Annotated in this window: 50 protein-coding genes and 1 riboswitch (2 of these 51 running past the window's edge); of the genes, 21 read left to right on the top strand and 29 right to left on the bottom strand. The window is 53.9% G+C overall.

Going from position 1 to position 57,671, the window contains the following annotated elements:
* The 18 genes from ftsA to leuO form a co-directional block, all read right to left on the bottom strand.
* Window positions 1-401, bottom strand: partial view of a cell division protein FtsA gene (gene ftsA, locus M2374_RS10540; protein WP_003018755.1) — the 5' portion only. The gene continues 862 nt to the left of window position 1, outside the view; the window shows 401 of its 1,263 coding nt (coding positions 1-401); its start codon is at window positions 399-401; its stop codon lies off the left edge, out of view.
* Window positions 398-1,234 (bottom strand): cell division protein FtsQ, encoded by an 837-nt coding sequence (ftsQ, locus tag M2374_RS10545; protein WP_096758299.1) that lies wholly within the window; start codon window positions 1,232-1,234, stop codon window positions 398-400. Before ftsQ ends, ftsA begins: the two co-directional genes overlap by 4 nt.
* A 1-nt stretch (window position 1,235) precedes the next feature.
* Window positions 1,236-2,156 (bottom strand): D-alanine--D-alanine ligase, encoded by a 921-nt coding sequence (locus M2374_RS10550; protein WP_181688472.1) that lies wholly within the window; start codon window positions 2,154-2,156, stop codon window positions 1,236-1,238.
* Entirely contained in the window at window positions 2,149-3,624 is a 1,476-nt protein-coding gene (murC, locus tag M2374_RS10555; RefSeq protein ID WP_115259457.1) for a UDP-N-acetylmuramate--L-alanine ligase, read from the bottom strand. Before murC ends, M2374_RS10550 begins: the two co-directional genes overlap by 8 nt.
* Before the next feature lie 51 nt (window positions 3,625-3,675).
* Window positions 3,676-4,743: an undecaprenyldiphospho-muramoylpentapeptide beta-N-acetylglucosaminyltransferase gene (gene murG / locus M2374_RS10560; RefSeq protein ID WP_181688473.1), complete on the bottom strand. Its 1,068-nt coding sequence runs from the start codon at window positions 4,741-4,743 to the stop codon at window positions 3,676-3,678.
* Window positions 4,740-5,984 (bottom strand): cell division protein FtsW, encoded by a 1,245-nt coding sequence (gene ftsW, locus M2374_RS10565; RefSeq protein WP_135912587.1) that lies wholly within the window; start codon window positions 5,982-5,984, stop codon window positions 4,740-4,742. Before ftsW ends, murG begins: the two co-directional genes overlap by 4 nt.
* Window positions 5,984-7,300: a UDP-N-acetylmuramoyl-L-alanine--D-glutamate ligase gene (gene murD, locus M2374_RS10570; protein WP_115259459.1), complete on the bottom strand. Its 1,317-nt coding sequence runs from the start codon at window positions 7,298-7,300 to the stop codon at window positions 5,984-5,986. The genes ftsW and murD overlap by 1 nt, the downstream gene beginning before the upstream one ends.
* A 2-nt stretch (window positions 7,301-7,302) precedes the next feature.
* Window positions 7,303-8,385 (bottom strand): phospho-N-acetylmuramoyl-pentapeptide-transferase, encoded by a 1,083-nt coding sequence (gene mraY, locus M2374_RS10575; RefSeq protein ID WP_096758305.1) that lies wholly within the window; start codon window positions 8,383-8,385, stop codon window positions 7,303-7,305.
* Window positions 8,379-9,737 carry a UDP-N-acetylmuramoyl-tripeptide--D-alanyl-D-alanine ligase gene (murF, locus tag M2374_RS10580; protein ID WP_137399713.1) on the bottom strand — a complete coding sequence of 453 codons (1,359 nt, stop codon included), beginning with the start codon at window positions 9,735-9,737 and terminating at the stop codon, window positions 8,379-8,381. Before murF ends, mraY begins: the two co-directional genes overlap by 7 nt.
* Entirely contained in the window at window positions 9,734-11,221 is a 1,488-nt protein-coding gene (gene murE, locus M2374_RS10585) for a UDP-N-acetylmuramoyl-L-alanyl-D-glutamate--2,6-diaminopimelate ligase (protein WP_117342316.1), read from the bottom strand. Before murE ends, murF begins: the two co-directional genes overlap by 4 nt.
* Complete coding sequence (ftsI, locus tag M2374_RS10590) at window positions 11,208-12,974, bottom strand: peptidoglycan glycosyltransferase FtsI (protein WP_096758308.1); 1,767 nt, start codon at window positions 12,972-12,974, stop codon at window positions 11,208-11,210. The genes murE and ftsI overlap by 14 nt, the downstream gene beginning before the upstream one ends.
* A gap of 15 nt (window positions 12,975-12,989) precedes the next feature.
* Complete coding sequence (gene ftsL, locus M2374_RS10595) at window positions 12,990-13,355, bottom strand: cell division protein FtsL (protein ID WP_115259462.1); 366 nt, start codon at window positions 13,353-13,355, stop codon at window positions 12,990-12,992.
* Window positions 13,352-14,293: a 16S rRNA (cytosine(1402)-N(4))-methyltransferase RsmH gene (rsmH, locus tag M2374_RS10600; RefSeq protein WP_115259463.1), complete on the bottom strand. Its 942-nt coding sequence runs from the start codon at window positions 14,291-14,293 to the stop codon at window positions 13,352-13,354. The genes ftsL and rsmH overlap by 4 nt, the downstream gene beginning before the upstream one ends.
* Window position 14,294: 1 nt before the next feature.
* On the bottom strand, window positions 14,295-14,753 hold the full coding sequence (mraZ, locus tag M2374_RS10605; RefSeq protein WP_005124560.1) for a division/cell wall cluster transcriptional repressor MraZ: 459 nt from the start codon (window positions 14,751-14,753) through the stop codon (window positions 14,295-14,297).
* A 614-nt stretch (window positions 14,754-15,367) separates the two neighbouring features.
* The gene (gene cra / locus M2374_RS10610; RefSeq protein WP_096758311.1) at window positions 15,368-16,372 is read right to left on the bottom strand and encodes a catabolite repressor/activator; all 1,005 of its coding nucleotides are present in this window, start codon (window positions 16,370-16,372) and stop codon (window positions 15,368-15,370) included.
* Window positions 16,373-16,551: 179 nt separating this feature from the next.
* The gene (ilvN, locus tag M2374_RS10615) at window positions 16,552-17,043 is read right to left on the bottom strand and encodes an acetolactate synthase small subunit (RefSeq protein WP_096758312.1); all 492 of its coding nucleotides are present in this window, start codon (window positions 17,041-17,043) and stop codon (window positions 16,552-16,554) included.
* A gap of 2 nt (window positions 17,044-17,045) precedes the next feature.
* Window positions 17,046-18,770: an acetolactate synthase 3 large subunit gene (gene ilvI / locus M2374_RS10620; protein ID WP_181688474.1), complete on the bottom strand. Its 1,725-nt coding sequence runs from the start codon at window positions 18,768-18,770 to the stop codon at window positions 17,046-17,048.
* A gap of 319 nt (window positions 18,771-19,089) precedes the next feature.
* Window positions 19,090-20,037: a transcriptional regulator LeuO gene (gene leuO, locus M2374_RS10625; RefSeq protein WP_181625002.1), complete on the bottom strand. Its 948-nt coding sequence runs from the start codon at window positions 20,035-20,037 to the stop codon at window positions 19,090-19,092.
* Between the two features lie 654 nt (window positions 20,038-20,691).
* On the opposite strand from leuO, the gene leuL reads away from it, so the two are divergent.
* The 5 genes from leuL (at window position 20,692) to leuD (ending at window position 25,550) form a co-directional block, all read left to right on the top strand.
* Window positions 20,692-20,772, top strand: coding sequence for a leu operon leader peptide (gene leuL / locus M2374_RS10630; protein ID WP_115259466.1), 81 nt, complete (start codon window positions 20,692-20,694; stop codon window positions 20,770-20,772).
* A 96-nt stretch (window positions 20,773-20,868) separates the two neighbouring features.
* Window positions 20,869-22,440, top strand: coding sequence for a 2-isopropylmalate synthase (gene leuA, locus M2374_RS10635; protein ID WP_117342317.1), 1,572 nt, complete (start codon window positions 20,869-20,871; stop codon window positions 22,438-22,440).
* Complete coding sequence (leuB, locus tag M2374_RS10640; RefSeq protein ID WP_181688475.1) at window positions 22,440-23,531, top strand: 3-isopropylmalate dehydrogenase; 1,092 nt, start codon at window positions 22,440-22,442, stop codon at window positions 23,529-23,531. Before leuA ends, leuB begins: the two co-directional genes overlap by 1 nt.
* Window positions 23,532-23,533: 2 nt before the next feature.
* Window positions 23,534-24,934 carry a 3-isopropylmalate dehydratase large subunit gene (gene leuC / locus M2374_RS10645; protein ID WP_181688476.1) on the top strand — a complete coding sequence of 467 codons (1,401 nt, stop codon included), beginning with the start codon at window positions 23,534-23,536 and terminating at the stop codon, window positions 24,932-24,934.
* 10 nt (window positions 24,935-24,944) lie between these two features.
* Window positions 24,945-25,550: a 3-isopropylmalate dehydratase small subunit gene (gene leuD / locus M2374_RS10650; protein ID WP_181688477.1), complete on the top strand. Its 606-nt coding sequence runs from the start codon at window positions 24,945-24,947 to the stop codon at window positions 25,548-25,550.
* Between the two features lie 43 nt (window positions 25,551-25,593).
* On the opposite strand, the gene M2374_RS10655 is transcribed toward leuD, so the two are convergent.
* A complete protein-coding gene (locus M2374_RS10655) occupies window positions 25,594-26,772 on the bottom strand; it encodes a sugar efflux transporter (RefSeq protein ID WP_181218866.1) in 1,179 nt (392 codons plus the stop codon).
* 115 nt (window positions 26,773-26,887) lie between these two features.
* Complete coding sequence (gene sgrT, locus M2374_RS10660) at window positions 26,888-27,010, bottom strand: glucose uptake inhibitor SgrT (protein WP_096758320.1); 123 nt, start codon at window positions 27,008-27,010, stop codon at window positions 26,888-26,890.
* A 99-nt stretch (window positions 27,011-27,109) separates the two neighbouring features.
* On the opposite strand from sgrT, the gene sgrR reads away from it, so the two are divergent.
* The 4 genes from sgrR to thiQ all read left to right on the top strand — a co-directional run bounded on the left by sgrR (window position 27,110) and on the right by thiQ (window position 32,398).
* Complete coding sequence (sgrR, locus tag M2374_RS10665; protein WP_181688478.1) at window positions 27,110-28,765, top strand: HTH-type transcriptional regulator SgrR; 1,656 nt, start codon at window positions 27,110-27,112, stop codon at window positions 28,763-28,765.
* Window positions 28,766-28,811: 46 nt separating this feature from the next.
* Window positions 28,812-28,989: riboswitch (TPP riboswitch) on the top strand.
* Between the two features lie 157 nt (window positions 28,990-29,146).
* Window positions 29,147-30,130, top strand: a complete 984-nt coding sequence (thiB, locus tag M2374_RS10670; RefSeq protein ID WP_115259471.1) for a thiamine ABC transporter substrate binding subunit — start codon at window positions 29,147-29,149, stop codon at window positions 30,128-30,130.
* Complete coding sequence (gene thiP / locus M2374_RS10675; protein WP_181688479.1) at window positions 30,106-31,716, top strand: thiamine/thiamine pyrophosphate ABC transporter permease ThiP; 1,611 nt, start codon at window positions 30,106-30,108, stop codon at window positions 31,714-31,716. Before thiB ends, thiP begins: the two co-directional genes overlap by 25 nt.
* On the top strand, window positions 31,700-32,398 hold the full coding sequence (thiQ, locus tag M2374_RS10680; RefSeq protein ID WP_115259473.1) for a thiamine ABC transporter ATP-binding protein ThiQ: 699 nt from the start codon (window positions 31,700-31,702) through the stop codon (window positions 32,396-32,398). The genes thiP and thiQ overlap by 17 nt, the downstream gene beginning before the upstream one ends.
* 59 nt (window positions 32,399-32,457) lie before the next feature.
* Here thiQ and M2374_RS10685 read toward each other — a convergent pair whose 3' ends face one another.
* A complete protein-coding gene (locus tag M2374_RS10685) occupies window positions 32,458-33,225 on the bottom strand; it encodes a DedA family protein (protein ID WP_096758325.1) in 768 nt (255 codons plus the stop codon).
* 119 nt (window positions 33,226-33,344) lie between these two features.
* The gene (araC, locus tag M2374_RS10690; RefSeq protein WP_117342325.1) at window positions 33,345-34,190 is read right to left on the bottom strand and encodes an arabinose operon transcriptional regulator AraC; all 846 of its coding nucleotides are present in this window, start codon (window positions 34,188-34,190) and stop codon (window positions 33,345-33,347) included.
* Window positions 34,191-34,529: 339 nt separating this feature from the next.
* Between araC and araB the strand changes: the two genes are divergently transcribed.
* From araB to araD, 3 genes are all read left to right on the top strand, one after another.
* A complete protein-coding gene (gene araB, locus M2374_RS10695; protein WP_115259475.1) occupies window positions 34,530-36,239 on the top strand; it encodes a ribulokinase in 1,710 nt (569 codons plus the stop codon).
* Between the two features lie 10 nt (window positions 36,240-36,249).
* The gene (gene araA, locus M2374_RS10700; RefSeq protein ID WP_115259476.1) at window positions 36,250-37,752 is read left to right on the top strand and encodes an L-arabinose isomerase; all 1,503 of its coding nucleotides are present in this window, start codon (window positions 36,250-36,252) and stop codon (window positions 37,750-37,752) included.
* A 96-nt stretch (window positions 37,753-37,848) separates the two neighbouring features.
* Entirely contained in the window at window positions 37,849-38,544 is a 696-nt protein-coding gene (araD, locus tag M2374_RS10705) for an L-ribulose-5-phosphate 4-epimerase (RefSeq protein WP_181688480.1), read from the top strand.
* A 44-nt stretch (window positions 38,545-38,588) separates the two neighbouring features.
* Here araD and M2374_RS10710 read toward each other — a convergent pair whose 3' ends face one another.
* Window positions 38,589-38,975 carry a DUF4751 family protein gene (locus M2374_RS10710; protein WP_115259478.1) on the bottom strand — a complete coding sequence of 129 codons (387 nt, stop codon included), beginning with the start codon at window positions 38,973-38,975 and terminating at the stop codon, window positions 38,589-38,591.
* Between the two features lie 527 nt (window positions 38,976-39,502).
* Between M2374_RS10710 and polB the strand changes: the two genes are divergently transcribed.
* The 3 genes from polB to rluA all read left to right on the top strand — a co-directional run bounded on the left by polB (window position 39,503) and on the right by rluA (window position 45,607).
* A complete protein-coding gene (gene polB / locus M2374_RS10715; protein WP_181688481.1) occupies window positions 39,503-41,854 on the top strand; it encodes a DNA polymerase II in 2,352 nt (783 codons plus the stop codon).
* A gap of 175 nt (window positions 41,855-42,029) precedes the next feature.
* A complete protein-coding gene (rapA, locus tag M2374_RS10720; protein ID WP_115259479.1) occupies window positions 42,030-44,936 on the top strand; it encodes an RNA polymerase-associated protein RapA in 2,907 nt (968 codons plus the stop codon).
* 11 nt (window positions 44,937-44,947) lie between these two features.
* Window positions 44,948-45,607: a bifunctional tRNA pseudouridine(32) synthase/23S rRNA pseudouridine(746) synthase RluA gene (gene rluA / locus M2374_RS10725; protein ID WP_135912603.1), complete on the top strand. Its 660-nt coding sequence runs from the start codon at window positions 44,948-44,950 to the stop codon at window positions 45,605-45,607.
* A 104-nt stretch (window positions 45,608-45,711) separates the two neighbouring features.
* Here rluA and djlA read toward each other — a convergent pair whose 3' ends face one another.
* On the bottom strand, window positions 45,712-46,524 hold the full coding sequence (gene djlA / locus M2374_RS10730) for a co-chaperone DjlA (RefSeq protein ID WP_096758333.1): 813 nt from the start codon (window positions 46,522-46,524) through the stop codon (window positions 45,712-45,714).
* Window positions 46,525-46,779: 255 nt separating this feature from the next.
* On the opposite strand from djlA, the gene lptD reads away from it, so the two are divergent.
* From lptD to apaH, 6 genes are read left to right on the top strand one after another with little or no spacing between them, the layout of a single operon-like run.
* The gene (gene lptD, locus M2374_RS10735; protein ID WP_181688482.1) at window positions 46,780-49,140 is read left to right on the top strand and encodes an LPS assembly protein LptD; all 2,361 of its coding nucleotides are present in this window, start codon (window positions 46,780-46,782) and stop codon (window positions 49,138-49,140) included.
* Window positions 49,141-49,194: 54 nt separating this feature from the next.
* Entirely contained in the window at window positions 49,195-50,481 is a 1,287-nt protein-coding gene (gene surA / locus M2374_RS10740; RefSeq protein WP_096758335.1) for a peptidylprolyl isomerase SurA, read from the top strand.
* Entirely contained in the window at window positions 50,481-51,473 is a 993-nt protein-coding gene (gene pdxA, locus M2374_RS10745) for a 4-hydroxythreonine-4-phosphate dehydrogenase PdxA (protein ID WP_115259483.1), read from the top strand. Before surA ends, pdxA begins: the two co-directional genes overlap by 1 nt.
* Window positions 51,466-52,287 carry a 16S rRNA (adenine(1518)-N(6)/adenine(1519)-N(6))-dimethyltransferase RsmA gene (rsmA, locus tag M2374_RS10750; RefSeq protein ID WP_096758337.1) on the top strand — a complete coding sequence of 274 codons (822 nt, stop codon included), beginning with the start codon at window positions 51,466-51,468 and terminating at the stop codon, window positions 52,285-52,287. The genes pdxA and rsmA overlap by 8 nt, the downstream gene beginning before the upstream one ends.
* A 2-nt stretch (window positions 52,288-52,289) precedes the next feature.
* Window positions 52,290-52,667 (top strand): Co2+/Mg2+ efflux protein ApaG, encoded by a 378-nt coding sequence (apaG, locus tag M2374_RS10755; RefSeq protein WP_096758338.1) that lies wholly within the window; start codon window positions 52,290-52,292, stop codon window positions 52,665-52,667.
* Between the two features lie 10 nt (window positions 52,668-52,677).
* A complete protein-coding gene (gene apaH, locus M2374_RS10760) occupies window positions 52,678-53,526 on the top strand; it encodes a bis(5'-nucleosyl)-tetraphosphatase (symmetrical) ApaH (protein ID WP_115259484.1) in 849 nt (282 codons plus the stop codon).
* Between the two features lie 96 nt (window positions 53,527-53,622).
* On the opposite strand, the gene folA is transcribed toward apaH, so the two are convergent.
* The 5 genes from folA to M2374_RS10785 form a co-directional block, all read right to left on the bottom strand.
* Window positions 53,623-54,102 (bottom strand): type 3 dihydrofolate reductase, encoded by a 480-nt coding sequence (gene folA, locus M2374_RS10765; protein ID WP_096758340.1) that lies wholly within the window; start codon window positions 54,100-54,102, stop codon window positions 53,623-53,625.
* Window positions 54,103-54,300: 198 nt separating this feature from the next.
* Window positions 54,301-56,163 (bottom strand): glutathione-regulated potassium-efflux system protein KefC, encoded by a 1,863-nt coding sequence (gene kefC, locus M2374_RS10770; RefSeq protein WP_259154782.1) that lies wholly within the window; start codon window positions 56,161-56,163, stop codon window positions 54,301-54,303.
* Entirely contained in the window at window positions 56,156-56,686 is a 531-nt protein-coding gene (gene kefF, locus M2374_RS10775; RefSeq protein WP_115259486.1) for a glutathione-regulated potassium-efflux system oxidoreductase KefF, read from the bottom strand. Before kefF ends, kefC begins: the two co-directional genes overlap by 8 nt.
* A 104-nt stretch (window positions 56,687-56,790) precedes the next feature.
* Window positions 56,791-57,024 carry a YgdI/YgdR family lipoprotein gene (locus M2374_RS10780; RefSeq protein ID WP_096758343.1) on the bottom strand — a complete coding sequence of 78 codons (234 nt, stop codon included), beginning with the start codon at window positions 57,022-57,024 and terminating at the stop codon, window positions 56,791-56,793.
* 90 nt (window positions 57,025-57,114) lie between these two features.
* On the bottom strand, window positions 57,115-57,671 hold the final stretch of the coding sequence (locus M2374_RS10785) for an MFS transporter (protein WP_117342332.1). The gene runs 787 nt beyond the window's last position; the window shows 557 of its 1,344 coding nt (coding positions 788-1,344); its start codon lies beyond the right edge, outside the window — the gene reads right to left on this strand; it ends in the stop codon at window positions 57,115-57,117.

Genomic DNA, 57,671 nt, shown 5'->3' on the forward strand with positions numbered 1-57,671 from the left:
TCCTGCGGAATGACATGCAGAACACGATGCTCATCGCGTACGCGTACGGATTTCGCCGTATGCACCACGTTCTCTACGTCTTCCTGTGTCACTTCCTCTTCGGAAATGGGCACCATACCAATTTCATTCTGACAGCTAATATGTTTACCAGAAAGCGCCAGATACACCGAGGAAATCTGGCAATCCGCCATCAGTTCAGCCTGGTCAATGGCGCGCTGTACGCATTTCACCACTGACTCAAGGTCATTCACCCCGCCTTTATCCATACCTCGCGATGGGCAACTGCCCACGCCAATGATATTGACCATACCGTCGGGCAGAACTTCCCCTACTAAAGCGGCTACCTTCGCGGTGCCTATCTCCAGTCCAACTACCAGTTTTCTGTCCGTCGCCTTGATCATTGTTGTTCTGCCTGTGCCTGATTCTGTTGCTGATTAGATTCCTCAGGAGGCAAGGGAACCCAGCCTACTGCCGCTCCTGAGTCATAACGCAAATCAACGTAGCTAATCCTTTTGCCATCGGTTTGCGCCTGCTGCTGTAAAACCGGGTAGAGTTCCACAAAGCGAGCCAAACGTTTTATCGTGTCGCCCCTGCCCAGATTCAGCTTAATATCGTTATTCAGCGTCAACTGCCAGGAACGACGCGCGGTCATTGCCGCTTCCTTCAGGGTGAATCTGTCCTTAGCCAGCACCTGCCCCATATCGCGGAACCCTTGCAGCACTTCACTTGCGCTACCTTCCGGGCCATACAACATCGGTAATACCTGCTTGTTGGAGCGCCCCGTCGGTATGCTGAACGTATTTCCGTCTGCATCGACCATATGCTGATCATTCCAACGCGCTATTGGCACATATTCAACCAGATGAATCTTCAATTCATCAGGCCATTGCTTCCTGACGCTCGCCTGTTTAATCCATGGCAGGCGTTCAATCTGGCTCTGGATGATGTTGACATCCTGAGTCATAAAGGTTCCTGGTGCGCCCAGCGCCAGGATGGACTGACGAATATCATCGTTGCGCGTGTAGTGACGCTCGCCGGTCAAAACCAGTTTTGACAACGGCAAACGCTGCGCATCTTCCATCCATCCCAACACTACCCAGCCGCTGACAAACACGGTGCACAGCACTGTCAGCAGGAAAATAATTCCTGCAAGACGCGTTCCATTGTTGCGGCGTGAGGAGAGAGCTTCTTCTTCATCATCACCGTTTCGCGTGTTCAGCGCAGCCTGCGACATATCAGTCCGCCAACTCCAAAATTCGTACCACCAACTGCGAGAAGCTCAGGCCCGCCTGACGTGCCGCCATCGGCACCAGGCTGTGGCTGGTCATACCCGGAGAGGTATTCGCTTCCAGCAGATAAAACTGGTCATCATTGTCCAGCATGACGTCAATGCGACCCCACCCCTTACAGCCCAGCGCGGTCCATGCTTTCAGGACTAACGCCTGTAAAGCAGCCTCTTGTTCAACTTCCAGACCAGCAGGGCAGAAATATTGTGTCTCATCAGACAGATACTTCGCCTCATAATCATAGAAGGTTCCGGCCGGTTGGATACGTATTGACGGTAAAATTTCTTCACCAAGTATTGCAACGGTAAATTCCGGGCCACTCAACCATTTTTCAATCAGTACTTCTTCATCATGCTGAAAAGCCAATGCTAATGCAGCCTGCAAAGCATTTTCTTCTTCAACTTTTGACATCCCAACGCTGGAGCCTTCGCGGCTTGGCTTCACAATTAGCGGCAAGCCTAACGCAGAAATCTGCGTAACCACTTCATCGCTAAGCCCTTTTTCAAACTCAGCGCGGGTCAACGCCACCCATGGTGCAACGGGTAACCCTGCCCCCTGCCACAGCAGCTTGCTGCGCAGTTTATCCATTGAGATAGCAGAAGCCATCACACCACTACCGGTATAGGGCAAGCCTATCAACTCCAGCATGCCCTGCAAGGTACCATCTTCCCCACCACGGCCGTGCAGCGCAATAAACACCTTCTGAAAACCCATTGATTTCAGAAGCGTGACATCGACCTCTTTCGGGTCAACCGGGTGCGCATCCACGCCGCCTTCGCGTAAACCGGCCAGCACCGCTGCGCCTGAATTCAACGACACTTCTCGTTCTGCAGAGGTTCCGCCCAACAGGACCGCGATTTTATCAGCCATGTTGCTCTTCCTCCGGGTTTTGCGGCTTCAGTTTGATTTCAGCTAAGGAACGCGCGATTTTGCCGATATTTCCAGCGCCCTGCACCAAAATCAGATCGTTACCCGTTAACACCGATGCCAGCATTTCAGCCACCTGTGCCGGATCGGACACTAGGATCGGGTCAACCTTGCCACGGCCACGAATGGTACGGCACAGCGAACGGCTGTCAGCCCCCGGGATCGGCGTTTCACCTGCGGCATACACGTCCAGCATCAACAGCGCGTCAACCTGTGTCAGGACGTTAGCAAAGTCATCGTACAGATCGCGGGTACGCGTATAGCGGTGCGGCTGGAACAGCATCACCAGATTTTTGTCCGGCCAGCCCGCACGTGCGGCTTTGATCGTGGCATCCACTTCCGTCGGGTGATGCCCGTAGTCATCCACCAACATTGCGCTACCGGCTTTACCGTTGACGGGCTCCAGCGGGAATTCACCAAGGAAGTCAAAACGACGCCCAGTACCCTGGAAACTTTCCAGCGCGCGCAGAATAGCGTCGTCCTCAATACCCTCTTCGGTCGCTACCGCAACCGCGGCTGCCGCGTTCAGCGCATTGTGACGGCCTGGCGCATTTAACGTAACGCGCAGATCGGCCATCCCCTGACGCAACAGCGTAAAGTGACCCTGCGGGCCAATCTGCTGGTAATCTTCTATGCGTACGTCAGCATCATCGCTGAAACCATAGGTTGTAGTCTGACGACCGACGCGCGGTAACAATTCACGGATCACCGGATCGTCAACGCACATCACTGCACGACCATAAAACGGCAGGTTATGCAGGAAATTAATAAACGTCTGCTTTAAATTTTCGAAGTCGCCCTGGTAGGTATCCATGTGGTCAGCTTCGATATTGGTGACAATCGCCACCATCGGCTGCAAATGCAGGAACGACGCATCGCTCTCATCCGCTTCCGCTATTAAATAACGGCTATGGCCTAAGCGCGCATGTACGCCCGCCGCCTTCACCAGCCCACCGTTGACAAACGTCGGATCCAGCCCTGCTTCTGCGTAAATGCTGGAGACCATCGCGGTGGTTGTGGTTTTACCGTGCGTCCCGGCAATGGCGATACCATGACGAAAACGCATTAACTCAGCCAGCATCTCTGCGCGACGAATCACCGGAATACGCGCTTCATGCGCCGCCACAATTTCCGGGTTATCCGCAGAAATGGCGCTGGACACCACCACCACGCTCGCATCACGCACGTTTTCCGGGCGATGGTTGAAGAAAATCGTCGCGCCCAGATTACTCAGCTGTTGCGTGACCGGATTCGGCGCTAAGTCAGAACCGCTGATCTGATACCCTTCATTGGCCAAAACTTCGGCAATACCACCCATACCAGCACCACCGATGCCGACAAAGTGAATGTGCCGAACACGACGCATTTCGGGCACGATGGAACGCAGTTTTGCCAATTGTTGTGTATTCATTCTTTAGCCATTAACTTCTCAGTTCATGCGATGCAAAAGGCATCGCCACAATTACGCCCGGACAGCCCGGCTCACTGCATTTGCAACCCATTCGGTGGAATTCGGTATGGATGCATTGCGAGCACGTTCTGCCATGGTTAATAAGGTTTCTCGCGACCACCCTTCAAGGGTGCTGGCGACGGCATCCACAGTAAACTGCGGCTGCTCTAAAATTTTGGCGGCGCCCGCTTTTTCCAGCGGCAACGCATTCCAGTACTGCTGTCGGTCTTTATGCTGGAACGGCACAAAAATCGCTGGCAGGCCCGCTGCTGCGATCTCGCTCACCGTTAGCGCGCCGGAGCGACAAACCACCACATCTGCCCACGCATAGGCTGCGGCCATATCATCAATAAATTCGGTGACCTTATGCTGCGGCTGTCCGGCATCAACATAGGCCTGTTCCACGGTCTGCTGTGCGCCTTTACCGCTCTGATGCCAGATAGTCAACGCGTCGCCAAGCTTTGCAGCAACCTGCGGCAGCGTTTGGTTCAGCACGCGCGCGCCCTGAGACCCCCCGACCACCAGCACGCGAACCGGACCTTCACGTCCAGCCAGGCGTTCTTCAGGTAATGGCAGCGCCAGCACATCGGTACGTACCGGGTTGCCCACCACTTCCGCATCCGGGAAGGCGCCGGGAAACGCCTGCATCACCGTCGTGGCAATCTTTGACAGCCATTTATTGGTTAAGCCTGCGATGCCGTTCTGCTCGTGCAGCACGACCGGAATGCCTAACGACCAGGCCGCCAGACCACCGGGGCCCGAGACATAACCGCCCATCCCCAGCACCACGTCAGGTTTAAACTGCTTCATGATGGCGCGAGCCTGGCGCCAGGCGTTAAAAATACGCACGGGTGCGGCCAGCAGTGCGTTGAGGCCCTTGCCACGCAAACCGGAGATACGAATAAAATCAATGTCAATGCCATGCTTCGGCACTAAGTCCGCTTCCATACGATCGGCGGTGCCCAGCCAACGAACCTGCCAGCCCTGGGCCATTAAATGGTGCGCAACCGCCAGTCCCGGGAACACATGCCCACCGGTACCGCCTGCCATCACCATTAACCGCTTCGGTTGACCACTCATCGTGCACCTCGTGTAAACGCCTGTGCTTTTTCCAGACGCGTTTCATAATCAATACGTAACAAAAACATGATGGCCGTCGACATGATCAACAGACTTGAACCACCATAACTAATCAGCGGCAGCGTCAGACCTTTCGTGGGCAGCATACCTGCCGCAGCCCCAACGTTAACCAGCGCCTGAAAACTAAACCAAACCCCAATCGAGCAGGCTAAAAAGCCTGAAAAACGGTGGTCAATTTCCAGCGCTTTACGGCCAATCGACATCGCGCGAAAAGCGACGAAGAATACCATTAAAAGTGCCAGTACCACACCGATATAACCCAGTTCTTCCCCAATAATGGCGAAGATAAAGTCAGTGTGTGCTTCCGGCAAATACTCCAGTTTTTGTACCGAATTCCCCAGCCCCTGCCCCCAAATCTCACCACGACCAAAGGCCATCAGGGATTGCGTCAGCTGGTAGCCGCTACCAAACGGATCCTCCCAGGGGTTCCAGAAAGAGGTTACGCGACGGATACGATACGGTTCGGCGAGGATCAGCAGCACCACCGCCGAGATCCCCATGCCGATGATGGCGATGAACTGCCACAATTTTGCACCAGCCAGAAACAGCATCGCCAGCGTGGTAACAAACAGCACCACCACCGTACCGAGGTCAGGCTGCGCCAGCAGTAGCACCGCCAGCACCAGGATCACGCCCATCGGTTTTAAGAAGCCGCGCAGGTTGTTACGCACCTCATCCACCTTACGTACCAGGTAGTTGGCGAGATAACAGAACAGCGACAGCTTGGTAAATTCCGCCGGCTGAATACGCAGCGGACCCAGTGCAATCCAACGCGATGCCCCGTTAACCGAGCTGCCTACCACCAGTACGATCAGCAACATGATGATCGAGGCGATCAACATGGTGGTGCTGTACTTTTGCCAGAATTCCATCGGCAGACGTAGCGTGACCATCGCCAGACAGAACGCCAGGAAGATATACAGCGCATCACGTTTGGCGAACAGGAAAGGATCGCCCGCCAGACGTTGCCCAACGGGCATTGACGCCGATGTCACCATCACAAAACCAATCGCTGCCAGACCAAACGTCAGCCACAGCAACATGCGGTCATACATGATCAGGCTGTCCGCGTCTTTATCACGCGACGCCATCACCCAGCCTTTAAGCGCCGCGAAGATCCACGCCAGGACACCCCATCCCGGTATGCGCGGCATTCTCAGACGAGGGAGAGATAAACGCATCAACCCAACTCCTTCGCCAGGCGGGTAAAGACATCGCCACGCTGCTCAAAGTTTTTAAACTGGTCGAGGCTGGCGCAGGCCGGCGACAGCAACACCATATCGCCCGGTTTAACGCGCGGTGCGAGCAGACGCATCGCCTGCTCCATGGTTTCAGTTTGCTCGGCAACGTCTGGTCGCAGAGCGGCAAGCTGCGCCCCATCGCGACCAAAACAGTACAGACGAATACGATCGCCAACCAGATAACGACTGAGCGGAGAAAAATCAGCGGATTTCCCGTCCCCGCCCAGCAGCAGATGCAGCGTGCCGTCAACGTGCAGGCCATTCAGCGCCGCTTCAGTACTGCCGACGTTGGTGGCTTTAGAATCGTTAATCCAGCGTACGCCGTTATGTTCCAGCACAACCTGAAAACGATGCGCCAGTCCGGTAAAGGTGGTTAGCGCTTTCAGACTGGATGCCCGCGGCAGGCCCGCAGCATCCGCCAGCGCCAGCGCTGCCAGAGCGTTGGTATAGTTATGCTGACCGGAAAGCGTCATCTCTTTCACGTTCAGCACTTTTTCACCCTTCACGCGCAGCCAGGTTTCGCCCTGCTGACGATTCAGGTGATAGTCACCCATATTGATGCCAAAGCTCACGCAGCGTTCATCAGCTCCGCGAACCGGCATCGTCAGCGCATCGTCGGCGTTAACCACACACACTTTCGCGTTCTCATAGACGCGCAGTTTCGCTGCACGGTACTGCTGCAACCCAAACGGGTAGCGATCCATATGATCTTCAGTCACGTTCAGAATAGTGGCCGCCACAGCCTGCAGGCTGGAGGTGGTTTCCAGCTGGAAGCTGGAGAGCTCCAGAACGTACAGCTCACGTTCAGCATCCAGCAGCATCAACGCAGGCAAACCAATATTACCGCCGACGCCGACATTCACCCCGGCCGCTTTCGCCATTTCACCGACCAGCGTGGTGACGGTGCTTTTACCGTTAGAACCGGTAATCGCCACGATCGGCGCCTGCGCTTCGCGACAGAACAGCTCAATGTCACCCACAATTTCAATACCAGCATCAGCGGCCGCGCTCAGCGCTGGATGCGCCAGGGCAATACCTGGGCTGGCGACGATCAGATCGGCGGCCAGCAGCCAGTCATCATTCAGGCTGCCAACATGGCGCTCAACCGCTTCCGGTAATTTATCCAGCCCCGGTGGCGTCGTGCGGGTATCCATCACCCGCGGCGTAACGCCACGCGCGAGGAAAAAATCCACACAGGACAGCCCAGTCAGCCCCAGACCGATAATGACGATTTTTTTACCCTGGTAATCAGCCATGATTAACGTACCTTCAGCGTTGCCAGGCCAATCAGCACCAGCATCAGCGAAATAATCCAGAAGCGCACGATCACGCGCGGCTCCGGCCAGCCTTTCAATTCATAGTGGTGGTGGATCGGCGCCATACGGAAGATGCGCTGTCCGCGCAGCTTGAAGGAGCCAACCTGCAGAATCACCGACAGGGTTTCCACCACAAACACACCGCCCATAATCACCAGCAGGAATTCCTGGCGCAACAGCACGGCAATAATGCCCAGTGCGCCACCCAGTGCCAGCGAACCGACGTCGCCCATAAAGACCTGCGCCGGATAAGTGTTAAACCACAGGAAGCCTAATCCTGCCCCGACAATCGCCGTGCAGACGATCACCAACTCCCCCGCATGGCGTAAATACGGAATATGCAGATAGTTGGCAAAGTTCATGTTCCCGGTCGCCCACGCCACCAGCGCAAAGCCAGCAGCAACAAACACGGTCGGCATAATAGCCAGGCCATCAAGGCCGTCGGTCAGGTTGACCGCATTGCCGGTACCGACGATCACGAAGTAGGCCAGCAGAACGTAGAACAGGCCCAACTGCGGCATGACGTCTTTAAAGAACGGCACGACCAGCTGCGTGGCGGGCGTATCTTTGCCCACCAGATACAGCGCGAAGGCCACGCCTAATGCAATCACCGACATCCAGAAGTACTTCCAGCGGGCGATCAGGCCTTTGGTGTCTTTACGCACCACTTTGCGGTAATCATCGACAAAACCGATAATGCCGTAACCCACCAGCACCACCAGTACGCACCAGACGTAAGGGTTAGACGGGTAGGCCCACAGCAGAACGGAGATAACAATCGCGGTGAGGATCATAATGCCGCCCATGGTCGGCGTACCGCGCTTGCTGAAATGCGATTCTGGGCCGTCGTTACGCACAACCTGACCAAAAGACATTTTTTGCAGGCGGGCGATCATGCGCGGGCCCATCCACAACGAGATGAACAGCGCGGTCAGCAGGCTGACGATGGCGCGAAACGTCAGATAAGAGAAGACGTTAAAGCCGGAATAATATTTGACCAAATGTTCGGCCAGCCAAACTAACATGTTGCATTCTCCTGTAATGCGCGTACTACCTCTTCCATAGCGGCACTACGTGAACCTTTCACTAAAATCGTCATCACCTGATGCTCGGCAATCAATGTCTTAAGATGCGCGGCCAGCGCGGATTTATCCGCAAAATGTTCGCCAACGCCACTGGCATCGCTGATTGCCTGACTCAGTTTCCCTGTACTCAATACGCGGTCGATACCCGCCGCCTTCGCAGCCTCTCCTACCTGTATGTGACAGGCTTCGCTTTCCGCGCCAAGTTCTGCCATATCGCCCACCACCAGCACGCGATAGCCCGGCATTTCAGACAACACCTGTACCGCGGCGGTCATCGAACCGACGTTGGCGTTATAGGAGTCATCCAGCAGCAGCTGATTTTCGGCGAGCGGGATAGGGAACAGGCGTCCCGGCACTGCGTGTAAATCTTTCAGGCCGGTTTTAACCGCCTCATGCGTCGCGCCAACCGCCATGGAGAGCGCGGTGGCAGCCAGGGCATTGGCAATGTTGTGACGCCCCGGTAACGGCAGCAAAACATCAATGCTGCCCGTCGGCGTGTGCAGCGTAAACTCGGTGCCGTGTGACGTAACATGAATGTTGGTAGCAGAAAAGTCGCTGTTGGCCGCATTCGGCGAGAAGCGCCAGACGGTACGATCGCCAATAATGCTCTGCCAGTTCAGCCAGTCGTTGTTATCGGCATTCATAATGGCGATACCGTTTTCCGCCAGGCCGGTAAAGATTTCGCCTTTTGCTTTGGCGACACCAGCCAGAGAACCAAACCCTTCCAGGTGAGCCGCCGCCAGGTTATTCACCAGCGCCGCTTCCGGTCGAGTTAATCCGACGGTCCAGGCAATCTCGCCCTGGTGGTTGGCACCAAGCTCAATCACCGCATAGTCATAATCGTTGTTCAGTCGCAGCAGCGTCATGGGTACGCCAATGTCGTTGTTCAGATTGCCCGCAGTGTATAACGTGTTCCCACACTGGCTGAGAATCGCGGCTGTCATCTCTTTGACAGAGGTTTTACCGGATGAACCGGTCAGTGCCACCACGCGGGCCGGAACCTGAGCGCGCACCCACGCCGCCAGCTCGCCAAACGCCAGGCGTGTGTCCTTCACAATCACCTGCGGCAGAGAAACATCCAGCGGACGACTGACCAGCAGCGCTCCCGCCCCGTTCTCTTTCGCCGTTTCGGCAAAATCATGGGCATCAAAGCGTTCGCCTTTCAGTGCCACAAACAGGCAACCCGGCGTGACTTTACGCGTATCGGTGGTCACCGCATCAAGGGTCAGATCGCCCCCTTTCAGTTCGCCACCGAGGATCTCCGCCAACTGGCTGAGCGTTACGCTAATCATGCGATCACCCCCAGCAAACGAGCGGCCGTCACGCGGTCAGAATAGTCGAGGCGATGCGCGCCGACGATCTGGTAATCTTCGTGGCCTTTACCGGCCACCAGCACAACGTCGTTTTCTTTCGCCTGCATAATGGCGTTGGTGACCGCTTCAGCACGACCTTCCATCACCTTCGCGTGCCCGGCATCCAGCATACCTGCCAGAATGTCGTTAATGATGGCGCGCGGCTCTTCAGTGCGCGGGTTGTCATCAGTGACCACCACAATATCAGCGAACTCTTCCGCGATGGCGCCCATCAGCGGACGCTTGCCTTTGTCACGATCGCCGCCGCAGCCAAAGACGCACCACAGCTTACCGGTGCAGTGCAGACGTGCCGCCTGCAGCGCTTTTTCCAGCGCATCCGGCGTGTGGGCATAATCCACCACCACCGTTGTTTTGCCCGGCGCACTGAACACCTCCATACGCCCGCAAACTGGCTGCAGACGTGCCGCCGTTTTCAGTAAATCCGCTAACGGGTACCCTAATGCCAGCAGCGTTGCCAGTGCCAGCAGCAGATTACTGACGTTGAAGGCGCCCATCAGGCGGCTTTCAATTTCACCGTCACCCCAGGACGAGGTAAAGCGGATCGTCGCGCCGCTGTCGTGATAATTCACCTCAACCGCTTTCAGCCAACGACCGTGGCAGTTCGGGTTAATATGGTCTTCCATCGAAACGGCGACCGCATCCGGCAATTTTGCCAGCCAGCGACGGCCGACTTCATCATCTGCATTGACGATGGCCTGACCGCAATGGTGCGTGGAGTACAGCAGCCACTTCGCGGCTTCGTAATGTTCCATATCACCGTGATAGTCGAGATGGTCACGGCTTAAGTTGGTAAATACCGACGCCGCAAACTTCAACGCTGCCACGCGATGCTGAACCAGACCGTGGGATGACACTTCCATCGCGCCTAACGTGGCGCCCTGCTCAACCAGCCCCGCCAGCACATGCTGGACGTCAACGGCTGAACCGGTGGTATTTTCGGTCGGGATCACTTTGCCCAGCAGGCCATTGCCAACGGTCCCCATTACGGCGCTGGTTTCGCCCAACAGCTGGCTCCACTGCGCCAGCAGTTGGGTGGTCGTGGTTTTCCCGTTGGTGCCGGTGACCCCCACCAGACGCATAGTGTCAGAAGGCTCGTGGTAAAAACGGCCCGCCAGTGCTGATAAACGTTCGTTAAGCTGGCTCAGATAGATAACCGGTACGCCGTGCATTTCACGGATTTCACCGTCGGTTGCCTCATCTTTTGCCTCTGCAATAATGGCAGCCACACCTTGCGCTATCGCCTGCGGGATATATCGACGCCCGTCCGCCTGATGACCTACCACTGCCACAAAGAGATCGCCCGATGCAGCCACACGGCTGTCGAGCGTCATCTCCCGCAGTGCTCGCTCCGGTGCACCCGGCACCCATGGAGCAAGAAGGTCGCGCAAATTACGATCTGCCACCTGTCGCCTCGCCTTGATTATTCACAAAATCACTTTTATCGCTCGTTGTCAGCGCATCCGGCTCGATGTTCATGGTGCGCAGTACGCCGCCCATGATGGCACCGAAGACCGGCGCGGAAACGGCGCCACCGTAGTATTTACCCGCCTGCGGATCGTTGATAACAACCACCAGCGCGAAGCGCGGCTGACTCGCAGGCGCAACGCCTGCGGTATAAGCAATGTATTTGTTGATGTAGCGACCATCCGGCCCTACTTTTTTCGCCGTACCGGTTTTAATGGCGATGCGATAGCCTTTAATCGCCGCCTTCACGCCGCCGCCGCCGGGCAGCGCCACGCTTTCCATCATATGAACGACGGTACGTACGGTAGATTCCGGGAAGATACGCTCGCCCGGAACAGGAGGATCAACTTTGGTAATCGACAGCGGGCGATAAACGCCATAGCTGCCGATCGTTGCGTAGACTCGCGCTAACTGTAACGGGGTTACCATTAGCCCATAGCCGAAAGAGAAGGTGGCCCTCTCTATGTCAGACCACCGTTGTTTTTGAGGATATAAGCCACTGCGTTCTCCGACCAACCCCAAATTGGTCGCTTTTCCCAGCCCAAAACGTGAGTAAGTATCTACTAACGCTGAGGACGGCATCGCTAACGCCAGTTTGGAAACACCGACGTTACTCGACTTCTGTAGTACCCCGGTCAGGGTCAATTCGCTATAACGCGCCACGTCTTTGATTTCGTGGCCATTAATTCGATAGGGAATGGTGTTCAGCACGGTGTTTTCACGCACCACGCCGCGCTGCAGTGCCGTCATCACCACCATCGGTTTAACCGTTGAGCCCGGTTCAAATACGTCAGTGATGGTACGGTTACGCATGACATCTTTTTGCGTACCGGAGAGATTGTTTGGGTTGTAGGATGGGCTATTCGCCATCGCCAGCACTTCGCCGGTGTTGACGTCTACCAACACGGCGCTACCTGATTCCGCTTTGTTAAACGCGACGGCGTTGTTCAGTTCGCGATAGACCAGTGCCTGCAAGCGCTCATCAATACTCAGCGCCAGGTTATGTGCCGCCTGACTGTCTGTTGAAGAAATATCTTCAATCACGCGGCCATAGCGGTCTTTACGCACCACGCGCTCGCCCGGCTGACCGGTGAGCCATTTATCAAAACTCTTCTCAACGCCTTCAATGCCCTGGCTGTCGACGTTGGTAAAACCGATGAGGTGAGCGGTCACTTCCCCGGAAGGATAGTAACGGCGGGATTCTTCGCGCAGATGAATCCCCGGCAGCTTGAGTTTTTTGATGTAGTCGGCCATGTCAGGGTTGACCTGGCGTGCGAGGTAGATAAAACGCCCTTTCGGGTTGGCATTGATGCGAGAAGCCAGTTGGTCGAGCGGGATGTTCAGCGCAGTCGACAGCGCTCGCCAGCGTTCGCCAACGCTTACGCCACCCGCATCATGCACTTCTTTCGGATCGGCCCAGATGGCCTTCACCGGCACGCTCACCGCCAGCGGACGGCCGGAACGGTCGGTAATCATGCCACGTGACGTGGAGACTTCCTGGACGCGCAAGGAGCGCATGTCGCCCTGACGCACCAGCATGTCAGGCGCAATAATTTGCAGCCACGCAACGCGTCCCAGCAGGAAGCACAGCGCCAGCAAAATACAGCCGCACAGTAACGCAAAACGCCAACTGATAAAGTTGGCTTGTTCTTCCTGGCGTTTTGGTTTGAGCGTCTTTGCCGCTGCTTTCATGCGTCGCGTTTATCCTTATTTTTGTACAACGATATTTTCTTGTGAGGGATCGACATGCTGCAACTGCAGCTTTTCCGTTGCGATCCGTTCAACACGGCTATGGTCACCGAGAGCGTTCTCTTCGAGGATCAGGTTACGCCATTCGATATCCAGTGCATCGCGTTCCAGAACTAACTGTTCACGCTGCGCGGTCAGTAACCGCGTATGGTGCGCGGTCGTCACGACGGTGACCGCCGTCAAAATAATGCAAATGAACAGGCAGAGTGGCAGCTTCCCGAACCGCAAAAGATCGTCACCGATCACGCCAGGCAAAGCATGGCGCTCGTTACTTCCTATCGATCCTTTAACTTTGCTGAGGGCTTCTGTCACTCTGCTGATCATGCGTTCGTCCTCTCTGCAATGCGCAGAACTGAACTACGGGCACGAGGATTTTCTGCGACCTCTTCTTCACCCGGCATCAACTTGCCTAATGCTCTCAACTCACGGCCGCCCAGCTTTTGGATCTGCGCTTCAGTCATCGGGATCCCCGCCGGAACCTGAGGACCGCGACTTTGTTCGCGCATAAAGCGCTTCACAATACGGTCTTCAAGCGAGTGGAAACTGATGACAGAAAGGCGACCACCTGGAGCCAGCACGCTGAGCGAGCTTTTTAGCGCCTGCTCTATCTCCTCCAGTTCACTGTTCACCCAAATGCGCACCGCCTGGAAGGTACGGGTCGCGGGATGTTTGAATTTGTCTTTTACCGGCATGGCCGCCGCAATGACTTCCGCCAGTTGTTTGGTGCGGGTCATCGGTTCAACGCGGTTACGCTCGACAATGGCGCGAGCAATGCGTTTGCCAAAGCGTTCTTCGCCAAAGGTTTTAATCACCCAGGCAATATCCGCTTCATCTGCCGTTTGCAGCCACTCGGCGGCTGACTGGCCGCGCGTTGGGTCCATACGCATGTCCAACGGACCGTCACGCATAAACGAAAAGCCGCGCTCCGCATCGTCTAATTGCGGAGAAGAGACGCCAAGATCGAGAAGGATGCCATCGATCTTACCGGTTAGCCCGCGCTCACTCACGTACTCAGCCAGCGCGGAGAAAGGTCCATGAATGATGGAGAAGCGGGGGTCGTTAATGCTCTGAGCCACCGCAATGGCCTGCGGATCGCGATCGATAGCCAGCAAACGCCCCTCTTCGCCAAGCTGCGAGAGGATCAGTCGTGAGTGACCGCCGCGACCAAATGTCCCGTCAATGTAGATGCCGTCCGGACGAATATTCAGACCGTTTACGGCCTCATCCAGCAACACCGTTGTATGTTTAAAATTTTCCATCATCTTATAGAGACAAATCCTGCAATCGTTCCGACAGCGCGCCGGTAACAGATTGCTCAGCGTCGATATCTTCCTTGACCTGTTGATACCAGGTCGTTTCATCCCACAGCTCAAATTTGTTGAACTGCCCAACCAGCATCACTTCTTTTGTTAACCCTGCATGTTGCCGCAAAATGGGTGCTATCAGTAATCGACCGGCGCTATCCATCTGACATTCACTGGCATGCCCCAACAGCAGGCGCTGTACGCGGCGCTCGACCGGATTCATGCTGGACAGACGAGATAGCTTCTGCTCGATAATTTCCCATTCAGGCAGGGGGTAAAGCAGCAGGCACGGGTGATGGATGTCAATGGTGCAAACCATTTGACCGGTAGCACTCTCGAGCAGTTGATCCCGATACCGGGTAGGCACTGATAAGCGCCCTTTACTGTCGAGATTAACTAACGTCGCTCCCCGGAACATGCCCGTCTCACCCCCGATTACCACTTTGTCCCACAAAATCCCACTTATAAGGAGTTTACGGAGCGGAGGAAAACCTTGTCAAGCAAGTCACGGCGCTTAGCGGAGCAAAAAACCCAATGTTTACGGCTAATATCAGCGTTGAACAAATTCCGTACAGCGAACGAAGCAAATTAACGTCATGAATATTTGTAAGAAAAAAATCCAACAACTCATCATTGTTTAAAACAACTCAATATCATCTCGAGAAAATATAAAGTGTCAGTTTGCGACGCGAGCGGCATTTTAGGACAATATGCAGCGAGATAACAGTACCAGTTAATCGGTCTGTACGCCTTGTACGACCAAGGCAGGTGAGAAAAATCTGCAATACAGAAGCAAAGTGTTTGTTAATTCGGCAATTCCCTACAACGATGTAACAAATTAATACAATCGTAACGCGTCGTTACGTATCAATAACGTAAAAATGGTGGGTTGCGTTTTTAATCACGATATATAGAAATTGAATTTCAGACAATTCTAAAGAATATTCTTAAATATAATGAGGTTATTTCTGATAATTGAATAAATGACCGCGCCAGAAGGTTATCGCCTTCCAGCGCGTCCAGCAGAACACCTTAACTCCGACTGAGAATACCGCGGCGATACAGGTTACGCTTGATGCGCGTTAAGCCTGGTTTTGGCTTACGCGGCTCATCCAGACTGGCCAACACGATTTCCAGTACGCGCTCTGCAACGTCGCGATGACGTTGCGCCACCGCCAGTACCGGGCACTGTAGGAAGTCGAGCAATTCATGATCGCCAAAGGTAGCAATCGCTAAATCAGACGGTAGCTGCCCGTCACGACGTAATGTCACATCCATCACGCCCTGTAAAAGCGCAAAGGAAGTGGTAAACAACGCCTGTGGCATCGGGTGCGTTTCCAGCCATTTATCAAACAGCTGCGCGGCGGCTTCCCGCTCATAACTGTTGGCATACAGGAAATTCACTTCACGCGGATCGTCCTTCCACGCGGTACGAAAACCCTGCTCGCGCAGGAAACTCACAGATAATTCCGGCAACGCACCGAGATAAAGGACGGTATCAGCCGGGAACTTACGCAATTCTTCCGCCAGCATTTCTGCATCGTCCTGATCGGCCCCGACAACGCTGGTGAAATGTTCACGATCCAGCGCGCGGTCTAACGCCACAATCGGGAATGCGCTGTTAGCCCAGCGCTGGTAAAACGGATGCTCTGGCGGCAAAGAGGTCGACACAATAATGGCATCAACCTGGCGTTGTAATAGATGTTCAATACAACGCATTTCGTTATCTGGCTGATCTTCAGAGCAGGCAATCAGCAGCTGATAGCCACGCTGACGCGCCTGGCGCTCCAGATAGTTGGCTATCCGGGTATAACTTGTATTCTCCAGATCCGGGATCACCAGCCCGATAGAACGTGTGCGTCCAGCACGTAGCCCGGCTGCCACAGCATTTGGGTGGTAATTATGCTCGCGCACCACCGCCATGACTTTTTCAACCGTTTTGTCGCTTACGCGATATTGCTTTGCTTTGCCATTAATAACGTAGCTTGCAGTCGTTCGCGAAACGCCGGCCAGCCGAGCGATTTCATCCAGTTTCACAATTGCCCCTTGCGTAAAATGTACCAACCATAACCTTTGAGATGGCATGGGTTAAACTATTAACATCTAAGCGCAGAATAATGACCGCGGCAACCGCTTTTGTCTCTGGTTACCGCTGATTTCTCAAAAAAAAGCCCAACCGGTAGCATTGGGCTCACGAATTAATAACTGGGCCATGATTAGCGCATGATTTTATCACCGCGAGAAAGCCCCACCACGCCGGAGCGCGCAACCTCGACGATTTTCGCCACTTCACGCAATGTAGCCAGGAAAGCATCGAGCTTATCGCTGGTACCTGCCAGTTGTACGGTGTAGATGGACGGCGTGACGTCAATGATTTGCCCGCGGAATATTTCCGTATTGCGCACCACTTCTTCACGACCGTAACCGCTGGCCTGAATTTTCACCAGCATGATCTCTCGTTCAACATGAGCCCCCTGTCCCAACTCGCTTACGCGCAGGACATCCACCAGTTTGTGCAGCTGCTTTTCGATCTGCTCAAGGACCTTTTCATCACCCACTGTCTGGATCGTCATTCGCGATAACGTCGGATCGTCCGTCGGTGCGACGGTCAGGCTTTCAATGTTGTAACCGCGCTGAGCGAAGAGACCAATCACTCGTGACAATGCACCCGACTCGTTTTCCAGTAATACTGATAATATCCGGCGCATAATCAGGTCCTCTCCGTTTTGCTTAACCACATTTCATCCATACCGCCTCCGCGAATCTGCATCGGGTAGACATGTTCACTGCCATCAACGGTGACATCGACAAACACCAGACGATGGTTACGCACGTGTTCCAGCGCCTCACCCAATTTGCTCTCGAGTTCATCCGGATGGTTTATCTGGATACCAATATGACCATATGCCTCGGCAAGACGTACAAAGTCGGGCAGTGACTGCATGTAAGACTGCGAGTGACGCCCGGAGTAAATCATGTCCTGCCACTGTTTAACCATGCCGAGGTAACGGTTGTTAAGATTGAGTACCAGCACCGGCAGCTCATATTGCAACGCCGTCGACAGCTCCTGGATATTCATCTGAATACTGCCATCGCCGGTGACGCACACCACCGTTTCATTCGGTAGCGCCATCTTTACGCCTAACGCTGCAGGTAAACCGAATCCCATGGTGCCGAGGCCACCGGAGTTAATCCAACGGCGCGGCTTATCAAACGGGTAGTACAGCGCGGCAAACATCTGGTGCTGACCAACGTCCGAGGTTACATACGCATCCCCTTTCGTCAGACGCCAGAGGGTTTCAATGACAGCCTGCGGCTTAATGCTCTCACTTTGCGTGTCATATTTCAGACACTGGCGCGCACGCCACTGTTCTATCTGCTGCCACCAGTCGCGGTTATCATCAAGCGGTTGCTGCGATTTCTCCTGCGGTAGCAGTTCCAGCATCTGATCCAGCACCAGTCGGGCGTCGCCGACAATCGGAATATCCGCAGTGACGGTTTTCGAAATAGAGGTCGGATCGATGTCGATATGCAGTACGGTCGCATTTGGGCAATATTTTGCCAGGTTATTGGTTGTGCGATCGTCAAAGCGAACACCAACGGCAAAGATCACGTCGGAATGATGCATGGTCATATTGGCTTCGTAGGTGCCATGCATCCCAAGCATGCCCAGCGCCTGACGATGCGTGGCCGGAAACGCGCCCAATCCCATCAACGAAGAAACAACCGGCAGGTTAAGCGCTTGTGCAATCTGGCCAAGTTGTTCATGACAGACCGCATTGACCGCACCGCCGCCAACATATACCACCGGTTTTTTAGCCGCGACCAGCGTTTGTAGCGCGCGCTTTATTTGCCCCTTATGTCCGGTTGTCGTCGGATTATACGAGCGCATACTGACCGACTCCGGCCAGCTATACGGCAGTTTCTTTGCCGGATTCAAAATATCCTTTGGCAAATCCACGACCACAGGGCCTGGGCGACCGCTTGCCGCCAGCCAGAAGGCCTTTTTCAGGACCTGAGGAATATCTTCCGTTTGCTTAACGAGGAAGCTGTGCTTCACCACCGGACGAGAGATACCGACCATGTCGCACTCCTGAAAGGCATCGTAGCCAATCAGCGACGTCGCCACCTGCCCGGAGAGGATCACCAGCGGAATGGAATCCATATACGCCGTAGCAATACCGGTTATCGCATTGGTTGCGCCCGGCCCGGAGGTCACCAGAACTACGCCGACGTCACCCGTGGCACGCGCCAGACCATCGGCCATATGTACGGCGGCTTGTTCATGACGGACCAACACATGATCGATTCCCCCGACCGTATGCAGCGCATCATAAATATCGAGGACCGCGCCCCCAGGATAACCAAATACCTGCTTCACACCCTGATCGATGAGCGATCGCACGACCATCTCGGCTCCAGACAACATCTCCATGGCTTGCCTCCACTCTTATAATGAATAACGGTTTAACAACACATTAACCGCTGAGGATGACGCATGGCAATTGACACCTAAGAGGGGGAATTCGCATGAATAAGAATAAAAAGGAGGTAAGCGCAGAATAAATGGAGATTTAAACCAGCATCCGCTAATGAAATGAGAAATAATCGCTTAAAAATGGAGACTTACAGCGATTAGTCTATTTTTTTACACTTTTGGACAGATGCAGAAAGACAAGTTCAGCACAAAATCTTAGATAAAAAGCCAAAAGCAGAATAAACCAGACGTCTTGCCCGATTTATTCTGTCGAATACTACTGCTTACAGACGGAGACTAATAATTCTTCCATCCATTGGTGGCCTTTATCCCTGCCCGCAGCTTCATGCCAGGAAAGATAGCATGTACGGCTATTCAATTTTAACGGTAAAGGCAATATCTGTAGATCTAACTGCTCAGAGAATTCTTCCGCTAACCAACGTGGTGCAATAGACACCAGATGCGTTTGCGAAACAATATTCAACACGCTGATTAACGCCATACCTTGATAAGCGACACAAGATTGTTTATCCGCAGTGTCATACCAGGGTTGGCTAAATGATGCAAAGCGATCGAGAGATACCACCGCATGCTGTTCATTATAAACATCGTTTTCCAATAATGGACCACTAATACGGGGGTGTTTTCTGCTCGCAACTAACACCATCTCGTCATTGAACAAGGGAATACTGGTGAATTCAGGGCGACGGAACTCTTCATAACTAATAACGAACTCCGTTTCCTGATAACGTAATTGATGTTCGGTATTTTGATTGAGTGAAGATTTAAATGCGACATGAATGTTTGGCGCAACTTGCTCAACCCGATTATAAATCAAGGAGGTCAGAATATTATCCAATGGGCTGCATACGCAGAGGTTGAATACGCGCTCGCTGCTGGCAGGCTCAAACCCCGAACCCGGCAGTTCATTCTGTACCAGTTGCAATGCCTGACGGACGGAGCCAAAGAGTTGGAAGGCCCGTGCTGTCGGCTGGATCCCACGGCCATAACGAACAAAAAGTTCATCATTGAACATAATTTTCAAACGCGCCACAGCATTACTGACTGCAGGTTGCGACATCCCCAGAGTATGCGCAGCGCGGGTAATATTTTGTTCCTGCATTACCGCGTCAAAGACGGTTAATAAATTAAGATCAACCATGCGAAGCTGCGGCTTTCCCATTGTTATAGGATTTGGTTTATCTATTATTTTCACTTCTGGCATATTTAACTCCACTGTCACTCTAAACTCCCTTTTCCCAGACGGAGTGAAGAAATAACCTCCGTTAATATGATTTACCATGCATATAAAATAAGAAAAAGGAAAAACATTAAAATTAGGAAAACATAAAGGTACGAACCTAAATGAACAGAAACCCAATGCGAGCGCAGTGTGGCGGATGTCACTGCACGATGATTCATATGTTTAAATTTCACGAACAATATAACCATAAGCACGACGAATACACAATCATACGCACGGTGAATATATATTTAAGATTTGATTAAATGTTTATATTATTAATACATTAAAAGTTAACATTAATTTATCAATCATTGAGAAGCGTGCCCCCTGCATTCATTCATGGACACTATAAAAACTGATAAATCATAAAGATAAAAAGTGTATCTACACCCCATCTCATCAGCATGCTGTCACAATAGTTGCAAACAAATATGCTCAAATATGTCAAAGCATGAAAAGTATGTACGAACGCACACTGATTTATTTTATGCTTCTCTAAAAATTCAGCACAATTCGCTTAGATTGCAGAGGTGTTTTTCTTCTGAATACGGACGTTTACGGGGAGCGGGGTTGACATCAGCTTTCATATCCAGTACCACTAAAAGCATATCGCATTCGCCTGGAGCCTGATTGATGACTTACATTGTTCGTTTTAACGGTCTACTACTACTAAACGCATCTTCGTTGCGCGGTAGACTGGTGAACGACATTTAGCATTACGTCAGCTCCAGTTAAGACAAAAACCCGCGCCGCTGCGCGGGTTTTTTTATGCTCGAAGCAAGGCGCCAAAAAAGACAAAGGACCTAAACCATGAGCCAGCAAGTCATTATTTTCGATACCACCTTACGCGATGGTGAACAGGCGTTACAGGCAAGCCTGAGTGTGAAAGAAAAACTGCAGATTGCTCTGGCTCTCGAGCGTATGGGCGTTGACGTGATGGAAGTCGGTTTCCCTGTGTCTTCGCCAGGTGATTTTGAGTCGGTACAGACCATTGCCCGACAGGTTAAAAACAGCCGCGTCTGCGCCTTAGCCCGCTGTGTGGAAAAAGATATCGATGTGGCCGCTGAATCCCTGAAGGTGGCTGAGGCTTTCCGCATTCATACGTTTATCGCCACCTCGCCGATGCATATCGCCACCAAATTACGTAGTACGCTGGATGAGGTTATCGAGCGGGCTGTCTATATGGTTAAGCGTGCGCGTAATTACACGGATGACGTGGAATTCTCATGCGAAGACGCCGGCCGTACCCCTATTGCCGATCTGGCTCGCGTGGTAGAAGCAGCGATTAATGCCGGTGCCAAAACCATTAATATCCCCGATACCGTCGGGTACACCATGCCCTTCGAATTTGGCGCAATCATTTCCGGCCTGTATGAACGAGTGCCGAATATCGACAAAGCGATCATTTCCGTGCACACCCACGACGATTTAGGTCTGGGCGTCGGTAACGCGCTGGCCGCTGTTCATGCCGGTGCGCGTCAGGTCGAAGGGGCGATGAACGGGATCGGTGAACGCGCCGGTAACTGCTCGCTGGAAGAAGTGATCATGGCGATCAAAGTCCGCAAAGATATTCTGAACGTACAGACCCGCATTAATCATCAGGAAATCTGGCGTACCAGCCAGTTAGTCAGCCAAATCTGCAATATGCCGATTCCGGCCAACAAAGCGATTGTCGGTAGCGGCGCCTTTGCCCACTCTTCCGGTATTCATCAGGACGGCGTACTGAAAAACCGTGAAAACTACGAAATCATGACCCCGGAGTCCATCGGTCTGAACCAGGTGCAACTGAACCTGACGTCCCGTTCCGGACGTGCTGCGGTCAAACACCGTATGGATGAGATGGGCTATAAAGAGAGTGAATACAGCCTGGACAACCTGTACGACGCCTTCCTGAAGCTGGCGGATAAAAAAGGTCAGGTATTTGATTACGATCTGGAAGCGCTGGCCTTTATTAACAAACAACAAGAAGAACCCGAACATTTCCGCCTGGATTACTTCAGCGTGCAGTCTGGCTCCAATGATATTGCCACCGCCTCCGTCAAGCTGGCCTGTGGCGAGAATGTGAAAGCCGAAGCTGCAAACGGTAACGGCCCGGTCGATGCTATTTATCAGGCCATCAACCGTATTACCGACTACGACATCGAACTGGTGAAATACAGCCTGACCGCAAAAGGCCACGGTAAAGATGCGCTGGGTCAGGTGGATATCGTCGCCAACTTTAACGGCCGTCGCTTCCACGGCGTAGGCCTGGCAACGGATATTGTCGAGTCCTCCGCGAAAGCCATGGTGCATGTACTGAACAACATCTGGCGCGCCGAAGAAGTCGAAAAAGAATTGCAACGCAAAGCTCAAAACAACGAGAACAACAAGGAAACCGTGTGATGTCGAATAATTATCATATTGCTGTTTTGCCGGGTGATGGTATTGGCCCGGAAGTGATGGCGCAGGCCCTGAAAGTACTGGACGCAATTCGTACCCGTTTCGCTATGCGCATTACCACCAGCCACTACGACGTGGGCGGCGTTGCCATCGACAACCACGGTCAACCGCTGCCACCCGCAACGGTTGAAGGTTGTGAACAGGCCGATGCCATTTTGTTTGGCTCCGTGGGCGGCCCGAAATGGGAAAACCTGCCGCCAAACCAGCAGCCGGAGCGTGGTGCCCTGCTGCCGTTGCGTAAACACTTTAAATTATTCAGCAACCTGCGCCCAGCTAAGCTGTATCAGGGGCTGGAAGATTTTTGTCCGCTGCGCGCCGACATTGCCGCCAACGGTTTCGACATCCTGTGCGTACGCGAACTGACGGGCGGGATCTACTTCGGTCAGCCAAAAGGTCGCGAAGGTAGCGGTCAACATGAAAAAGCCTTTGATACCGAGGTCTATCACCGTTTCGAGATCGAACGTATTGCACGCATTGCGTTTGAGTCTGCCCGCAAGCGTCGCTGTAAAGTGACATCGATTGATAAAGCCAACGTACTGCAAACCTCTATTCTGTGGCGTGAAGTCGTCAATGAAATTGCCAATGAATACCCGGACGTTGTCCTGACGCATATGTACATTGACAACGCCACCATGCAGTTGATTAAAGATCCGTCACAGTTCGACGTGTTGCTGTGCTCCAACCTGTTTGGCGACATCCTGTCCGATGAATGTGCGATGATCACCGGCTCTATGGGCATGCTGCCCTCCGCCAGCCTGAATGAGCAGGACTTTGGCCTGTACGAGCCAGCCGGCGGCTCAGCGCCGGATATCGCCGGGAAAAACATTGCCAACCCGATTGCCCAGATTTTGTCACTGGCGCTGTTGCTGCGCTACAGCCTGGACGCTAACAATGCGGCCATCGCCATTGAAAGCGCCGTCAACCGCGCATTAGCAGAAGGTATTCGCACCGGTGATTTAGCCCGTGGCGCTGCCGCAGTCAGTACCGATGAGATGGGCGATATCATTGCTCGTTACGTCGCAGAAGGGGTGTAACCATGGCTAAAACGTTGTATGAAAAGTTGTTCGATGCGCACGTCGTGTATGAAGCGCAGAACGAAACGCCGCTGCTGTATATCGACCGCCATCTGGTGCACGAAGTGACCTCCCCGCAGGCGTTTGACGGTCTGCGGGCGCATAACCGCCCGGTGCGCCAGCCGGGTAAAACCTTCGCCACTATGGATCATAACGTCTCAACGCAAACTAAAGACATTAACGCCTCTGGTGAAATGGCGCGCATCCAGATGCAGGAGCTGATCAAAAACTGCAACGAGTTTGGCGTCGAACTGTACGATTTGAATCACCCTTTTCAGGGCATCGTCCACGTAATGGGACCCGAGCAAGGTGTGACCTTACCGGGTATGACCATCGTCTGCGGTGACTCTCACACCGCCACACACGGTGCGTTCGGCGCGCTGGCGTTTGGTATCGGGACCTCAGAAGTCGAACACGTGCTGGCCACGCAAACCCTGAAGCAAGGGCGCGCCAAAACCATGAAGATCGAAGTCAATGGCACGGCAGCACCAGGGATTACCGCCAAAGACATCGTACTGGCGATTATTGGTAAAACCGGTAGCGCAGGCGGTACCGGCCACGTGGTTGAGTTTTGCGGCGACGCTATCCGTGCGTTGAGCATGGAAGGCCGTATGACCCTGTGCAATATGGCTATCGAAATGGGGGCCAAAGCAGGCCTGGTCGCACCGGACGAAACCACCTTTAACTATGTGCAGGGGCGTTTGCATGCACCGAAGGGCGAGGAATTTGCCCACGCGGTTAATTACTGGAAAACGCTGAAAACCGACGACGGGGCGACGTTTGATACCACCGTCACCCTGCAGGCAGAAGATATTGCGCCACAGGTCACCTGGGGCACTAACCCCGGCCAGGTAATCGCCGTGAACGATAATATTCCCGACCCGGCGTCGTTTAGCGATCCGGTTGAGCGCATGTCGGCGGAAAAAGCGCTGGCCTATATGGGGCTGAAGCCGGGTATTCCGTTGACGGAAGTGGCTATTGATAAAGTGTTTATCGGCTCCTGCACCAACTCGCGTATTGAAGATTTACGCGCCGCGGCTGAAATCGCCAAGGGCCGCAAGGTCGCGCCGGGCGTGCAGGCACTGGTGGTGCCGGGTTCGGGTCCGGTTAAAGCCCAGGCAGAAGCAGAAGGTCTGGATAAGATTTTCATTGAAGCCGGTTTTGAATGGCGCTTGCCAGGCTGCTCAATGTGCCTGGCGATGAACAACGATCGCCTGAATCCGGGCGAGCGCTGTGCTTCCACCAGCAACCGTAACTTTGAAGGTCGTCAGGGTCGCGGGGGGCGTACGCACTTAGTCAGCCCAGCCATGGCTGCTGCCGCCGCCGTAACCGGTCATTTTGCCGACATTCGCCGCATCAAATAAGGAAACTACCATGGCAGAGAAATTTACCCAGCATACCGGCCTGGTTGTCCCCCTGGATGCCGCCAACGTCGATACGGATGCCATTATTCCCAAACAGTTTTTGCAGAAAGTGACGCGTACCGGTTTTGGCGCACACCTGTTTAACGACTGGCGCTTTCTCGATGAGAACGGCCAGCAGCCTAACCCAGAATTCGTGCTGAATTTCCCGGAATATAAAGGGGCGTCTATTCTGCTGGCGCGGGAAAACTTTGGCTGCGGATCCTCGCGCGAACATGCGCCGTGGGCGCTGACCGATTACGGTTTCAAAGTGGTGATCGCCCCAAGCTTCGCCGACATTTTCTACGGCAACAGCTTTAATAACCAACTGCTGCCGGTGAAATTAAGCGACGACGAAGTGGATGACCTGTTCACGTTGGTACAGGACAATCCGGGGATCCGTTTTGAGGTGGATCTGCAGGCACAGGTGGTGAAGGCTGGCGATAAAGCGTATCCGTTTGAAATCGACGCCTTCCGCCGCCACTGCATGCTGAACGGTCTCGACAGTATTGGGCTGACGTTGCAGCACGAAGACGCGATCTCGACTTACGAGAACAAACAGCCCGCGTTTATGCGCTAGTGCTTGTTGTTGCCGGATAAGCGCAGCGTATCCGGCACACCCACTACACATCCTTCACTCGTCCGGTCATCACCAGCGTAACCACCGAAATTCCCGCAATCACCCAGTAGACGGCATAATGCCCATAACTTTGCGCCACCGCCCCCTGAATTACCCCCGCCAGAATCACCCCCGTGGAGATACTATTGGTAAATAAGGTGGTAGCTGAACCCGCCCTGCCCGGCATCAGATCCTGAAACCACAGCATGCCTATTCCGGCAACAATCCCGATGAATACCGCATTAAACAGCTGCAGGACCAGTAGCGCCGTATGGCTATGGAAGAAGATAAGCCCAAGGTAAAACAGCACGCCTGCCGCCACGGCGGTTATCATCATCCGCCGCTTACCAAAACGCTTCACGTAGTAACCCGCCAGAATCATTGCCGGAATTTCCAACCCGGCGGCGGTGCCCATCAGGATCCCGGCCAGTTTGTCCGGTAGTCCCAGTTCAAGGCTAATCCACAGCGGCATATCGATAATGTACATGGTGTTGCAGGTCCACATCAGCGTGGAGGCAATAAACAACATGCGCACATTTTTGTCCTGCCAGCCGCCGGTCTGCTCAAGCGGGACATCGACAGGCTGCTCGACCCGCGCCACCGACGGCAGTATCAGCGCGATCAGCACCAGGCTAACGGCAAATATCCCGGCAGCAATCGAAAACATCATCGTGAAGCCGTAATTTAACGCCAGCATAAACGCCAGCGGCGGCCCAATCACCCACGCCAGCGAAAGCTGCGCACGCATCACCGAGCTGAACATCACCACTTCTCGCGCCGAATTATCCGCATACTCCCGCGCCAGCGCAAACAGCTGCGGCATGGCGGTATTTGCCAGCGAAGCCAGCAGCACCCCGCAGGTGATCAGCGTTAAATAGTGGCGGTTAAAGGCAAACAGCAACGCGTTGCCAATCGCCATCAGACAGCAGAACATGATCAGCTTACGCCGATCGCCCCGACTGTCGGATCGTTTCGCCAAACCAAGGCTGACCGCGATCCCGGCGATCGCATTGACGGTGTAAAACAGCCCAACCCAAAATGGCTGTGCCCCCACCTCGCGACTCAGAAACAGGCTCAGCGTGGGTGCCTGTAACGCGCCCGCTACGCCCATCATAAAGGCAACCAGCATAAACGCCGCATACACGCCGTTAAGGCGCCGTCCCATGGTCATAATCCAGAGCATATCTTTCCTTTTAAGCGCAGCGGAAACGAAAAAAGCCAGCAGATAATACCTGCTGGCGCGGCGATTAACACCAATACTCAGTCACACATGATGTCTGCAATTCCCAATTCAGAGGTCAGTCTTGCAACTCCCACTGCATCAGTTCATCAAGCATCTTTAAGCGCTGCGGCGCACTCAGGCAAGCCAACCAGGACAAACGCGCTGTCGAGGTAAAGTACTTTAAATAGAACTGACGCATAGATGACCCCTTCGTTGTCTCATCGCTTCATCGGAATTCATTATTGGCTTAATATGGGGATAATAAAATTGCTGAGTTTTCCGTGGGAGTTCCCCTTTTATGTCTTCTGGTCGTTTGCAACAACAGTTTATCCGCCTGTGGCAATGCTGCGACGGCAAAACGCAAGACACCACGCTGAACGAGTTGGCAGAGTTACTCAGTTGCTCGCGCCGCCATATGCGTACCCTGCTCAACACCATGCAGGAACGCGGCTGGCTAACGTGGGAAGCCGAGGTCGGTCGCGGCAAACGTTCACGCCTGACCTTTCTCTACACCGGGCTGGCGCTCCAGCAGCAGCGGGCGGAAGACCTGCTGGAACAGGATCGCATTGATCAACTGGTGCAACTGGTCGGCGATAAAACAGCCGTGCGACAAATGCTGGTTTCCCATCTGGGCCGCAGCTTTCGCCAGGGGCGGCACATCATGCGCGTCCTTTACTATCGCCCGATGCGCAATCTGCTCCCCGGTACGGCGCTACGCCGTTCCGAAACCCATATCGCCAGGCAAATCTTCAGCGCCTTAACCCGCGTAAATGAGGAAAATGGGGAACTGGAAGCCGACATTGCCCACCACTGGCAACAAATTTCGCCGCTGCACTGGCGGTTCTTCCTGCGTCCTGGGATCCATTTTCATCATGGTCGCGAGCTGGAAATGGAGGATGTGATCGCCTCACTGAGGCGGATCAACAGCCTGCCGCTGTACTCGCACATTACGCAAATTGCCTCCCCCACGGCCTGGACGCTGGATATCCATCTGGCGCAACCTGATCGCTGGCTGCCGTGGCTACTGGGACAGGTCCCCGCCATGGTCCTGCCGCGCGAATGGGAAACGCTGAATAACTTTTCCAGCCACCCGATTGGCACCGGTCCCTATGCGGTCGTCCGCAATACGAGTAACCAGCTAAAAATTCACGCTTTTGATGATTACTTTGGTTACCGGGCGCTGATTGACGAAGTGAACGTGTGGGTGTTACCGGACATCGCCGAAGAGCCCGGCGGCGGACTCACGCTCAAAGGCCCGACGGAAGATGAAAAGGCTATCGAAAGCCGGCTGGAGGAAGGGTGTTATTACATGCTGTTTGATTCCCGCGCCCATCGCGGAGCCAATCAGGAGGTGCGCGAATGGGTAAGCCGCATACTCTCGCCGACGAATTTAATTTTTCAGGCTGACGAGCAGTATCAACGGCACTGGTTCCCCGCGTACGGATTACTGCCTCGCTGGCATCATGCCAGGCCAGGACTCGGTGAAAAACCGGCGGGACTGGAAACACTGACGCTCACCTACTATCGCGATCATATCGAGCATCGGGTGATTGCGCAGATCATGAAAACATTGCTGGCGGTGCATCAGGTACAGCTGAATATTCAGGAGATCGACTACGATCAATGGCACGCAGGCGAGACCGTCAGCGATATCTGGCTCAACAGCGCCAACTTTACCTTACCGCTGGACTTCTCGCTGTTCGCCCATTTGTGCGAAGTCCCGCTGCTGCAAAACTGTCTTTCTCTGGACTGGGAAAGCGACGCTGCCCGCTGGCGCACCGGCGAGATGAGCCTCGCAGCATGGTGTCAGCAACTGCTTGCCAGTAAAGCCATTGTACCGCTGATCCATCACTGGCTGATCATTCAGGGGCAGCGCAGTATGCGCGGATTACGCATGAATACGCTTGGCTGGTTTGATTTTAAATCAGCATGGTTTGCACCGCCGGACCCGTAGATCCGGCTCTTGATTGCCGCATAGCAACAAAATCATTACACTAACGCCGTTCTCAACGGGGTGCCAATAAAAAACATACACAAAATCATTCATGATGCATCAAGGCGGCAAGCAAACGCAGCCAACGCAGAGGCAGCTTGAAGGATGAAGTGTATGAGGCTGAGAGATACCCGTCGAACCTGATCCGGATAATGCCGGCGAAGGGATTTGAGGCTGTAGCTCAAGTCCTTTGCCACCTAACTCGTCATACTTCAAGCTGCAGATGCGTTGGCTTTCCTCGCTCACCCCAGTCACGTACTACCTGTACGCTCCCGGGGATGCGCTACGTCGCCGCCTTCCTGCAACTCGAATTATTTAGAGTTTTACTTTATGAGGTGCAAAGTGTTTAAAAAATGTCTTCCGCTTTTACTGCTGTGCGCAGCGCCTGCCTTCGCCAAACCCGTTCTGACCGTCTATACCTACGACTCGTTCGCCGCCGACTGGGGCCCCGGTCCAACCATCAAAAAAGCCTTTGAAGCCGACTGCAACTGCGAACTAAAGCTGGTGGCGCTGGAAGATGGCGTCTCGCTACTTAACCGCCTGCGTATGGAAGGAAAAAACAGTAAAGCCGACGTCGTGCTCGGACTGGATAACAACCTGCTCGACGCGGCAATGCAGACCAAACTGTTTGCCAAAAGCGGCGTGGCGAGCGATGCCATCAACGTCCCTGGCGGCTGGAAAAACGACACCTTTGTACCGTTTGATTACGGTTATTTCGCCTTTGTGTATGACAAAAACAAGCTGAAAAACCCACCGAAGAGCCTGAAAGAACTGGTCGAAAGCGACCAGAAATGGCGCGTAATTTATCAGGACCCACGTACCAGCACGCCGGGTCTGGGACTGCTGCTGTGGATGCAGAAAGTGTACGGCGATAAAGCGCCGGAAGCCTGGCAGAAACTGGCGGCTAAAACCGTCACCGTCACCAAGGGCTGGAGTGAAGCCTACGGTCTGTTCCTGAAAGGTGAAAGCGATCTGGTGCTGAGCTATACCACCTCTCCGGCGTATCACATCATCGAAGAGAAGAAAGATAACTACGCCGCCGCCAATTTTAGCGAGGGACACTATTTGCAGGTGGAGGTCGCCGCACGTACCGCCGCCAGCAAACAACCCGAACTGGCGGAAAAATTCCTGACATTTATGGTTTCTCCGGCGTTCCAGAACGCGATCCCCACTGGCAACTGGATGTATCCGGTAACCCAGGTCACGCTTCCTCCTGGCATTGCACAACTGGAAAAACCGTCCACCGCGCTGGAATTCACCCCACAACAGGTAGCAACTCAACGTCAGACATGGATTAACGCATGGCAACGCGCCGTCAGCCGTTAATTCCCGGCTGGCTGCTCCCAGGGCTTTCGGCCGCTACGTTGATAGTGGCCGTCGCCCTGGCGGCGTTTCTGGCGCTGTGGCTGAACGCCCCTCAGGGAGACTGGCTCACACTGTGGCAGGACAGCTACCTGTGGCACGTGGTGCGTTTTTCCTTCTGGCAGGCATTTTTATCCGCTGCGCTGTCGGTGATCCCGGCAATCTTCCTCGCCCGGGCGCTTTATCGTCGCCGTTTCCCTGGGCGTATAGCGCTGCTGCGCCTGTGCGCAATGACGCTGATCCTGCCGGTGCTGGTCGCCGTCTTTGGCATCCTTAGCGTCTACGGTCGTCAGGGCTGGCTGTCCTCACTTTGGCAGGCTCTCGGCCTGGAGTGGACGTTTTCACCGTACGGTCTGCAGGGCATTCTGCTGGCACACGTCTTTTTCAACCTGCCGATGGCCAGCCGTTTACTGCTGCAGTCGCTGGAGAATATTCCCGGCGAACAGCGGCAGCTCGCCGCGCAGCTAGGTATGCGCGGCTGGCATTTCTTCCGCTTCGTTGAATGGCCGTGGCTACGCCGCCAAATCCCTCCGGTAGCGGCGCTCATCTTTATGCTGTGCTTCGCCAGTTTTGCTACCGTGCTGTCGCTCGGCGGCGGGCCGCAGGCGACCACCATCGAGCTGGCTATCTATCAGGCGCTGAGCTTCGACTACGATCCCGCCCGCGCCGCCATGCTGGCACTGATCCAGATGATTTGCTGCTTAGGACTGGTGCTGCTCAGCCAGCGCATGAGTCGAGCGATAGCCCCCGGCACCACGCTGGTACAAGGCTGGCGCGATCCCGACGACCGCCTGCACAGCCGAGTGACCGACACCCTGCTGATTATTCTGGCGCTGCTGCTGTTACTCCCGCCGCTGCTGGCGGTGATTGTCGATGGTGTTAACCGTCATATTCTGGACGTTCTCGCGCAGCCTGTATTGTGGCAAGCCCTGTGGACTTCGCTGCGTATTGCGCTGGCGGCAGGCCTGCTGTGCGTCATTCTCACCATGATGCTGTTGTGGAGCAGCCGCGAGCTGCGGGCACGGCAGCAAGTTTTAGCCGGTCAGGCGCTGGAACTGAGCGGCATGCTGATCCTCGCAATGCCGGGCATCGTGCTGGCAACCGGGTTCTTCCTGCTGCTCAATAACAGTATTGGACTGCCGGACTCTGCCGACGGCATTGTGATTTTTACCAATGCACTAATGGCCATCCCTTATGCGCTGAAAGTGCTGGAAAACCCGATGCGTGACGTAACGGCGCGCTACAGCATGTTGTGCCAGTCTTTAGGCATTGAAGGATGGTCGCGGTTGAAAGTGATTGAGCTGCGTGCGTTGAAACGCCCGCTGGCGCAAGCCATGGCCTTCGCCTGCGTCCTGTCGATTGGCGATTTTGGCGTGGTAGCCCTGTTTGGCAACGAGGACTTCCGCACGTTACCGTTTTACCTCTATCAGCAGATTGGCTCCTATCGCAGTCAGGATGGTGCAGTCACCGCATTATTGCTGCTGATCCTGTGCTTTACGCTGTTTACTGTTATTGAGAAATTACCGGGTCGACATGTTAAAACTGATTGATATCACATGGCTGTATCACCATTTACCCATGCGCTTTACGCTGTCGGTCGCGCGCGGTGAACAGATCGCCGTGCTGGGACCCAGCGGCGCCGGGAAAAGTACGCTATTAAACCTGATTGCCGGTTTTCTGGCACCAGCCAGCGGCACAATGATGATTGGTGGTGAGGATCATACCCGCACGCCGCCTTCTCGCCGCCCTGTCTCCATGCTGTTTCAGGAAAACAATCTGTTCAGCCACCTGAGTGTGCAACAGAATATCGCCCTCGGCCTTAACCCTGGGTTGAAACTGAACGCGCAGCAGCAGGAGAAAATGCGCCACATTGCTCAACAAATGGGACTCGACATGTTGCTGGAAAGGCTTCCTGGCGAGCTTTCCGGCGGGCAACGCCAGCGTGTAGCCCTGGCGCGCTGCCTGGTGCGGGAACAGCCCGTGTTGCTGCTTGATGAACCGTTCTCCGCGCTCGACCCCGCCCTGCGTCAGGAAATGCTCACACTGGTGGCCGACGTGTGTCGTGAGAAGCAGCTGACGCTGCTGATGGTGTCCCACAGCGTAGAAGACGCCGCGCGCATTGCGCCACGTTCAATCGTAGTCGCCGACGGGCGCATTGCGTGGCAAGGTAAAACAGATGAGCTGTTGAGCGGTCACGCCAGCGCCTCGGCGCTGTTGGGTATTAAAGCATAGTGGCGCAATTTGCGGCCCGTTGGCCGGATTAGCGCCAGCGCCATCCGGCAAAATAAGCCCTAATAGCCCACCACTTTGCGCAGGATATCGATATACACCGGCATCAGCGGATGGCGGATCAGTGCGACCAGCGCCACCACGCCGATCCCGAGAACAAGCGGCGCCAGATACAGCAGTCGACCTCGCGGCAAATAAACGGTTAAGCGATCAACAGCCGCTTTGCCGCTACGCCATAGCCGCCAGCACAGCCATCCCCCGACCCACAGCAATAGTGCGGTCGCCAGCAATAGCCATTTGAAATCGCCGCTCTGTACATCTGAGGGAATATCAATTGCCGCGCCCGCCAGGATACCCGGCAGAAAATAAAACGGCGGCCACAGTACACAGCCAATGATATTAGGCACTATAAATTTGGCGACAGGCAGATCAAGCATCCCCGCCACCATTGGCACCAGCGGACGCGTCGGACCAACAAAACGACCTACCAGAATAGTAAACATGCTGTGCTGATGAAGCGCATGTTCAGTTTTATCCAGTAACGCCTTGTTCTTTTTCATAAAAGACCAGCGATGCAGCGGCTTTTTAAAACGCCAGCCCAGCCAGAAGGAGATCCAGTCCCCCATCAGGCAGCCGACAATGCCCGCAAGCCAGGCATGCCAGAAGTTCAGTTCACCGCTACCAATCAGCGCACCCAGTCCGGCCATCAGCACGGTACCGGGTAAAATTAAGCCCACCAGCGCCAGCGACTCCAGAAAAGCCACCAGCAGTACGGCTATCAAAGAGTATACGGCGGACTGGAGAATAAAATGTTCCAGCAATGCTTGCATAATGTGTCCGTCAGATTTACGAAGCAAGGATTCTGATAACCCTTCTCAACTTCGTCAAGCCATCATTCGTATGAATAGTTTGCGAGATATGACAACTTTTCGGACACATCATTCACTTTTTATTCACAGCCAGCGCGAAACTCGCTCGGGCTGGCGCCGGTACATTTTTTGAAAACGCGGGAGAAATAGAGCTGATCGTCAAACCCGACGTTGCGCCCGACGGTGGCGATCGGCATGCGCGTGGTGCTCAACAGGAGCTTCGCCTGGCTGATTCGCTGATCCTCACGCCAGCTGAGTACGCTGATGCCGAGCTGCTGGCGGAACAGGTGCGACAAACGAGACGGCGACAGGCAGACATGCTGCGCGACGCTGGCAATATCAAAATTGCTGTCCGCCAGGTGATCGCTGATGTACTGACAGGCATCACGCACGCGGTTATCCATGGGGGGATGCAGCGATTCATTAATTGCTTCCATACGTCTGAGCAGCAGTTGTTCCAGCAAATTGATCGCCAACAGCTCAGAGTAACGACCCTCCCGTTGCCCGGCGCTGATTATCTGGCCGAACAGTTCGTTGAAGTGTGGCTGATGCGCTTCATCCGGGCGGAAAAAACCAGTCTGTGCAAAAATCGCCGGCCAGGTAAGCCACTCCTGCCAGTAGGCGCGAGGTCGAAAGTAGACCCACTGGTGGTACCATTCACTGGCATCGGGATGGCGGCCGTAATGGTGAACTTCACCCGGCGGAAACAGCAAAATATCACCCGGTCGGCAAACAAACTGCTTACCTTGATTGTTGATGACCCCTTCCCCGCGAATGGTCAGGTTCAAGATATAGCCCTTCATTCCCAGCGGTCTGTCGATAAAAAAATCCAGGTACCCGTTCGCCTCAATAGGGGTTAATCCCGCCACTAAATGCGCGTTAAACGAGTAGCCCGGCAACAGGGGATCGTTTTGCGGTTCAGCCATAATTTCAATACTCCCGGTGTTCTGATAAGAAACAAATCGTCCATATTATGCAAGATATCGTCACCGTCGCCCCTGTAGACCGTTATGGTTTCAGTGATGGACCATCAACCCCGCATGCGAAAAGCATTTTGTAAAAAACATGTCCTGCGCCAACGATAAAAACGGCTAACAAAAGTGTCTATAACTACGGCAGAAATGTCCACATTGAATATTTGCACGGCGTCACACTTTGTGATGCCACAGCATTTTAGTCCATAAGATTAGCGGATCCTGCCTGACGGTTTTTACCCCCATTATCTACTGTTTATCCATACCCGTATTTTTGGATGGAGTAAGACGATGGCGATTGCAATTGGCCTCGATTTTGGAAGTGATTCAGTACGCGCTTTGGCGGTGGAATGTGCCACCGGCGAGGAGATTGCCACCAGCGTAGAGTGGTACCCACGTTGGCAGGAAGGGCAATATTGCGATGGCCCAAACAACCAGTTTCGCCATCACCCGCGTGACTACATTGAATCCATGGAAGCCGCACTGAAAACGGTCCTCGGCGAACTGAGCGCAGAACAGCGTGCGGCAGTGGTCGGGATTGGCGTTGACAGCACCGGTTCAACCCCTGCGCCTATTGATGCCAACGGCAACGTCCTCGCACTCAGAGAAGAGTTCGCCGAGAACCCGAACGCGATGTTCGTCCTGTGGAAAGACCACACGTCAGTCGAAGAAGCCGAAGAAATCACCCGCCTGTGTCATACGCCGGGCAAGGTCGATTATTCCCGCTATATCGGCGGCATTTATTCCAGTGAATGGTTCTGGGCAAAAATCCTGCACGTTACCCGCCAGGACAACGCAGTCGCGCAGGCTGCCGTGTCCTGGATTGAGCTGTGCGACTGGATCCCCGCCCTGCTCTCTGACACCACGCGCCCACAGGATATTCGTCGCGGACGCTGCAGCGCCGGTCACAAATCCCTGTGGCATGAAAGCTGGGGTGGCCTGCCGCCAGCCAGTTTCTTTGATGAACTCGACCCCCTCATCAACCAACATCTGCAATACCCGATGTTTACCGATACTTTCACCGCAGACCTGCCAGTGGGCACGCTCTGTGCGGAATGGGCACAGCGCCTGGGTCTGCCGGAAAGCGTGGTCATTTCCGGCGGTGCATTCGACTGCCATATGGGCGCTGTCGGCGCGGGCGCACAGCCAAATACCCTGGTGAAAGTCATTGGCACCTCGACCTGCGATATTCTGATTGCCGACAAAGCCAGCGTCGGCGAACGCGCAGTAAAAGGCATATGCGGCCAGGTTGATGGCAGCGTGGTGCCGCACTTTATTGGCCTGGAAGCCGGTCAATCCGCCTTCGGCGATATCTATGCCTGGTTTAGCCGCGTGCTGAGCTGGCCGCTGGAGCAGCTTGCTGCGCAGCACCCGGAACTCAAAACGCAGATTAAAGCCAGCCAAAAACAGCTGCTGCCTGCGCTAACCGAAGCATGGGCAAAAAATCCGTCTCTGGACCATCTGCCGGTAGTACTCGACTGGTTCAACGGGCGTCGTACACCCAATGCCAACCAACGTCTGAAAGGGGTCATTACCGACCTTAACCTCGCGACCGACGCACCAGCGCTGTTTGGTGGATTGATTGCCGCAACGGCGTTTGGCGCACGCGCCATTATGGAATGCTTTACCGAACAAGGCATCGCAGTGAATAACGTGATGGCGCTCGGCGGCATCGCACGTAAAAACCCGGTCATCATGCAGGCCTGTTGTGACGTCCTTAATCGTCCGCTGCAGATTGTCGCCTCAGACCAGTGCTGCGCGCTTGGTGCGGCAATTTTTGCCGCCGTTGCCGCAAACGTGCATGCCGATATCCCCGCCGCCCAGCAAAAAATGGCGAGTGCCGTGGAAAACACACTGCACCCTCGTCCTGAGCAGGCTCAACGTTTTGAACAACTGTATCGCCGCTACCAGCAGTGGGCGGTAAGCGCCGAACAACAATACCTTCCGACTGCCGCACCGGCGCACAAAGCCCCGGTAGATCTGGCAACCCTGACACATTAAGGACACGACAATGACGATTTTTGATAACTATGAAGTGTGGTTTGTGATTGGTAGCCAGCACCTGTATGGCCCAGAAACCCTGCGTCAGGTAACCCAGCACGCCGAGCACGTTGTTAACGCACTGAATACTGAAGCTAAACTGCCCTGCAAACTGGTGTTAAAACCGCTGGGAACATCGCCTGACGAAATCACGTCTATTTGCCGCGATGCCAACTATGACGATCGTTGTGCGGGCCTGGTGGTCTGGCTGCATACCTTCTCACCGGCCAAAATGTGGATCAACGGCCTGACCATTCTCAACAAACCGCTGATGCAGTTCCATACCCAGTTCAACGCCGCCCTGCCGTGGGACAGCATTGATATGGACTTTATGAACCTGAACCAAACTGCACACGGCGGCCGTGAGTTTGGCTTCATCGGCGCGCGTATGCGCCAGCAGCATGCCGTGGTCACCGGTCACTGGCAGGATAAGCAAGCGCACGAGCGTATCGGTTCCTGGATGCGCCAGGCCGTGTCCAAACAGGATACCCGCCATCTGAAAGTATGCCGTTTTGGCGACAACATGCGTGAAGTTGCAGTCACTGACGGCGATAAAGTGGCTGCTCAGATCAAATTTGGTTTCTCGGTGAACACCTGGGCCGTGGGCGATCTGGTACAGGTAGTGAACGCGATTAGCGATGGTGAGATCAACGCGCTAATCGACGAATATGAAAGCACCTACACCATGACGGCTGCAACGCAAATCCACGGTGACAAGCGACAGAACGTGCTGGAAGCCGCCCGTATTGAACTGGGCATGAAGCGTTTCCTCGAACAGGGTGGATTCAATGCCTTTACCACCACGTTTGAAGATTTGCACGGCCTGAAACAACTTCCGGGTCTGGCCGTACAGCGTCTGATGCAGCAGGGCTACGGCTTTGCAGGCGAAGGTGACTGGAAAACTGCCGCGCTGCTTCGCATCATGAAGGTGATGTCAACCGGCCTGCAGGGCGGCACCTCATTTATGGAGGATTACACCTACCACTTCGAGAAGGGCAACGATCTGGTGCTCGGCTCGCACATGCTGGAAGTGTGCCCGTCGATTGCCGTAGAAGAAAAACCGATCCTCGACGTGCAGCACCTGGGCATTGGCGGTAAAGACGACCCTGCTCGTCTGATCTTCAACACCAAAACCGGCCCGGCCGTGGTTGCCAGCCTGATCGATCTCGGCGATCGCTATCGTCTGCTGGTCAACTGCATTGATACAGTACAAACCCCGCACGACCTGCCGAAACTGCCGGTGGCGAACGCGCTGTGGAAAGCCCAGCCGGATCTGCCTACCGCGTCTGAAGCCTGGATCCTGGCTGGTGGCGCACACCACACCGTCTTCAGCCATGCGCTGGATCTGAATGACATGCGTCAGTTCGCTGAAATGCACGATATCGAGATCGCGGTGATCGACAACGATACCCGCCTGCCGGCCTTTAAGGACGCGCTGCGCTGGAACGAAGTGTACTACGGGTTCAAACGTTAATTATCGAAACGGATTGCCCGGTGGCATTTCATTTACCGGCCTACAAATCACCGTAGGCCGGATAAGCGTAACGCCATCCAGCATTCAGGAGTTAACATGCTAGAAGATCTTAAACGTCAGGTCCTGGAAGCGAATCTGGCGCTGCCAAAGCACAACCTGGTGACCCTCACCTGGGGGAATGTCAGCGCCGTCGACCGTGAACATGGCGTGTTCGTGATCAAACCTTCCGGTGTTGATTACAGCGTAATGACCGCGGACGATATGGTAGTGGTCAGTATTGCCACCGGTGAAGTGGTGGAGGGGCAGAAAAAACCGTCTTCCGATACGCCCACTCACCGTCTGCTGTATCAGGCTTTCCCGAGCATTGGCGGTATTGTCCACACCCATTCACGTCACGCGACGATCTGGGCACAGGCGGGTCAGTCGATTCCAGCCACAGGAACGACCCACGCAGACTATTTCTACGGCGCTATTCCCTGCACGCGAAAAATGACCGATGCAGAAATTAACGGTGAATACGAGTGGGAAACCGGGAATGTGATCGTTGAATCCTTTGAAAAACAAGGTATTGATGCGACACTAATGCCAGGCGTACTGGTACATTCTCACGGCCCGTTTGCATGGGGTAAAAACGCCGAAGATGCCGTTCATAACGCGATTGTGCTGGAAGAGGTTGCCTATATGGGGATCTTCTGCCGCCAGCTCGCACCGCAGCTACCGGATATGCAGCAAACGCTGCTGGACAAGCATTATCTGCGTAAGCACGGTGCTAAAGCCTACTACGGACAATAATCTTCTTTTATAAGCGCGTAGATAAACTACGCGCTCCAGTATCATTATTCGCTGAAGTATTCAGCAAAGGAAGCTTGATATACGCAATCATTTGAGCAGAGATAGTCAATTACAGTATCACAATGCCCATTATCTTGATCGCCCTCCACACAATGGAAAAAGACATAATCTGAAATTGTAGTCTGCCACTTCTGACCATTCACCACGTAATTAATAACCGTATCACGATGACCGTTGCTTTTATCACTACCCTGCCAATGGAAAAAAGCATTGCCATCATCAATAACTTCAGCATTCCACAGTTGACCGTTCCATGTTTTATATAAAATAAATTTACTCACGGTCTTTACAGCAGGGTTAGCCAGCAATGTATTAACAAACATATAGTTACTGTACTTGACGCTAAGTTGCTGTTTAGAGAAAATATTCATAAAGACTCCATTCTCATATTAATTACATGAAATATAATAAACATTTGAAGTATCCCAGTTAGCGCTAGAAATAAAATTATATTAAAATAAAAATCAAATAACACAGAGAGATAACCCGACGAAATCGAACTGAAATCCGTTTTTATTCAACAATAGAATCCCAGTTAAATATATTATATTTAACCTACTAGCCCGAACACTTCGAATAAAATTCTTACACTAACCTGTAATAAACACAAATAGAAAAAACATAATTTTCCATTTCCGAGAAATTAGTTGCATAATTAAATAAGCACATTTCCTAAAAATCGACAAAAATCCGGAAATGGACTTGAATTCAACTCGCAATATATAAATCAGATAAGTAATAAAAAATTAAAAAAGTAAGCCTACGAATAAAATAATTCATCCACCCAAATCTTCATCCTCGTATTCATGAATCAAATTCGTCATAAGCTGTATAAAAAAACAGTACAACCAGATAAACCAGGCTATAATCATGCCGGGTTTTTTGATGGGTACGCAGCGTGGCGCAGGCAGGTTTTATTTTAACCCGGCACTGGCGGGATACCCCACAGGGGACAGAGGTTTCATTCTGGCTGGCAACGGACGACGGGCCATTGCTGGTCACGCTTGCGCCGCAGGAGTCAGTTGCCTTCATCCCAACCAGCCAGGTTTCCCGCGTTACTTCACTATTACGCGCAGAAAACGGCTTTCGGCTGGCTCCGCTTAACCTGCAGGATTTTCATCGCCAGCCCGTTTCGGGGCTGTACTGTCGATCCCATCGCCAGTTGATGCGTCTTGAGAAGCTGCTACGCGAAAATAGCGTCACGGTCTATGAGGCCGACGTGCGTCCGCCGGAACGTTATCTGATGGAGCGCTTTATCACCTCCCCCGTTTGGGTGGATGGCGATCGGTATAACAACACGCTGATCAACGCGCGGCTGAAGCCAAACCCGGACTATCGCCCCCCCTTAAAATGGCTATCGCTGGATATCGAAACCACGCGGCACGGCGAGCTTTACTGCATTGGTCTCGAAGGCTGCGGACAGCGTATTGTCTATATGCTCGGCCCGGCCAACGGTGATGCCTCACAGCTTGATTTTGAACTTGAATATGTGGCGAGCCGTCCGCAGTTGCTGGAAAAGCTCAACGCGTGGATAGCCCACCACGATCCTGATGTCATCATCGGCTGGAACGTCGTGCAGTTCGATTTACGTGTCCTGCAAAATCATGCCGAGCGTTACCGAATTCCCCTGCGTTTTGGCCGTGACAACAGCGAACTGGAATGGCGCGAGCACGGTTTCAAAAACGGCGTTTTTTTCGCCCAGGCCAAAGGCCGCCTGATCATTGACGGCATTGAGGCCCTCAAATCCGCGTTCTGGAACTTTTCCTCGTTTTCGCTGGAAACGGTGTCGCAGGAGCTACTGGGTGAAGGGAAATCAATTGATAATCCCTGGGACCGCATGGACGAAATTGACCGCCGATTCGCTCAGGATAAGCCCGCGCTTGCCACTTATAATCTCAAAGACTGTGAACTGGTCACGCGCATCTTTCATAAAACCGAGATCATGCCGTTTCTGCTGGAGCGCTCAACGGTCAACGGTCTGCCGGTCGACAGGCACGGTGGCTCGGTTGCGGCATTTGGTCATCTCTATCTTCCGCGCATGCACCGTGCCGGTTACGTTGCGCCAAATCTCGGGGAAGTCCCCCCCCATGCCAGCCCCGGCGGCTATGTGATGGACTCGCGTCCTGGTTTGTACGACTCGGTGCTGGTTCTGGATTACAAAAGCCTGTACCCGTCTATCATCCGCACCTTTCTGATCGATCCGGTGGGACTTATCGAAGGTATGGCGCATCCGGATCCTGAACACAGCACTGAAGGATTCCTTGGTGCCTGGTTTTCGCGCGAAAAACACTGCCTACCGGAAATAGTGACCCAGATCTGGCACGGGCGTGACGAAGCAAAACGCCAGGGAAATAAGCCGCTCTCGCAGGCGCTCAAAATCATTATGAACGCCTTTTACGGCGTGCTCGGCACCACGGCATGTCGATTTTTCGATCCCAGACTGGCCTCGTCGATCACCATGCGCGGGCATGCGATCATGCGCCAGACCAAAGCGCTGATTGAAGCGCAGGGTTATGACGTTATCTATGGCGATACCGACTCAACGTTTGTCTGGCTCAAAGGCGCACACGCGGAAGAGGATGCGGCAAGGATTGGTCGGGAGTTGGTCCATCATGTCAACACCTGGTGGGCGCAGTCGCTGCAACAACAAAACCTGACCAGCGCGCTCGAACTGGAGTTTGAAACCCATTTTCGCCGCTTTTTGATGCCGACCATTCGCGGCGCGGATACGGGCAGCAAGAAGCGCTACGCCGGACTCATTCAGGACGGGGACCAGCAGCGCATGGTCTTCAAAGGATTGGAAACCGTACGCACTGACTGGACACCGCTGGCACAACGGTTCCAGCAGGAACTCTATTTGCGGGTCTTTCGCCAGGAGCCGTATCAGGATTTTGTCAGGGAAACCATCGACCGCCTGATGGCCGGTGAACTGGACGATCAGCTGGTTTACCGTAAGCGCCTGCGCCGCCCGTTAAGTGAATACCAGCGTAATGTCCCACCCCACGTTCGCGCCGCGCGGCTTGCCGATGAACAGAACATCAAGCGAGGCCGTCCGCCGCAATATCAAAACCGTGGCACCATAAAATATGTCTGGACGATAAACGGCCCGGAACCTGTGGATTATCAGCTCTCTGCGCTGGATTATGAGCATTATCTTACGCGCCAGATACAGCCGGTTGCCGAGGGAATTCTTCCCTTTGTTGATGATAACTTTGCTACACTACTCACAGGGCAACTGGGGTTATTTTGACGCGTGACGAAACCGTCGCCATCCAGTACCATAGCGCCCTTTCCATTCCTGGACCCATTTAACACCACTACCACTGATTCACTAGCCTGGTAGCGGGGTCGTATGCTCTGAAAACTCGGGTTACCCGATACATGACGAGTATTGCCTGCAATTAAAGATATAGAGCCGAACACATATGCCTTTTACACTTGGTCAACGCTGGATCAGCGATACAGAAAGCGAATTGGGACTTGGTACCGTTGTCGCCATGGATGCGCGAACCGTCACCTTACTTTTCTCATCGACGGGTGAAAACCGTCTGTATGCGCGCAGTGACTGCCCTGTGACCCGCGTGATGTTCAATCCTGGTGATACGATCACTAGCCATGAAGGCTGGCAATTGCATGTCGATGAAGTAAAAGAAGAAAACGGACTGCTTGCCTATATCGGAACCCGCCTTGATACCGAAGAAACCGGCGTCGTGCTGCGCGAAGTCCTGCTCGACAGCAAGCTGGTGTTCAGCAAACCTCAGGATCGTCTGTTTGCTGGCCAAATCGACCGTATGGACCGCTTTGCGCTGCGCTATCGTGCGCGTAAATTTCAGAGCGAACAGTATCGTATGCCGTGGAGTGGTCTGCGCGGTCAACGTACCAGCCTGATCCCCCACCAGCTTAATATTGCCCATGATGTCGGTCGTCGCCATGCCCCTCGCGTTTTGCTGGCAGATGAAGTGGGCCTGGGAAAAACCATTGAAGCCGGGATGATCCTGCATCAGCAACTGCTGTCCGGTGCCGCCGAACGCGTGCTGATCATCGTCCCTGAGACGTTACAGCACCAATGGCTGGTCGAAATGCTGCGCCGTTTCAACCTGCGCTTTGCGCTGTTTGATGATGAGCGCTATGCCGAAGCGCAGCACGATGCCTACAATCCGTTTGAAACCGAGCAGCTTGTCATCTGCTCTCTGGATTTTGCGCGTCGTAGCAAGCAGCGTCTGGAGCATTTGTGTGAAGCAGAATGGGATCTGTTGGTGGTCGATGAAGCTCATCACCTGGTGTGGAGCGAAGATGCGCCAAGCCGCGAGTATATGGCGATCGAACAACTGGCCGAGCGCGTACCGGGCATCTTGCTGCTGACCGCAACGCCGGAACAGCTGGGTATGGAAAGTCACTTTGCGCGTTTACGCCTGCTGGACCCAAGCCGTTTCCACGATTTCGAGCAGTTTGTTGAAGAGCAAAAAAATTACCGTCCGGTAGCCGATGCCGTCGCCATGCTGCTGGCAGGCAACAAACTGAGCAACAATGAGCTGAACATGCTCGGCGATCTGATTGGCGAGCAGGACATCGAGCCGCTGCTGCAAGCTGCTAACAGCGATCGTGAAGATGCCCAGAGCGCGCGCCAGGAGCTGGTTTCCATGCTAATGGACCGCCATGGCACCAGCCGCGTACTGTTCCGTAACACCCGTAATGGGGTGAAAGGTTTCCCGAAACGCGAACTGCATACTATTAAGCTGCCGCTGCCGACCCAATACCAGACAGCCATTAAAGTCTCCGGCATTATGGGCGCACGTAAAAGCGCAGAAGAGCGCGCCCGCGACATGCTCTATCCGGAGCAGATTTATCAGGAGTTCGAAGGCGATACCGGCACCTGGTGGAACTTCGACCCACGCGTTGAATGGTTGATGGGCTACCTGACCAGTCATCGTTCGCAGAAAGTACTGGTTATCTGTGCGAAAGCGACCACCGCGTTGCAGCTGGAGCAGGTGCTGCGCGAGCGTGAAGGCATTCGCGCTGCCGTATTCCATGAGGGTATGTCGATCATCGAACGTGACCGTGCTGCCGCCTGGTTTAGCGAAGAGGACAGCGGTGCGCAGGTGATGCTGTGCTCGGAGATCGGTTCTGAAGGCCGTAACTTCCAGTTCGCCAGCAACCTGGTGATGTTTGACCTGCCGTTTAACCCGGATCTGCTGGAACAACGTATTGGACGTCTGGACCGTATTGGTCAGGCGCACGATATTCAGATCCACGTCCCGTACCTGGAAAAAACCGCCCAGTCCGTGCTGGTGCGCTGGTACCACGAAGGTCTGGATGCGTTTGAGCACACCTGTCCGACCGGGCGTACGATTTATGATACTGTCTATAACAACCTGATTGGTTATCTGGCGGAGCCGGAAAACAACGAAGGATTTGATGATCTGATCAAAGCCTGCCGTGAACAGCATGACGCACTGAAAGCGCAGCTGGAACAAGGGCGCGACCGTCTACTCGAGATTCACTCCAACGGCGGCGAAAAAGCGCTGGCGCTGGCTGAGAGCATTGAGGAGCAGGATGACGACACCAGTCTGATCGCCTTCGCCATGAACCTGTTTGATATCGTCGGTATTAATCAGGACGATCGCGGGGACAACTTAATTGTGCTGACGCCGTCCGATCATATGCTGGTCCCGGATTTTCCGGGGTTGCCTGAAGACGGTTGCACCATTACCTTTGAGCGAGATATTGCACTGTCGCGTGAAGACGCCCAGTTTATCACCTGGGAGCATCCGCTGATCCGTAACGGTCTGGATCTTATCCTGTCTGGTGATACCGGCAGCAGCACCATATCTCTGTTGAAAAACAAAGCTTTGCCGGTTGGTACCCTGCTGGTTGAACTGGTGTACGTGGTCGAAGCGCAGGCACCGAAGCAACTGCAGCTCAACCGCTTCCTGCCACCGACGCCGGTGCGCATGTTGCTGGATAAAAACGGTAACAACCTCGCCGCTCAGGTGGAGTTTGAAACCTTTAACCGCCAGCTCAGTGCCGTTAATCGCCATACCGGTAGCAAGCTGGTCAACGCCGTGCAGCAAGATGTCCATGCGATTCTGCAGTTGGGTGAAGCGCAGGTTGAGCAATCTGCCCGCGCGCTGATCGACGCCGCACGTAAAGAAGCGGATGAGAAGCTGTCTGCAGAACTGTCGCGTCTTGAAGCGCTGCGCGCCGTTAACCCGAACATCCGTGATGACGAACTTGCCGCGATTGAAAGCAACCGTCAACAGGTGATGGAAAGCCTGGATCAGGCCGGCTGGCGTCTGGATGCCTTACGCCTGATCGTCGTGACGCATCAGTAACGGAGCCATACATGGGGATGGAAAACTACAATCCGCCGCAGGAACCCTGGCTGGTTATCCTGTATCAGGATGAACACATTATGGTGGTCAACAAGCCGAGCGGCTTGTTGTCCGTGCCGGGTCGCCTTGAAGAGCACAAAGACAGCGTGATGACGCGTATTCAACGCGACTATCCACTGGCAGAATCAGTGCATCGCCTGGACATGGCCACCAGCGGCGTGATTGTAGTGGCGCTGACCAAAGCGGCAGAGCGCGAGCTAAAGCGTCAATTTCGCGAACGCGAACCGAAGAAGCAGTATGTCGCACGCGTGTGGGGGCATCCCTCACCCGCCGAGGGACTGGTGGATTTACCGCTGATTTGCGACTGGCCGAACCGACCAAAACAGAAAGTCTGTTATGAGACGGGCAAAGCCGCGCAGACTGAGTATGAAGTCGTGGAATTCGCGACGGATAATACCGCGCGGGTGGTGCTGAAACCCATTACCGGGCGTTCTCATCAGCTACGCGTGCATATGCTGGCGTTAGGGCATCCGATTCTGGGTGACCGCTTCTATGCCCCGCCGGAAGCCCTGGCGTTAGCGCCACGCCTGCTGCTGCATGCCGAGATGCTCACCATTACTCATCCCGAGTATGGCAATAGTATGACCTTTAAAGTCCCGGCAGATTTTTAAATTTTGTGCTGCTCTGTGCCGGGGGCGCTACGCTTGCCCGGCCTACATTCTTCAACGTAGGCCGGATAAGGCGCTAGCTGCCATCCGGCAACTTATTCTGCCGCTTACTTGAAGCCTTTCTGTTCTTTAATTAACTCATAGGCCTTTTGAATTTCCTGCGCTTTCTGCTTGGCCATTTCCATCATCTCCGGCGGTAGTCCTTTCGCGACCAGCTTGTCGGGATGGTGCTCGCTCATCAGTTTACGATAAGCGCGCTTAATAGTAGTGGCATCGTCGGTCGCTTTAACACCCAGCACATTACACGCATCTTCCAGCGTCGGGCCACGCTGTGCCTGCTGCCAGCCACCGCCAGACTGTTGCTGATATCCACCACCAAACTGCGCACCACCCTGCATCATGCGCAGATACTGATCAAATTGCGCGCGCGAGATCCCCAGCTCTTCAGCAATCACATACAGCACTTCACGTTCGTTAGGATGCAGCGACCCGTCCGCAAACGCCGCCTGGATCTGGATCTCCAGAAACATACGGATCAGGTCGAAGCGGCCAAAACAGACGCTGCGAAACTGGCGCATTTTTTCACGTAATGGGTAATTGTCTGATTTTCCCACCCGGAAGGCATGCTGCGCAGCGGTTCGTGAGTCACCGTGTAAATTCATCCGGTCCATCAGTTGGCTGGCGATATGAATATCGGCTTCCGTGACACGTCCTTTTGATTTGGTCAGGTGTCCCATCACCTCAAAGGTGGTGGCAAAAAACAGCGCCTGACGTTCACGTTGATTGGCAAACCACGCCATTTTGCGCATGCGGGCTTTGTCGAACATATGACCCACAAGCAGGCCTAAAACCACGCCCCAGAAGCCGCCGCCCATCATTAAGGCCACGGCGACACCAATAATCTTTCCCCAATACTGCATAGACTCCCCAAATCTTTACGCTGCCAGCCGGGCTATGTACCACAATATAAGGTGCTTTTACCGTTTTACGGCAGCGGTCAATTGTGGGACATCGCCTATAATTTGCATTATCATACCTGTCATTCAATGCCGTGCCTAACACCACGGATGCCTAAATGGGCAGGATTAACACTAGCGCAGTGAAGATGAGATAAGTTAGGCTGTGACCGTTTGTCACGCGCGACGCTACTGATGATGGAACAATAAATACAACGTATGAAAAAACGTATTCCCACTCTTCTGGCCACCATGATTGCCAGTGCCCTTTATAGTCAACAGGGTCTGGCAGCCGATCTCGCCTCACAGTGCATGTTGGGCGTGCCAAGCTATAACCGTCCTCTGGTGCAGGGCGAGACCAATGAATTACCTGTTACCATCAATGCCGATCACGCGAAAGGGAATTACCCGGATGACGCCGTGTTTACTGGCAACGTGGATATCGCACAGGGTAACAGCCGCCTGCAGGCTGACGAAGTGCAGTTGCACCAGAAGCAGGCCGAGGGTCTGCCGGAGCCGGTCCGTACCGTCGATGCGCTGGGTAACGTTCACTATGATGACAATCAGGTCATTCTGAAGGGGCCGAAGGGTTGGTCAAATCTGAATACCAAAGATACCAACATCTGGGAAGGTGACTATCAGATGGTCGGTCGTCAGGGACGCGGTAAAGCCGACCTGATGAAACAGCGGGGTGAAAACCGCTACACCATTCTGGAAAACGGGAGCTTTACTTCCTGTCTACCGGGTTCCAATACCTGGAGCGTTGTCGGTAGCGAAGTGATCCACGATCGCGAAGAACAGGTTGCGGAAATCTGGAACGCCCGCTTTAAACTGGGTCCGGTTCCGGTCTTTTACAGCCCGTATATGCAGCTGCCCGTCGGCGACAAACGCCGCTCCGGTTTCTTGATCCCGAACGCAAAATACACTAGCAATAACTATTTTGAGTTCTACCTGCCGTATTACTGGAACATCGCGCCCAATATGGACGCCACCATCACCCCGCATTACATGCACCGTCGTGGCGGCGTGATGTGGGAGAACGAATTCCGTTACCTCAGCCAGGCGGGTGCCGGTTTGATGGAATTCGACTATTTGAACTCCGATAAAGTCTACGAGGATGAAAACTCGAAGGATGACAACTCACGCCGCTGGTTGTTCTACTGGCAACACGCTGGCGTGATGGACCAGGTGTGGCGCTTCAATGTCGACTACACCAAGGTTAGCGACACCAGCTACTTTAATGATTTTGATAATAAATACGGGTCCAGCACCGACGGCTACGCCACGCAGAAATTCAGCGTCGGCTATGCGGTGCAAAACTTTGATGCGACAATATCGACTAAGCAGTTCCAGGTCTTTGATGCGGCAAACAGCAACAGTTACTCTGCGCAACCACAGTTAGACGTCAACTACTATCAGAATGACGTCGGACCGTTCGATACCCGAATTTATGGGCAGGCAGTACATTTCGTCAATACGAATGACAACATGCCGGAAGCGACGCGCGTTCACCTTGAGCCGACCATCAATCTGCCGCTATCGAACAATTGGGGAAGCATCAACACTGAAGCGAAGCTGCTGGCGACGCACTACCAGCAGACAAATGTGGATTGGTACAATAATAATCCTGCAAATGTGAACAAGCTGGATGAGTCAGCCGATCGCGTGATGCCGCAGTTCAAAATCGACGGCAAGATGGTCTTTGAACGCGATATGCAAATGCTGGCACCTGGCTATACCCAGACACTGGAGCCGCGTGCGCAGTATTTGTACGTGCCGTATCGCGACCAAAGCCATATCTATAACTATGACTCCTCTCTGCTGCAAGCTGACTACAGCGGCCTGTTCCGCGACCGCACCTATGGTGGTCTTGACCGTATTGCCTCTGCCAACCAGGTGACGACCGGGGTCACATCTCGCGTATATGATGACGCTGCCGTTGAACGTTTTAACATTTCTGTGGGTCAAATCTACTATTTCACCGAGTCTCGCACCGGCGATGACAACATTAAATGGGAGAATGATGACCAAACCGGCTCACTGGTATGGGCAGGCGATACCTACTGGCGTATCTCCGAGCGCTGGGGTTTACGCAGCGGGATCCAGTACGATACCCGTCTGGATAGTGTCGCCACCAGCAGCAGCAGCATCGAATACCGTCGCGACGAAAACCGTATGCTGCAGTTGAACTACCGTTATGCCAGCTCGGAATATATTCAAGCTACCCTGCCGTCGTACTACTCTACGGCAGATCAGTATAAGAACGGGATTTCTCAGGTAGGTGCAGTGGCCAGCCTGCCGATTGCTGACCGTTGGTCAATTGTCGGGGCGTACTACTTCGATACCAATGTGAACAAAGCAGCAGACTCCATGCTGGGCGTACAGTACAACTCCTGCTGTTATGCCATTCGCTTTGGCTACGAGCGTAAGCTGAACGGTTGGGATGATACGCAAAAACACGCGATTTATGACAACACGATCGGCTTTAACATCGAACTGCGCGGTCTGAGCTCTAACTATGGTCTCGGCACCAACCAAATGTTGCGTTCGAACATTTTGCCGTATCAAAGCGCTTTATGATCTGATTGATTTAAAACGTAATCCGCATTGCGGTTAATTAATAATGGAAAAAGTATGAAGAACTGGAAAACGCTGCTTCTCGGTATCGCCATGGTCGCGAATACCAGTTTCGCTGCCCCACAGGTAGTCGATAAAGTCGCAGCCGTCGTCAATAACGGCGTCGTTCTGGAAAGCGACGTTGATGGCTTAATGCAGTCAGTAAAACTTAATGCGGGTCAGGCGGGTCAGCAATTACCCGACGACGCAACGCTGCGCCATCAGATCCTCGAACGTTTGATCATGGATCAAATCGTTCTGCAGATGGGTCAGAAGATGGGGGTGAAAATCACTGATGAGCAGTTGGATCAGGCCATCGCCAACATCGCTAAGCAGAACAATATGACGCTGGACCAGATGCGCAGTCGTCTGGCCCACGATGGTCTGAGCTATTCGACCTATCGTAACCAGATCCGTAAAGAGATGACCATCTCTGAAGTGCGTAACAATGAAGTTCGCCGTCGCGTCACCATTCTGCCGCAGGAAGTGGATGCTCTGGCTCAGCAGGTTGGCAATCAAAATGATGCCAGCACTGAGCTGAACCTGAGCCACATTCTGATTCCGTTACCAGAAAACCCATCCTCCGACCAGGTTAATGAAGCAGAAAGCCAGGCGCGTGCTGTCGTCGAAGAAGCACGTAACGGTAGCGATTTCGGTAAACTGGCGATCACCTATTCCGCAGACCAGCAGGCGCTGAAAGGCGGCCAGATGGGATGGGGACGTATTCAGGAACTGCCAGGCATCTTTGCACAGGCACTAAGCACTGCGAAAAAAGGCGATATCATCGGCCCGATTCGTTCAGGTGTCGGCTTCCACATTCTGAAAGTCAACGATATGCGTGGCCAGAGCCAGAGCATCTCCGTAACGGAAGTTCATGCCCGCCATATCCTGCTGAAACCGTCTCCGATCATGACCGATCAGCAGGCGCGTCTGAAACTGGAGCAAATCGCGGCTGATATTAAGAGCGGTAAAACGACCTTTGCCGCCGCGGCTAAAGAGTTCTCTCAGGATCCGGGTTCTGCAAACCAGGGCGGCGATCTGGGTTGGGCGGCAGCGGATATTTTCGATCCAGCCTTCCGCGATGCGCTGACCCGACTGAACAAAGGTCAGATGAGCGCTCCGGTGCACTCCTCTTTTGGCTGGCACCTGATCGAACTGCTGGACACGCGTAACGTTGATAAAACTGACGCCGCGCAGAAAGACAGAGCCTACCGCATGCTGATGAACCGTAAGTTCTCTGAAGAAGCCGCGACCTGGATGCAAGAACAGCGTGCCAGCGCGTACGTTAAAATTCTGAGCAACTAATGGTCCGTACTCAACGCGTTGTCATCACTCCCGGCGAACCCGCCGGGATTGGTCCGGACCTGGTGGTCCAGCTTGCGCAGCGTGAGTGGCCGGTTGAACTCGTCGTCTGCGCCGATGCCGCATTACTTTCGAACCGAGCAGCTATGCTCGGTTTACCGCTTTCGCTCCTCCCCTACTCTCCTGATATCCCAGCCAAACCACAAGCAGCGGGCACATTGACGCTGTTACCGATTGCGCTGCGGGCCCCTGTCATTGCGGGGCAACTGGCGGTAGAGAATGGACCGTATGTGGTTGATACGCTGGCTCGCGCATGCGACGGTTGCTTACACGGTGAATTCGCCGCGCTGATTACTGGCCCGGTTCACAAGGGCGTGATCAACGATGCCGGCGTGCCGTTTACCGGACACACTGAGTACTTTGAAGAACGCTCGCAGGCGAAAAAAGTCGTGATGATGCTGGCGACCGAGGAGCTGCGCGTTGCCCTAGCAACCACGCACCTGCCGCTCAGAGACGTTGCCGATGCCATTACGCCCACACTACTGCGGGAAGTGATCGGCATTCTGCACCATGATTTACGCACCAAGTTTGGCCTGAACGATCCGCAGATTTTGGTCTGCGGCCTGAACCCACATGCGGGGGAAGGCGGTCATATGGGGACGGAAGAGATCGATACGCTCATTCCAGTACTGGATGAAATGCGTGGTCAGGGAATGAAATTACGCGGTCCACTGCCCGCAGATACCCTGTTTCAACCTAAATATCTCGATAGCGCGGATGCCGTGCTGGCAATGTACCACGATCAGGGTCTCCCCGTGCTAAAATACCAGGGATTTGGTCGCGGTGTGAATATCACACTGGGCCTGCCCTTTATTCGCACATCCGTTGATCACGGCACCGCACTCGAACTTGCGGGTCGTGGGCAAGCAGATGTCGGCAGTTTTATTACGGCGCTTAACCTCGCCATCAAAATGATTGTTAATACTAATGAATAATCGAGTCCATCAGGGCCATTTAGCCCGTAAACGTTTCGGGCAAAACTTCCTCAACGATCAGTTTGTGATCGAAAGTATTGTCTCTGCGATCAACCCGCAAAAGGGTCAGGCCATGGTCGAAATCGGCCCGGGCCTTGCGGCATTAACCGAGCCGGTAGGTGAACGTCTGGACAAGCTCACGGTCATTGAACTGGACCGCGATCTGGCCGCACGCCTGCAAACGCACCCGTTTTTAGGGCCGAAGCTGACTATCTATCAGCAAGATGCTATGACCATGGACTTCGGCGAGTTGTCGCAAACCCTGGGTCAGCCGCTGCGCGTATTTGGTAACCTGCCATACAACATCTCCACGCCGCTGATGTTCCATCTTTTTACCTATACTGATGCCATTGCCGACATGCATTTCATGTTGCAAAAAGAAGTGGTCAACCGTCTGGTTGCAGGGCCAAACAGTAAAGCGTATGGTCGACTAACCGTTATGGCACAATATTACTGCCAGGTGATCCCGGTACTTGAAGTACCGCCATCCGCGTTCACGCCTGCGCCTAAAGTTGATTCCGCCGTTGTACGCCTGGTCCCTCACGCGACGATGCCGTACCCGGTCAAAGACGTTCGCGTCCTGAGCCGCATTACGACCGAAGCGTTTAACCAGCGCCGTAAAACGGTACGTAACAGCCTCGGTAATCTGTTCAGCGTTGAAGTGCTGACGGAACTGGGTGTTGATCCGGCGCTGCGAGCGGAAAATATCTCTGTCGCCCAATACTGCCGGATGGCTAACTATCTGTCAGAAAAAGCGTCATCGAAGGAGAGTTAAGCATGATCAATTCGCCCCGAGTGTGTATTCAGGTACAAAGCGTCTATATTGAGGCGCAATCCTCACCTGATGATGAACGTTACGTTTTTGCCTATACCGTAACCATCCGCAATTTGGGGCGAGCGCCGGTGCAACTGTTGGGACGTTACTGGTTGATTACCAATGGTCATGGCCGTGAAACCGAAGTTCAGGGTGAAGGTGTGGTTGGCGTTCAGCCCCACATTGATCCCGGTGAAGAGTACCAATATACCAGCGGCGCGGTGATTGAAACCCCGCTGGGCACCATGCAGGGTCATTACGAAATGATCGATGAGAAAGGCGTTGCCTTTACCATCGATATTCCCGTATTCAGGCTCGCCGTTCCAACGCTCATCCACTAAAACAATAGCTATGGCAACATACCTCATTGGCGACGTTCACGGTTGTTACGACGAACTGATCGCATTGCTGCATCAAGTCAATTTTGCCCCTGGGAAAGATACCTTGTGGCTCACAGGCGACCTGGTCGCGCGTGGCCCCGGCTCGCTTGACGTACTGCGTTATGTCAAATCGCTTGGCGACAGCGTAAGGTTAGTCTTAGGTAATCACGATTTGCACCTGCTGGCCGTATTTGCAGGCATCAGCCGGAATAAACCCAAAGACCGGCTCACGCCGCTACTCGATGCCCCGGATGCGGATTCGCTGCTGAACTGGCTACGTCGCCAACCGCTGTTACAGGTTGATGAAGAGAAGAAGCTGGTGATGGCGCATGCCGGGATTACACCACAGTGGGATCTCCAAACCGCGAAAGACTGCGCCCGCGATGTCGAAGCCGTGCTGTCGAGCGACTCGTACCCGTTCTTTCTTGATGCCATGTATGGCGACATGCCAAATAACTGGACGCCGGAACTGACCGGATTGGCACGCCTACGTTTTATTACTAACGCCTTTACCCGCATGCGTTACTGTTTCCCGAATGGCCAGCTGGATATGTACAGCAAAGAGTCGCCGGAAGACGCACCCGCTCCACTGAAACCGTGGTTTGCCATCCCAGGACCGGTCAGTGACGCCTATAGCATTGCCTTTGGGCACTGGGCCTCACTGGAGGGTAAAGGGACGCCGGAAGGGGTTTACGCGCTGGATACAGGCTGCTGTTGGGGCGGGGATCTCACCTGTCTGCGCTGGGAAGACAAACAGTACTTTACTCAGCCGTCAAATCGCCATCTGAAGCTGGATCCCGGTGAGGCGGTAAACGCCTGAAATGTTTATGCCTGATGGCGCTACGCTTATCAGGCCTACTCCAGTGCCGGATGTAGGCCTGATAAGGCGTTTCGCCGCCATCCGGCAATTACATGATTAACGACGTTCCAGAACTTCGAAGCAATAGCTGTGTGAGTTTTGCGCGTCGGCATCGTGGAATTCGCTAAAGACCGATTCCCAGTCATCCGGCTCGTAGTCCGGAAAATGCGTATCCCCTTCGACTTCTGCATCGATATGCGTCAGATACAGCTTCTGTGCTTTAGGCAGGAACTGCTCATACACGCGCCCACCGCCAATCACCATAATCTCGGGTTCATCGCCACAGGCAGCAATCGCCTCATCAATAGACTTCACCCACTGCACGCGATCGTCGGTGCCCGGCTTGCTGCTGATGACGATATTTTTACGCCCTGGCAACGGTCGGCCGATGGATTCCCACGTATGGCGCCCCATAATAACCGGCTTATTTAAGGTGTTACGTTTAAACCAGGCGAGATCGGCAGGGAGGTTCCACGGCATGGCGTTTTCCATACCGATGACGCGATCTACCGCTAACGCCGCAATCAGACTGATCATTGAATAATTCCCGGATACAAAAAAATTGTCGCCACTATACGGAAAGCGCATTCTTTCGTCGACTAGCCAAAGGAAGATGTGCAGGAAAATTTTCTGTTCTGCTGGCGAGCCCGTGACTTCTTAGTGGGCTGCCAGCATTACAGTAGTTCAAAAACAGTCAATTAGCAGTAAAGTTTGCAGAACATCACATTTTTTACCCTATGTTGACGGTTTCACTTCCGGCTCATCTGCGACGTCTCCCGTATGTTTACCTTCATCCGTGCCTTGCCAGCCATGGCGTTGAATCAGAGACAAATGCTGACGATCCTCGGTAATAATTTCACTCAACATGGCGCTGGTACGCTTATATACCGCCGCGCGTGAAATCGCGTCGTTTTCACCTTTCACCATTTCCTCAACCATCAGCGTATTGAAACGACGGAATAAATCGGCCCGCTCACGTGCTTCATAGCGCCCAAGCCCCAGACCCTCCAGCGCCAGGCGCCCGGTTTTCAACGCGCCTTCAAAGGTTTCACGCTCAGGCATCTCAACCCCCGCCTGACGCAAGCGAATGTAATGATCAACATCGCGCGCCCGGGCAATAATTTGCAAGTGCGGGAAATGTGCTTTCACCATTTCGGTCAGTTGCAGACTGGTTTGCGGATCGTCAATGGCATTAATGATCACCTCCGCTTTCGCGGCCCCCGCAGACTCCAGTAGATCCATCCGTGTGGCATCGCCATAAAAAACCTTCATCCCAAATTTGCGCAGCGTTTCGATATGGTCCGGGTCATGATCAAGTACCACCATCTTCACCCCGCTCGACAGCAGCAAGCGACCGGTTATCTGGCCGAATCGACCAAACCCGGCGATAATCACCCGGGGTTGCTCCTCATCGATTTCATCCGCCTCACGCACTTCACCGATGGACGATTTTTCCAGCCGCGTCAGGACAACCAGCAAAATAGGCGTGGCCGCCATCGACAGCGCCACTGCAAGCGTCAGCGCTTTTGCCCATTCAGGATCAAGCACATTGGCCATTTGCGCCGCACCAAACACCACGAAGGCAAACTCACTCCCTTGTCCTAATAATACGGCAAACCAGCGACGTTGCTTGTTCGGCACCTGCAACGGCTTAGCAATCACCCACAGCATGATGGTTTTGATTGCCAGGAAACCCGCCAGCAGAATAATAATACGTAGCGGATTATCAATTAGCGTGCCGAAGTCGATAGACATCCCGACGCCGATGAAAAACAGCCCCAGCAACAACCCTTTAAACGGTTCGATATCACTTTCCAGCGCATGACGATACTCCGAGCTTGCCAGCAAAACGCCCGCCAGGAATGCGCCCATCGCCATCGACAGGCCCACCTCTTCCAGCAATAAACCGAATCCAAAAACCAGGAACAGGGCGACGGCGCTGAACACCTCCCGCAGTCCGGAGCGCGCGACAAAACGCAGGGCCGGTCGTGTGACATAACGACCCAGTACCACCACCAACGCCAGTGCACCGGCCACTTTCAGCGCCGACAGCGCAAACGCTCCGAGCGTGGTTGACGCCCCGCTCGCCGCCAGCAGCGGGATCATGGCAACCAGCGGAATGGCGGCAATATCCTGGAACAACAGTACGGCAAACGCACTGCGGCCCATTTGCGACACCATCAGGTTGCGTTCATTCATCGCCTGCATGGCGATAGCCGTCGAGGAGAGAGCCAGCGTCATGCCAATCAGTACAGCCACCTGCCAGCGCAGGCCTAGGAACATACAGAACAAACCAATTAATCCGCCGCAGACCACCATTTGCAGCGCACCGCCGCCAAACACCGAGGCCCGCAGCTTCCACAAACGTTGTGGGTCGAGTTCCAGACCGATGACAAACAGCATCAGCACCACACCGATTTCCGCAAAGTGCAGGATAGATTCGGCGTCCGTCACCAGCCTTAAGCCCCACGGGCCGATGATGCACCCTGCAATGAGATACCCCAGCACCGAGCCTAACCCCAGCCGGACCGCAATCGGCACAATCAACGCCGCTGAGCCAAGATATATCAGCGCCTGTATCAGCGTGTGGCTATCCATGATGTGCCTCCTGCCACTCCATTAAGCGCTGCTTGTAATGCCGCGCCTGAGCCTGTAGCGTTTCGTCGTCACAGATGAACGTACAGTGCATCGCAAACGGCGGTAACCACTTCAGGCCGCAATATAACGCCGTGGCCTGCAACGGTTGAGAAAGCACGTCAAAACCTGGGTGTGAGCCGATATCAAAATGATTTTCACCGCCGCCGGTGGTGACCGCCCACAACAAATGTTTACCGCGCAGCGCAGTGCCACCATGACCATACGCCCAGCCGTGGGCGAGGACTTTGTCCATCCACAGTTTGAGGAGAGGCGGTGTGCTGTACCACTGCATGGGATGCTGCCAGACGATGAGACTCGCGCGTGAAAGCGCGTCCTGCTCCGCGGCGATGTCGATATTGAAGTCGGGATAAAGCTGGTAGAGCGAACGAACCTCTACGCCCTCCAGCGTCCTTGCCTGCTCAAGCATCCGCTTATTCGCATGCGAGTGCTGCGGATAGGGATGTGCATAAATGATGAGAATCATGATTAGCCTGCTATCACTGCATTATTGTAATACCAGTGAGTTTAGTCAGTTAATCAGCAGGCTAAAAGTCAATATTATTGAGTAGCTGAATGGAGAAAACTGAATTAGTTGTCGAGTTCGCTCATATCTTTCACTTGATCGCGGTTAATTTGTTCCGTTTTACCGGTTTCCGCATTTTCATACGACACCAGGCCTGTATCATCATCCACCTGCGGCTTGCCGTTGGTGACAATGGTTTTACCGTCGGTTGTTTTAACCGCCTGGTTGGAGGAACAACCGACGACGGTGAACAGCGCTGCTGCGGTAAAAATGGAGGTGATCAGAATATGTTTTTGCATGGTGTTCTCCCTGCTTTTCAGTCATTTTCAGTGATATACCGTTTAAGTTTAGGCTAACTAACTGAGTAACAGGGAAAATACAGAACACTCCTAATGGCTGACTCTCGACGCTGGCTTACTGCGGATCGTCATTTGGCTGGTCTGAGCCAGCGTCAGCCCCCGCGTTTCTGGCGCAAAGGCAATGGAAACCAGCAGGCCAATCAGCGAAATCCCGGCCCCCATCAGCATCACATGGCTGATCCCGTATTTGGTGATGAATACTGGCAGCGCCCAGGTAGACACAATGGTTCCTACCCGGCTTAGCGACATGATCACTCCGACGGCGGACGCGCGAATATCGGTGGGGAACAGCTCGTTGGGGTACAACCACTGAAGGTTCCCCGGTCCTCCCGAGAAAAACGCATATACGGCAAACGCCAGCACCACCAGCCAGACACCCATATCAGGAATCAGCCCTAACACGGCCAGCGCCAGCGTCATCATAATAAAGCTGCCGATTAACAGCGGCCTACGACCAGCACTATTGAGCCAGAACATCGGTGGAATACAGCCCAGCATAAAGCACAGGCTAATCACCACGTTGCCCAGTGCGGCGCTTTTCCCAACGCCGAGGCCGAGCAATCCGACAATCTGTGGACCAAAGGTAT

Origin of the sequence: Citrobacter sp. JUb117 (assembly GCF_024809055.1) — a bacterium.
Lineage (GTDB): Bacteria > Pseudomonadota > Gammaproteobacteria > Enterobacterales > Enterobacteriaceae > Citrobacter > Citrobacter gillenii.

Excerpts from the sequence above, each read along its gene's own strand:
- pdxA (WP_115259483.1), top strand. The coding sequence starts at position 50,481 with ATGGTCCGTACTCAACGCGTTGTCATCACTCCCGGCGAACCCGCCGGG.
- araC (WP_117342325.1), bottom strand. The coding sequence starts at position 34,190 with ATGGCTGAACCGCAAAACGATCCCCTGTTGCCGGGCTACTCGTTTAAC.
- ftsL (WP_115259462.1), bottom strand. The coding sequence starts at position 13,355 with ATGATCAGCAGAGTGACAGAAGCCCTCAGCAAAGTTAAAGGATCGATA.
- leuD (WP_181688477.1), top strand. The coding sequence starts at position 24,945 with ATGGCAGAGAAATTTACCCAGCATACCGGCCTGGTTGTCCCCCTGGAT.
- leuB (WP_181688475.1), top strand. The coding sequence starts at position 22,440 with ATGTCGAATAATTATCATATTGCTGTTTTGCCGGGTGATGGTATTGGC.
- leuL (WP_115259466.1), top strand. The coding sequence starts at position 20,692 with ATGACTTACATTGTTCGTTTTAACGGTCTACTACTACTAAACGCATCT.
- surA (WP_096758335.1), top strand. The coding sequence starts at position 49,195 with ATGAAGAACTGGAAAACGCTGCTTCTCGGTATCGCCATGGTCGCGAAT.
- araB (WP_115259475.1), top strand. The coding sequence starts at position 34,530 with ATGGCGATTGCAATTGGCCTCGATTTTGGAAGTGATTCAGTACGCGCT.
- murG (WP_181688473.1), bottom strand. The coding sequence starts at position 4,743 with ATGAGTGGTCAACCGAAGCGGTTAATGGTGATGGCAGGCGGTACCGGT.
- rapA (WP_115259479.1), top strand. The coding sequence starts at position 42,030 with ATGCCTTTTACACTTGGTCAACGCTGGATCAGCGATACAGAAAGCGAA.
- leuC (WP_181688476.1), top strand. The coding sequence starts at position 23,534 with ATGGCTAAAACGTTGTATGAAAAGTTGTTCGATGCGCACGTCGTGTAT.
- M2374_RS10780 (WP_096758343.1), bottom strand. The coding sequence starts at position 57,024 with ATGCAAAAACATATTCTGATCACCTCCATTTTTACCGCAGCAGCGCTG.
- kefF (WP_115259486.1), bottom strand. The coding sequence starts at position 56,686 with ATGATTCTCATCATTTATGCACATCCCTATCCGCAGCACTCGCATGCG.
- kefC (WP_259154782.1), bottom strand. The coding sequence starts at position 56,163 with ATGGATAGCCACACGCTGATACAGGCGCTGATATATCTTGGCTCAGCG.
- araD (WP_181688480.1), top strand. The coding sequence starts at position 37,849 with ATGCTAGAAGATCTTAAACGTCAGGTCCTGGAAGCGAATCTGGCGCTG.
- thiP (WP_181688479.1), top strand. The coding sequence starts at position 30,106 with ATGGCAACGCGCCGTCAGCCGTTAATTCCCGGCTGGCTGCTCCCAGGG.
- murF (WP_137399713.1), bottom strand. The coding sequence starts at position 9,737 with ATGATTAGCGTAACGCTCAGCCAGTTGGCGGAGATCCTCGGTGGCGAA.
- ftsQ (WP_096758299.1), bottom strand. The coding sequence starts at position 1,234 with ATGTCGCAGGCTGCGCTGAACACGCGAAACGGTGATGATGAAGAAGAA.
- ftsW (WP_135912587.1), bottom strand. The coding sequence starts at position 5,984 with ATGCGTTTATCTCTCCCTCGTCTGAGAATGCCGCGCATACCGGGATGG.
- ftsI (WP_096758308.1), bottom strand. The coding sequence starts at position 12,974 with ATGAAAGCAGCGGCAAAGACGCTCAAACCAAAACGCCAGGAAGAACAA.
- araA (WP_115259476.1), top strand. The coding sequence starts at position 36,250 with ATGACGATTTTTGATAACTATGAAGTGTGGTTTGTGATTGGTAGCCAG.
- leuO (WP_181625002.1), bottom strand. The coding sequence starts at position 20,037 with ATGCCAGAAGTGAAAATAATAGATAAACCAAATCCTATAACAATGGGA.
- mraZ (WP_005124560.1), bottom strand. The coding sequence starts at position 14,753 with ATGTTCCGGGGAGCGACGTTAGTTAATCTCGACAGTAAAGGGCGCTTA.
- thiQ (WP_115259473.1), top strand. The coding sequence starts at position 31,700 with ATGTTAAAACTGATTGATATCACATGGCTGTATCACCATTTACCCATG.
- apaG (WP_096758338.1), top strand. The coding sequence starts at position 52,290 with ATGATCAATTCGCCCCGAGTGTGTATTCAGGTACAAAGCGTCTATATT.
- murD (WP_115259459.1), bottom strand. The coding sequence starts at position 7,300 with ATGGCTGATTACCAGGGTAAAAAAATCGTCATTATCGGTCTGGGGCTG.
- rsmH (WP_115259463.1), bottom strand. The coding sequence starts at position 14,293 with ATGATGGAAAATTTTAAACATACAACGGTGTTGCTGGATGAGGCCGTA.
- lptD (WP_181688482.1), top strand. The coding sequence starts at position 46,780 with ATGAAAAAACGTATTCCCACTCTTCTGGCCACCATGATTGCCAGTGCC.
- M2374_RS10710 (WP_115259478.1), bottom strand. The coding sequence starts at position 38,975 with ATGAATATTTTCTCTAAACAGCAACTTAGCGTCAAGTACAGTAACTAT.
- murC (WP_115259457.1), bottom strand. The coding sequence starts at position 3,624 with ATGAATACACAACAATTGGCAAAACTGCGTTCCATCGTGCCCGAAATG.
- ilvI (WP_181688474.1), bottom strand. The coding sequence starts at position 18,770 with ATGGAGATGTTGTCTGGAGCCGAGATGGTCGTGCGATCGCTCATCGAT.
- sgrR (WP_181688478.1), top strand. The coding sequence starts at position 27,110 with ATGTCTTCTGGTCGTTTGCAACAACAGTTTATCCGCCTGTGGCAATGC.
- mraY (WP_096758305.1), bottom strand. The coding sequence starts at position 8,385 with ATGTTAGTTTGGCTGGCCGAACATTTGGTCAAATATTATTCCGGCTTT.
- rsmA (WP_096758337.1), top strand. The coding sequence starts at position 51,466 with ATGAATAATCGAGTCCATCAGGGCCATTTAGCCCGTAAACGTTTCGGG.
- ilvN (WP_096758312.1), bottom strand. The coding sequence starts at position 17,043 with ATGCGCCGGATATTATCAGTATTACTGGAAAACGAGTCGGGTGCATTG.
- M2374_RS10655 (WP_181218866.1), bottom strand. The coding sequence starts at position 26,772 with ATGCTCTGGATTATGACCATGGGACGGCGCCTTAACGGCGTGTATGCG.
- M2374_RS10685 (WP_096758325.1), bottom strand. The coding sequence starts at position 33,225 with ATGCAAGCATTGCTGGAACATTTTATTCTCCAGTCCGCCGTATACTCT.
- leuA (WP_117342317.1), top strand. The coding sequence starts at position 20,869 with ATGAGCCAGCAAGTCATTATTTTCGATACCACCTTACGCGATGGTGAA.
- sgrT (WP_096758320.1), bottom strand. The coding sequence starts at position 27,010 with ATGCGTCAGTTCTATTTAAAGTACTTTACCTCGACAGCGCGTTTGTCC.
- apaH (WP_115259484.1), top strand. The coding sequence starts at position 52,678 with ATGGCAACATACCTCATTGGCGACGTTCACGGTTGTTACGACGAACTG.
- folA (WP_096758340.1), bottom strand. The coding sequence starts at position 54,102 with ATGATCAGTCTGATTGCGGCGTTAGCGGTAGATCGCGTCATCGGTATG.
- M2374_RS10550 (WP_181688472.1), bottom strand. The coding sequence starts at position 2,156 with ATGGCTGATAAAATCGCGGTCCTGTTGGGCGGAACCTCTGCAGAACGA.
- rluA (WP_135912603.1), top strand. The coding sequence starts at position 44,948 with ATGGGGATGGAAAACTACAATCCGCCGCAGGAACCCTGGCTGGTTATC.
- djlA (WP_096758333.1), bottom strand. The coding sequence starts at position 46,524 with ATGCAGTATTGGGGAAAGATTATTGGTGTCGCCGTGGCCTTAATGATG.